The sequence below is a fragment of the Vibrio sp. Isolate34 genome, from assembly GCF_022397915.1.
In the GTDB taxonomy this organism is placed as follows: domain Bacteria; phylum Pseudomonadota; class Gammaproteobacteria; order Enterobacterales; family Vibrionaceae; genus Vibrio.
This window is the reverse complement of sequence record NZ_JAKEUO010000022.1, coordinates 1-57,671: the sequence shown is the minus strand read 5'-3', so window position 1 is coordinate 57,671 and position 57,671 is coordinate 1. Positions and strand designations below refer to the sequence as shown.

49 protein-coding genes and 4 tRNA genes (1 of these 53 running past the window's edge) are annotated in these 57,671 nt (G+C 44.9%); 34 read left to right on the top strand and 19 right to left on the bottom strand.

The window, feature by feature from the left end:
• From L1D22_RS19165 to L1D22_RS19150, 4 genes are all read right to left on the bottom strand, one after another.
• A protein-coding gene (locus L1D22_RS19165; protein WP_239830881.1) for an ATP-binding protein crosses the window boundary here: on the bottom strand, window positions 1-796 show its 5' portion. 554 nt of this gene lie to the left of the window's left edge; the window shows 796 of its 1,350 coding nt (coding positions 1-796); the start codon lies at window positions 794-796; its stop codon lies beyond the left edge, outside the window.
• A gap of 127 nt (window positions 797-923) precedes the next feature.
• Window positions 924-1,583: a response regulator transcription factor gene (locus L1D22_RS19160; RefSeq protein ID WP_239830880.1), complete on the bottom strand. Its 660-nt coding sequence runs from the start codon at window positions 1,581-1,583 to the stop codon at window positions 924-926.
• A 61-nt stretch (window positions 1,584-1,644) separates the two neighbouring features.
• Window positions 1,645-2,043: a PepSY domain-containing protein gene (locus tag L1D22_RS19155; protein ID WP_239830879.1), complete on the bottom strand. Its 399-nt coding sequence runs from the start codon at window positions 2,041-2,043 to the stop codon at window positions 1,645-1,647.
• A 104-nt stretch (window positions 2,044-2,147) separates the two neighbouring features.
• The gene (locus L1D22_RS19150) at window positions 2,148-3,890 is read right to left on the bottom strand and encodes a DEAD/DEAH box helicase (RefSeq protein ID WP_239830878.1); all 1,743 of its coding nucleotides are present in this window, start codon (window positions 3,888-3,890) and stop codon (window positions 2,148-2,150) included.
• Window positions 3,891-3,987: 97 nt separating this feature from the next.
• Between L1D22_RS19150 and rsuA the strand changes: the two genes are divergently transcribed.
• The 3 genes from rsuA (at window position 3,988) to L1D22_RS19135 (ending at window position 6,764) form a co-directional block, all read left to right on the top strand.
• Entirely contained in the window at window positions 3,988-4,683 is a 696-nt protein-coding gene (rsuA, locus tag L1D22_RS19145; RefSeq protein WP_017633289.1) for a 16S rRNA pseudouridine(516) synthase RsuA, read from the top strand.
• A gap of 204 nt (window positions 4,684-4,887) precedes the next feature.
• A complete protein-coding gene (locus tag L1D22_RS19140) occupies window positions 4,888-6,105 on the top strand; it encodes a Bcr/CflA family multidrug efflux MFS transporter (protein ID WP_239830877.1) in 1,218 nt (405 codons plus the stop codon).
• Window positions 6,105-6,764: a DUF2913 family protein gene (locus L1D22_RS19135; RefSeq protein WP_008222810.1), complete on the top strand. Its 660-nt coding sequence runs from the start codon at window positions 6,105-6,107 to the stop codon at window positions 6,762-6,764. Before L1D22_RS19140 ends, L1D22_RS19135 begins: the two co-directional genes overlap by 1 nt.
• Window positions 6,765-6,954: 190 nt before the next feature.
• Here the strand turns inward: L1D22_RS19135 and L1D22_RS19130 are convergent, their stop codons facing one another.
• The 3 genes from L1D22_RS19130 to yeiP all read right to left on the bottom strand — a co-directional run bounded on the left by L1D22_RS19130 (window position 6,955) and on the right by yeiP (window position 8,494).
• Entirely contained in the window at window positions 6,955-7,437 is a 483-nt protein-coding gene (locus L1D22_RS19130; RefSeq protein WP_017629620.1) for an RNA methyltransferase, read from the bottom strand.
• 147 nt (window positions 7,438-7,584) lie between these two features.
• Window positions 7,585-7,914 (bottom strand): HI1450 family dsDNA-mimic protein, encoded by a 330-nt coding sequence (locus L1D22_RS19125; protein WP_017055114.1) that lies wholly within the window; start codon window positions 7,912-7,914, stop codon window positions 7,585-7,587.
• A gap of 10 nt (window positions 7,915-7,924) precedes the next feature.
• The gene (gene yeiP, locus L1D22_RS19120; RefSeq protein ID WP_017055115.1) at window positions 7,925-8,494 is read right to left on the bottom strand and encodes an elongation factor P-like protein YeiP; all 570 of its coding nucleotides are present in this window, start codon (window positions 8,492-8,494) and stop codon (window positions 7,925-7,927) included.
• A 137-nt stretch (window positions 8,495-8,631) separates the two neighbouring features.
• Here yeiP and L1D22_RS19115 point away from each other — a divergent pair, with 137 nt between their 5' ends.
• Window positions 8,632-9,399: a nucleotidyltransferase domain-containing protein gene (locus L1D22_RS19115; protein WP_239830876.1), complete on the top strand. Its 768-nt coding sequence runs from the start codon at window positions 8,632-8,634 to the stop codon at window positions 9,397-9,399.
• 85 nt (window positions 9,400-9,484) lie between these two features.
• Here L1D22_RS19115 and L1D22_RS19110 read toward each other — a convergent pair whose 3' ends face one another.
• The gene (locus tag L1D22_RS19110; protein WP_239830875.1) at window positions 9,485-11,848 is read right to left on the bottom strand and encodes a DNA polymerase II; all 2,364 of its coding nucleotides are present in this window, start codon (window positions 11,846-11,848) and stop codon (window positions 9,485-9,487) included.
• Between the two features lie 426 nt (window positions 11,849-12,274).
• Between L1D22_RS19110 and uvrY the strand changes: the two genes are divergently transcribed.
• The 10 genes from uvrY (at window position 12,275) to nspC (ending at window position 22,616) form a co-directional block, all read left to right on the top strand.
• A complete protein-coding gene (gene uvrY / locus L1D22_RS19105) occupies window positions 12,275-12,919 on the top strand; it encodes a UvrY/SirA/GacA family response regulator transcription factor (RefSeq protein ID WP_026084475.1) in 645 nt (214 codons plus the stop codon).
• A gap of 15 nt (window positions 12,920-12,934) precedes the next feature.
• Window positions 12,935-14,767, top strand: a complete 1,833-nt coding sequence (uvrC, locus tag L1D22_RS19100) for an excinuclease ABC subunit UvrC (protein WP_345772815.1) — start codon at window positions 12,935-12,937, stop codon at window positions 14,765-14,767.
• Between the two features lie 46 nt (window positions 14,768-14,813).
• Window positions 14,814-15,371, top strand: coding sequence for a CDP-diacylglycerol--glycerol-3-phosphate 3-phosphatidyltransferase (gene pgsA / locus L1D22_RS19095; RefSeq protein WP_017061490.1), 558 nt, complete (start codon window positions 14,814-14,816; stop codon window positions 15,369-15,371).
• Window positions 15,372-15,637: 266 nt separating this feature from the next.
• Window positions 15,638-15,711 (top strand) — tRNA-Cys (locus L1D22_RS19090).
• Between the two features lie 37 nt (window positions 15,712-15,748).
• Window positions 15,749-15,824, top strand: a tRNA-Gly gene (locus L1D22_RS19085).
• A gap of 80 nt (window positions 15,825-15,904) precedes the next feature.
• Window positions 15,905-15,991 (top strand) — tRNA-Leu (locus L1D22_RS19080).
• A gap of 32 nt (window positions 15,992-16,023) precedes the next feature.
• Window positions 16,024-16,099 (top strand) — tRNA-Gly (locus tag L1D22_RS19075).
• A gap of 974 nt (window positions 16,100-17,073) precedes the next feature.
• On the top strand, window positions 17,074-20,013 hold the full coding sequence (locus L1D22_RS19070) for a pyridoxal phosphate-dependent class III aminotransferase (RefSeq protein WP_239830874.1): 2,940 nt from the start codon (window positions 17,074-17,076) through the stop codon (window positions 20,011-20,013).
• A gap of 8 nt (window positions 20,014-20,021) precedes the next feature.
• A complete protein-coding gene (locus tag L1D22_RS19065) occupies window positions 20,022-21,272 on the top strand; it encodes a carboxynorspermidine synthase (protein WP_239830873.1) in 1,251 nt (416 codons plus the stop codon).
• 210 nt (window positions 21,273-21,482) lie between these two features.
• On the top strand, window positions 21,483-22,616 hold the full coding sequence (gene nspC / locus L1D22_RS19060) for a carboxynorspermidine decarboxylase (RefSeq protein WP_239830872.1): 1,134 nt from the start codon (window positions 21,483-21,485) through the stop codon (window positions 22,614-22,616).
• A 115-nt stretch (window positions 22,617-22,731) separates the two neighbouring features.
• Here the strand turns inward: nspC and L1D22_RS19055 are convergent, their stop codons facing one another.
• Both L1D22_RS19055 and L1D22_RS19050 read right to left on the bottom strand, forming a co-directional pair.
• Window positions 22,732-23,244 (bottom strand): ACT domain-containing protein, encoded by a 513-nt coding sequence (locus L1D22_RS19055; RefSeq protein WP_239830871.1) that lies wholly within the window; start codon window positions 23,242-23,244, stop codon window positions 22,732-22,734.
• A 233-nt stretch (window positions 23,245-23,477) separates the two neighbouring features.
• Entirely contained in the window at window positions 23,478-24,386 is a 909-nt protein-coding gene (locus tag L1D22_RS19050; protein ID WP_239830870.1) for a DUF3943 domain-containing protein, read from the bottom strand.
• A gap of 209 nt (window positions 24,387-24,595) precedes the next feature.
• On the opposite strand from L1D22_RS19050, the gene L1D22_RS19045 reads away from it, so the two are divergent.
• Window positions 24,596-25,834 carry a CinA family nicotinamide mononucleotide deamidase-related protein gene (locus L1D22_RS19045; protein WP_239830869.1) on the top strand — a complete coding sequence of 413 codons (1,239 nt, stop codon included), beginning with the start codon at window positions 24,596-24,598 and terminating at the stop codon, window positions 25,832-25,834.
• Between the two features lie 180 nt (window positions 25,835-26,014).
• On the opposite strand, the gene L1D22_RS19040 is transcribed toward L1D22_RS19045, so the two are convergent.
• The 3 genes from L1D22_RS19040 to L1D22_RS19030 are packed head-to-tail and all read right to left on the bottom strand — an operon-like array spanning window position 26,015 to window position 29,932.
• Window positions 26,015-26,860: a DmsC/YnfH family molybdoenzyme membrane anchor subunit gene (locus tag L1D22_RS19040; RefSeq protein WP_050648578.1), complete on the bottom strand. Its 846-nt coding sequence runs from the start codon at window positions 26,858-26,860 to the stop codon at window positions 26,015-26,017.
• 1 nt (window position 26,861) lies between these two features.
• Window positions 26,862-27,482, bottom strand: coding sequence for a DMSO/selenate family reductase complex B subunit (locus tag L1D22_RS19035; protein WP_239830868.1), 621 nt, complete (start codon window positions 27,480-27,482; stop codon window positions 26,862-26,864).
• An 11-nt stretch (window positions 27,483-27,493) separates the two neighbouring features.
• Window positions 27,494-29,932: a DmsA/YnfE/YnfF family dimethyl sulfoxide reductase gene (locus L1D22_RS19030; RefSeq protein WP_076654837.1), complete on the bottom strand. Its 2,439-nt coding sequence runs from the start codon at window positions 29,930-29,932 to the stop codon at window positions 27,494-27,496.
• Between the two features lie 198 nt (window positions 29,933-30,130).
• Between L1D22_RS19030 and L1D22_RS19025 the strand changes: the two genes are divergently transcribed.
• Both L1D22_RS19025 and napF read left to right on the top strand, forming a co-directional pair.
• Window positions 30,131-30,697, top strand: a complete 567-nt coding sequence (locus L1D22_RS19025) for a molecular chaperone TorD family protein (protein ID WP_239830867.1) — start codon at window positions 30,131-30,133, stop codon at window positions 30,695-30,697.
• Window positions 30,697-31,212 (top strand): ferredoxin-type protein NapF, encoded by a 516-nt coding sequence (gene napF / locus L1D22_RS19020; protein WP_239830866.1) that lies wholly within the window; start codon window positions 30,697-30,699, stop codon window positions 31,210-31,212. The genes L1D22_RS19025 and napF overlap by 1 nt, the downstream gene beginning before the upstream one ends.
• Before the next feature lie 178 nt (window positions 31,213-31,390).
• Here the strand turns inward: napF and yfaE are convergent, their stop codons facing one another.
• The 4 genes from yfaE to ubiG all read right to left on the bottom strand — a co-directional run bounded on the left by yfaE (window position 31,391) and on the right by ubiG (window position 36,452).
• A complete protein-coding gene (yfaE, locus tag L1D22_RS19015) occupies window positions 31,391-31,669 on the bottom strand; it encodes a class I ribonucleotide reductase maintenance protein YfaE (protein ID WP_017632068.1) in 279 nt (92 codons plus the stop codon).
• Window positions 31,669-32,802 carry a class Ia ribonucleoside-diphosphate reductase subunit beta gene (gene nrdB, locus L1D22_RS19010; protein WP_017632067.1) on the bottom strand — a complete coding sequence of 378 codons (1,134 nt, stop codon included), beginning with the start codon at window positions 32,800-32,802 and terminating at the stop codon, window positions 31,669-31,671. Before nrdB ends, yfaE begins: the two co-directional genes overlap by 1 nt.
• A 103-nt stretch (window positions 32,803-32,905) precedes the next feature.
• Complete coding sequence (nrdA, locus tag L1D22_RS19005) at window positions 32,906-35,188, bottom strand: class 1a ribonucleoside-diphosphate reductase subunit alpha (protein WP_048659581.1); 2,283 nt, start codon at window positions 35,186-35,188, stop codon at window positions 32,906-32,908.
• A 517-nt stretch (window positions 35,189-35,705) separates the two neighbouring features.
• On the bottom strand, window positions 35,706-36,452 hold the full coding sequence (gene ubiG, locus L1D22_RS19000) for a bifunctional 2-polyprenyl-6-hydroxyphenol methylase/3-demethylubiquinol 3-O-methyltransferase UbiG (protein ID WP_176680947.1): 747 nt from the start codon (window positions 36,450-36,452) through the stop codon (window positions 35,706-35,708).
• Between the two features lie 258 nt (window positions 36,453-36,710).
• Here ubiG and gyrA point away from each other — a divergent pair, with 258 nt between their 5' ends.
• Window positions 36,711-39,380, top strand: coding sequence for a DNA topoisomerase (ATP-hydrolyzing) subunit A (gyrA, locus tag L1D22_RS18995; RefSeq protein WP_239830865.1), 2,670 nt, complete (start codon window positions 36,711-36,713; stop codon window positions 39,378-39,380).
• A gap of 173 nt (window positions 39,381-39,553) precedes the next feature.
• A complete protein-coding gene (locus tag L1D22_RS18990; RefSeq protein ID WP_239830864.1) occupies window positions 39,554-40,183 on the top strand; it encodes a tetratricopeptide repeat protein in 630 nt (209 codons plus the stop codon).
• A 39-nt stretch (window positions 40,184-40,222) separates the two neighbouring features.
• On the opposite strand, the gene L1D22_RS18985 is transcribed toward L1D22_RS18990, so the two are convergent.
• Together L1D22_RS18985 and nrfA are read right to left on the bottom strand one after the other, a co-directional pair.
• Window positions 40,223-40,567, bottom strand: a complete 345-nt coding sequence (locus L1D22_RS18985) for a rhodanese-like domain-containing protein (RefSeq protein WP_239830863.1) — start codon at window positions 40,565-40,567, stop codon at window positions 40,223-40,225.
• Between the two features lie 125 nt (window positions 40,568-40,692).
• A complete protein-coding gene (gene nrfA / locus L1D22_RS18980) occupies window positions 40,693-42,123 on the bottom strand; it encodes an ammonia-forming nitrite reductase cytochrome c552 subunit (protein WP_239830862.1) in 1,431 nt (476 codons plus the stop codon).
• A gap of 482 nt (window positions 42,124-42,605) precedes the next feature.
• Here nrfA and nrfB point away from each other — a divergent pair, with 482 nt between their 5' ends.
• The 15 genes from nrfB (at window position 42,606) to L1D22_RS18905 (ending at window position 57,362) form a co-directional block, all read left to right on the top strand.
• Window positions 42,606-43,190 (top strand): cytochrome c nitrite reductase pentaheme subunit, encoded by a 585-nt coding sequence (gene nrfB / locus L1D22_RS18975; RefSeq protein ID WP_123301150.1) that lies wholly within the window; start codon window positions 42,606-42,608, stop codon window positions 43,188-43,190.
• Window positions 43,191-43,193: 3 nt separating this feature from the next.
• Window positions 43,194-43,880: a cytochrome c nitrite reductase Fe-S protein gene (gene nrfC / locus L1D22_RS18970; RefSeq protein WP_017632059.1), complete on the top strand. Its 687-nt coding sequence runs from the start codon at window positions 43,194-43,196 to the stop codon at window positions 43,878-43,880.
• A gap of 2 nt (window positions 43,881-43,882) precedes the next feature.
• Complete coding sequence (gene nrfD, locus L1D22_RS18965) at window positions 43,883-44,857, top strand: cytochrome c nitrite reductase subunit NrfD (RefSeq protein ID WP_239830861.1); 975 nt, start codon at window positions 43,883-43,885, stop codon at window positions 44,855-44,857.
• Window positions 44,858-44,988: 131 nt separating this feature from the next.
• On the top strand, window positions 44,989-46,905 hold the full coding sequence (locus L1D22_RS18960) for a heme lyase CcmF/NrfE family subunit (RefSeq protein WP_239830860.1): 1,917 nt from the start codon (window positions 44,989-44,991) through the stop codon (window positions 46,903-46,905).
• Entirely contained in the window at window positions 46,886-47,440 is a 555-nt protein-coding gene (locus tag L1D22_RS18955) for a DsbE family thiol:disulfide interchange protein (RefSeq protein ID WP_239830859.1), read from the top strand. The genes L1D22_RS18960 and L1D22_RS18955 overlap by 20 nt, the downstream gene beginning before the upstream one ends.
• Window positions 47,437-47,877 carry a heme lyase NrfEFG subunit NrfF gene (gene nrfF / locus L1D22_RS18950; protein ID WP_239830858.1) on the top strand — a complete coding sequence of 147 codons (441 nt, stop codon included), beginning with the start codon at window positions 47,437-47,439 and terminating at the stop codon, window positions 47,875-47,877. Before L1D22_RS18955 ends, nrfF begins: the two co-directional genes overlap by 4 nt.
• 89 nt (window positions 47,878-47,966) lie before the next feature.
• Window positions 47,967-48,143, top strand: a complete 177-nt coding sequence (locus L1D22_RS18945; protein WP_176680958.1) for a hypothetical protein — start codon at window positions 47,967-47,969, stop codon at window positions 48,141-48,143.
• Window positions 48,144-48,391: 248 nt separating this feature from the next.
• Entirely contained in the window at window positions 48,392-48,988 is a 597-nt protein-coding gene (ribA, locus tag L1D22_RS18940; protein WP_032500341.1) for a GTP cyclohydrolase II, read from the top strand.
• 177 nt (window positions 48,989-49,165) lie between these two features.
• On the top strand, window positions 49,166-50,425 hold the full coding sequence (locus L1D22_RS18935; protein ID WP_176680959.1) for an imelysin family protein: 1,260 nt from the start codon (window positions 49,166-49,168) through the stop codon (window positions 50,423-50,425).
• Between the two features lie 112 nt (window positions 50,426-50,537).
• Window positions 50,538-51,926: a di-heme oxidoredictase family protein gene (locus L1D22_RS18930; protein WP_239830857.1), complete on the top strand. Its 1,389-nt coding sequence runs from the start codon at window positions 50,538-50,540 to the stop codon at window positions 51,924-51,926.
• Between the two features lie 175 nt (window positions 51,927-52,101).
• Complete coding sequence (locus tag L1D22_RS18925) at window positions 52,102-53,163, top strand: imelysin family protein (protein ID WP_239830856.1); 1,062 nt, start codon at window positions 52,102-52,104, stop codon at window positions 53,161-53,163.
• Window positions 53,153-54,241: a DUF1513 domain-containing protein gene (locus L1D22_RS18920; protein ID WP_239830855.1), complete on the top strand. Its 1,089-nt coding sequence runs from the start codon at window positions 53,153-53,155 to the stop codon at window positions 54,239-54,241. The genes L1D22_RS18925 and L1D22_RS18920 overlap by 11 nt, the downstream gene beginning before the upstream one ends.
• 81 nt (window positions 54,242-54,322) lie before the next feature.
• Window positions 54,323-55,861, top strand: a complete 1,539-nt coding sequence (locus tag L1D22_RS18915) for a L,D-transpeptidase family protein (RefSeq protein ID WP_239830854.1) — start codon at window positions 54,323-54,325, stop codon at window positions 55,859-55,861.
• A gap of 198 nt (window positions 55,862-56,059) precedes the next feature.
• Window positions 56,060-56,608 (top strand): YcbK family protein, encoded by a 549-nt coding sequence (locus L1D22_RS18910; RefSeq protein ID WP_239830853.1) that lies wholly within the window; start codon window positions 56,060-56,062, stop codon window positions 56,606-56,608.
• Between the two features lie 100 nt (window positions 56,609-56,708).
• The gene (locus L1D22_RS18905; protein WP_239830852.1) at window positions 56,709-57,362 is read left to right on the top strand and encodes an MBL fold metallo-hydrolase; all 654 of its coding nucleotides are present in this window, start codon (window positions 56,709-56,711) and stop codon (window positions 57,360-57,362) included.
• Window positions 57,363-57,671 lie beyond the last annotated feature (309 nt).

Genomic DNA, 57,671 nt, shown 5'->3' with positions numbered 1-57,671 from the left:
GCAACATCTCTATTTCATTTTTCATCACCGATAATGGCGTTTTCAATGCATGAGAGAGGTTTCCCGCGTGGTTACGTGCGCGTTCTAATAACTCTTGGTAATGAAATAGTAGGGCATTGAGGTCCGAAACTAATGGAGAAACTTCTTTCGGGTAGTTATCACTTAGCCCTTGTTGTTCACCCTTTCTCAGCATCACCAATTCACGCTGCATCTTACTAAGAGGTAATAGAGACCAGCTAACTTGAATACCAATTAACATCAGCACGCCGACAAACAACAACATCAGAATCAACCACACCTGACCGGTCAACTCAGCAAGCGTCGATTCTAATGGATCTTCATCTATACCAATGGTGATGGTAATAGGATCGCTCAGTGACGGTAGGTAGATGTCTTGTTCGATGTAAATCAGCTTCTCTTTTTCAGGCCCTTTGATGGAGGTGTGAATAGGAGAACGCTTGATGGTGAGGTCTTTGTCCCATAGCGAACGAGAACGAATGATTTGAGCTTGGGTTGAGGCGCGCCAATAGATACCACTGTAAGGTTGGTTGAACCTTGGGTCAGACAGGCGCTCCGCCATGATAAGGTTGCCGTTGTCGTTGGTTTCGATATTGGCGGTGAGCTCGTCCATGGTTAGGGAAAGCTGCTGCTTCATATCATCGACTAGATAGTCGTTTACCAGTTTCGGTATGCCCACACCTGCTGCTAATATCATCGCACCAAGCCAAAAAGCCGCAGCGAGGAGCAAGCGGCTTTTTAGACTGATGTTTTTAAGTGTTCGTTTCTTTAGATTCATGCATTTCCAGCCTGCCTTTGCTCATCGTTATTGAGTTATATTTCGATGATCAGAACAGGCTGTCCATTTTATTGGCTATTACACTGAGTCTTGTTGACGATTGCTTCTCGTGTAATTAGATAGGGCGCTACTCAGCATTCAGTTGGTAGCCAAGGCCACGCACGGTTTTGATGATCTTCGGTGCGATTTTTTTACGGATACGACCAATGAACACCTCAACCGTGTTTGAGTCGCGGTCGAAATCTTGTTTGTAGATGTGCTCAACCAACTCTGTGCGCGAGATAACCTTGTTTTGGTTATGCATGAAGTACGCGACAACCTTATATTCCAGTGCCGTTAGGCTTACTGCTTGGCCTTGCCACAACACTTTTGAACTGCGAGTGTCTAAGCTTAAATCACCAATTTGAAGAACTGGCGCTGCGCTGCCTGAAGCTCGGCGCAGTTGAGCGCGAATACGAGCAATCAACTCAACCATTTCGAATGGCTTAGTCAGGTAATCATCTGCGCCTGCGTTTAAGCCTTCAACACGCTGGGTTAGGGTGTCACGCGCACTCAAGATAATCACTGGCGTGTTAATGTTTTCGTCTCGAATACCTTTTAAAACGGTTAGGCCATCAAGTTTAGGTAGACCTAGATCGAGAATAATCGCGTCCCACTCTTCTGAGGTCGCACGGTAGAGTGCGTCAATACCATCTTGAGAAAGTTCTGGAACCCAGTCGGCTCCCTCAAGTGTTTCAATAATTTGTTGGCCCAAACGAGGTTCGTCTTCAACGACTAAAATTTTCATAATTGTTCTTCTTAATTCTTGTAATGACTGTTCGTCGTGCTTAACTATTCGTCGTGATTAATTAGTCGCCGTGTTTAATTGCGTCTTTTAAGTTGCGGCCTTCAATCTTAAGCATTTCCAATGTTTCGGCGTTGTATTCAACTTTGATGATGTTGTTTTTGTTGTTAATTTTTAGCTCATACACCCAAATGTCATCATCTTCTTCTAGCTCGACTTTAATGATTCGGCCATGAAGATCGTTTTCTACCGCTGCATACATCTCAGAGAAAGGGCGAATATAACCTTCTCGAACCGCTTCGTAGACCTCGTCTTGGTCTTCTTCAAATTCAATGCGGGTTCCTGCTTTATGAACGTCCTGAACTAATTCATGACCATTATGATGTGAGTCAGCCCATGCGCCAGCAGAAACAAATAAGCCGAAGCTTATAGAAAACAAAGAAATCATAGCTTTACTAAACATAGCGAATCCTAGAGAGGGTTGATAGCGTTCAGTATAAAAAAGTAATTCTGAACAGAAAGTGAACCTGATTAATTATGAGCTTTAGGTTCTCAAAAAATGAGGTATTAGCGCTGTTGAAGCTCGTCTTCGAATATCTTGTCTCTCATTTTCCAAAAGCGTCCCACTTTACGTGCAATCACAAATTGAGGCGGGCGAAATCTATGTTGGTGAGCAACCACTTTCGATGGTGACGTTTCCTCAAAAGGCCTGTGTCTATCCGCAAGGTGAGGGCGAACAAACTGGTCTTTAAAGTTTTGCTTCTGCTTCTTGGTAGTTAATGACCAAAACTCATGCACTTGCGCTTGATTCTCGCCGCGATAAGTGACTTTAAGCTGCGACTTTCCTTTGTCGTCCTTAAGTACGTTTAGGTCCATCTCTAAACATTCAAACACTAGAGCATCTTTTAGATTGAGTGCCTCTTTGAGCTTTTTGTCTGGGTCAACTAAGGTAGCGTCGCATTCATGACAAATACGAGCTGCAATGTCGTTGTCGGCACCGCACTCTCCACAATATTTGGCACGGAAGCGATAGTTACAATGCTCACGTTCGCCCGTGTCTTCATCTGTGAAGTATCCTTGGCATTTACGGCCAAAGTGTTCAAGCAAGAAGCCGTTGCTGTCTAGCTTGCCCCAGAAGTTGTTATTAAAGCCGCAAGCCGGGCAAGGGATAGTGATGATTTCACTGTCTGAGTCTGGCTTAGGGTCGCCGACTTCTGGTTGGTAAAGATCATAGCTGTTACCCGCGTAATCGAGCACCAAACAATCTTTTTTACCAGGAGATAAACGCAAGCCACGGCCTACGATTTGTTGATATAAGCTGATGGATTCTGTTGGGCGAAGAATCGCAATTAAATCAACATGAGGGGCGTCAAAGCCGGTGGTTAATACCGACACGTTGACCAAGAATTTGATTTTGCGTTCTTTGAAATCGTTGATGATTTGGTCACGCTCTAATGTCGGCGTATCACCAATCACAATCGCAGCTTCGCCTTCGGGTAATAAGCCAAGAATTTCTCGAGCGTGTCGAACGGTGGCTGCAAACACCATGATGCCAAGCTTGTCTTGGGCTAGATGGATGATCTGGTCGACAATCTGTGGTGTAGCGCGTTTCGATTGCTCAATCACCATATCAAGCTCGGCTTCTTTGTATCGACCTGTGCTCGCAGGTTTTAATTGTGAGAAGTCATAACTCAATACCGGCGCATCTATCATGCGAGCTGGTGTTAAGAAGCCTTCATCGAGCAGATAACGAATCGGTAACTCAAAGATGCAGTCGCGGAAGAAGCGTGGTTCGTCCGAACGTACTTGGCCGCGAGTGTGATATTGATAAATCCAACCCATACCAAGGCGATATGGTGTTGCCGTTAAGCCAAGCACTTTGATACCGGAATTATTCTCGCGTAAGTGAGTGATCACTTTCTGATAGCTACTGGTCTTTTCGTCAGGCACGCGGTGGCATTCGTCGATAACCAACAGCGAAAATTGGTTAGAGAATGAATCGAGGTTGCGAACCACAGATTGAACCGACGCGAATACCACTTGTTGGTCGGTCTCTTTACGGCCTAAACCCGCCGAGAAAATAGATCCTTTTAACCCATAACCTTCATACTTTTCATGGTTTTGCTCAACCAACTCTTTCACGTGAGCCAGTACCAATACACGCCCTTTGGCAAGCCTCGCCAGCTCTGCAATCACAAGGCTTTTTCCTGCCCCTGTCGGTAGCACGAGAACAGCCGGAGTTTGGTGTTTTCTGAAGTAATGAATCACTGATTTTACGGAATCAGCTTGGTACGGGCGGAGTGTATACATATCGCGTCTTGTAAAAGGGAAAACAAATAGTGTGAAATAGCTCAACTAATTGAGCAAAGGTGACTATAATACCCGACTTAGATTAGTTGAGGTATTCATGCGTTTAGATAAATTTCTGTGCGATGCGTTAGGCGTCACTCGAAGAGAAGCAACACACTTATTAAAATCAAAAGCAGTGACAGTCAATGACGTCATTCAAAAAAGCGGTTCACTTAAGGTAACTGAAGAGTGTGTTGTTGAATGGCAGGGCAATGAACTGAATGTTCATGGTCCACGTTACATCATGCTTTATAAGCCAGAAGGCTTTGTTTGTTCGCATGAAGATGGCTCAAATCGCACTGCGTTTGAATTACTTGATGAAATCAAAATGGACAAGCTGCACTTTGCAGGTCGTCTAGATGTTGATACAACAGGTCTTGTTCTGATTACGGATGACGGTAAATGGTCTCACCGTATTACGGCACCAAAACACAAGTGCGAAAAAATGTACCGTGTGTGGTTGGTTGATCCTGTAGAACCAGACTACGTTGAAAAATTCAAAGAGGGCATCCAGCTTAAGAGCGAAGATGGCCTAACACTTCCTGCACATCTTGAAGTACGTGCAGAACGCGAAGTGCTACTGACGATTCATGAAGGCAAATACCACCAAGTAAAACGCATGTTTGCTGCACTTGGTAACAAGGTAGAAGCACTGCACCGTGAACGTATTGGCGAAATCGAGATGGACGAATCTTTAGAATTAGGTGAATACCGTTACCTAACTCAAGAAGAAGTCGACTCTATCTGGAAGTAACCCTTAGCTAGAAGCTGTTTAAAAGCAGCAAAACTGTTGATGACAGGACATCGCTTTTAGCAGGAAATAGCCCTTTCGTTGTAAAGCCGACCATGGATAGCGTCGGCTGATGATGTTGACTGGTACTAGGAAAGTCTCAGCCAATCTTTTGACTTGCGTGCTCACGTAGGTCCCTAGCTCTATCAGTTGAACATTCGGAGAACCATGCAGACATCTACCACACAGAGCCCAAGCTCCCAACCTGAAACTCCTCAATTAGGCTTAATGCTGTTTTTGATTCTCGGTGCAATTGGCGCACTGACGCCGCTCGCGATCGATATGTATTTGCCGGCAATGCCGACCATTGCTAAAGATCTTGGTGTAACGGCGGGTGAAGTACAAATCACGCTAACAGCTTATACCGCAGGTTTCGCGTTGGGGCAGTTACTGCACGGTCCATTAGCCGACAGTTATGGTCGCAAGCCCGTTCTACTGATTGGTGTATTCTTCTTTGCGATCGCGTCTGTCGTGAGTGCAACCACACATGGCATTGAAGCGCTGACTTACATTCGCACTGCACAAGGTTTTGCTGGCGCTGCAGCAGCTGTAATCATCCAAGCGGTTGTACGTGACATGTTTGATCGTGAAGATTTTGCGAGAACCATGTCTTTCGTTACCTTGGTGATGACAGTCGCACCATTAGTTGCTCCAATGATTGGCGGTTACTTGGCATTGTGGTTCGGCTGGCGTTCAATTTTCTGGGTATTGGCTATTTTTGCGGTGATCGTAATTCTAGCGGTATCGATGAAGATTCCAGAAACGCTGCCGGTAGAAAACCGACAGCCACTGCGTTTCAAAACGACGATTCGTAACTACGCTCGTTTATGTAAAAACCCGACGGCTATGGGCCTGATTTTCTCGGGTGCATTCTCTTTCTCGGGAATGTTCGCATTCTTAACGGCAGGTTCTTTCGTTTACATCGACATCTATGGTGTTCGACCTGATTTGTTTGGTTACTTGTTTGGCTTGAACATTGTCGCGATGATTTTGATGACGAGCATTAATGGCCGAATCGTGAAGAAAGTAGGCTCTCACGCGATGCTAAAATTGGGCTTATCCATTCAATTGTTAGCGGGTTTAGGTTTGTTGGTCGGTTGGTCATTAGATATCGGCCTGTGGGGTATTGTGCCATTTGTGATGCTGTTTATCGGCACACTGTCTACCATTGGTAGTAACTCAATGGCGCTGCTTTTAAGCGGATACCCGAATATGGCCGGCACAGCTTCTTCGCTGGCGGGCACATTAAGATTTGGTACTGGTTCTGTGGTTGGAGCAATTGTCGCAATGCTACCAAGTGATACTGCAGGGCCAATGGCTATGGTGATGGCAGCATGTGCAATACTGTCAGCATTACTATATTGGACATTAGGAAAGAAGGCATAATGTCAAAATACTATATTGAAATTCAGAAGCTTGTGAACACCGCACTTGGTGAGCTTTACGCACTACACAAGTCAGGCAAAGCGATTGACGCACCTATCGCAAACAACCTATACCTTGTTCGCTGGGTAACTAAAGCAATTAAAGCACAAGCGTATGATCGTGTTGTTGTGCCTGATTTGGTTCGCTGGCAAAAGCAGGGGCGTTCAAAGGGTAACAACTCTGATTTAACTTTTACGTTTAAGCGAATCTCAGCGTTTTACGCTCAGTTCTTCCCAGAAGGTGAAGAGCCTAAAGCACTGAAAGACAGTGACGTTGAAGCCTTTATGGACAAGATGTACGAGATGGGTTGGAGTGTATCGAGCGAAGATGAGCTAACCACGGGTGGCAAAATTCAGTTCTTTACCGATGGTGAGCACTCATTCGCGCTATGTGGTAAGCAGTGTGATGACTCTTTCGACGGTGAGTTGATGGTTAAGCCGATGAACTGGTTTGTTCGTGGTAACCACGCTGAGTTTATCCAAGCGGCGATGGAAGCAGGCTTCATGCTTCACAAAGTGACGGACTACAAGTCTGCCGTGAAGTACCACGGTGAATACATCGTGTACCCAGCGAACCAAGGCAACCAATTGGCTGAGATCCCAATTAGCTTTGTTGGTTAATGGATAGATACGAGATGCGAGATTAGAGATACGAAGAGCGGAATTATCCGCTCTTTTTGTTTGCTTCTTATAGCGCCAGTCGCCACTCGAATCCCGCATCTGCTTTTAGTCTTTCGCATCCCGTTACCCGAATCTCGCATCTGCTTTTAGTCTTTTGCATCTCGCCACTCGAATCCCGTATCCGTTTCTTCTACTTATGATTCGAAAAGTTATCGCCTTTCGCTAATCGATCGTAAAGCACAACGTTCACTGATGCGGCTAAGTTCATACAGCCATTCGTTGGGACGTAAATCGTCTCACGACAGAAGTCGGTGATCTCTTTCTTTAGCGTGCCGTCTTCAGGGCCAAAGATGTAAAACGCGCGTGGTGGGTGCTTGTAATCCGGTAGAGGCTTTGCGCCTTCAATCAGATCGACAGCAACAGGTACGCAGCCTACTGGAATAATGTCTTTCAGATCTTCAACACCAATCAGAGGCAGCGCTAGGTGCTTCTCTTTGGTATCGGTATGGAATTTTCGCGCGTGGTCGTAGCGTGTGCCCGTGTAAAATACAGAGTTGGCGCCGTAGCAGCCAGCCGCTCGCATTACTGAGCCTACGTTTTCAGGCGTCTTTGGGTTAACTAGGCCAATGCAGGCATAGCCTTTCGATTGTGTGTCTGTTTTTGCTTTGGTCATAATCAGTGAATCTAACGTTGATGATGAAAGTGGGTATTCACGATGAGAAATAGCGTAATAAAAATAGCCGAGCAATGGGCTCGGCTAACTTTTAACTCGCGTACATGAATACTTGTTTACTCATGCAGATGAGCGTCAACAGCGGTATTAGTCGCGTTTCCACAGCATGTGACAGAACTTATGGTCTGGATCACGGCTGATTAGCATGCGAGCAAATACGTCGTCTAGAACGTCATCAGCTTCATTCACAAGACCAATGCGCACTTCAGCGTAGATTTCTTTGTCGACTTCAAAGCCAACATGTTCAACCCAATCATCGCCAGTTTCAACAAGCTCTGCTGCGCCACGATCTTCAAACTGAGCCGTGAAAAGAATCACGTCTGCAGGTTCTAGGTTGTCAGGTGCCATCTCTAGGAAGATGTCGTATGCAGTGTCAATTGCGTCGTCATAAGACATTAGGTCGTTAGCTTCGGTCATAATAAGTATCTTAGCTTGCGCGGTTCATGTATTTACGTTCAGCAGTGTTTACTACTACTTTGTCGCCAGTCGCGATGTACTCAGGTACTTGGATTGTAAGACCTGTAGAAAGACGAGCAGGCTTAGTACGAGCAGACGCTGATGCACCTTTGATTGAAGGGTCAGTCTCTTCGATAACTAGCTCAACAGAGGTTGGTAGCTCAAGCGTTGCAGCGTTGCCATCGATAAGGATCGCGTACATGCCTTGAGTTTCCTCGTTGATGAACAGTAGTTCGTCTTCGATTGTTTCACCGTTGAAGATGAATTGTGTGTAATCTTCGTTGTCCATGAAGATGTACTCGTTGCCATCAACGTAAGAGAACATTACTGCACGCTTAGTTACGTCGATAGTTTCAACGATTTCGTCAGCCTTGTGGCGAACTTCAGTTTTAACGCCAGTTGCTACATCGTTACCACGGAAGCGGTAAATTTTTTGGCCACCACGGCCGCCTGGTGTTGTTACTTCGATATCTTTAACGATCACTGTTTTGCTTTCTACTGTGATAGCAAAACCTTTTTTAATTTCACTTGCTCTAGGCATTTTGTGTTTGTCCTTATTGGGTCTATCCGCTGATTATATCTCGGAGATGCTATAAATAGGAATAGCTTGAATCATAAAGTCACCTAAGCGATCATAGAGCCACAGTTAAATCATGATTTTATTTGCCGAAACGACCTATGCAGCTACCTGTTATTGACCCAACACAGCCATTTCAACCTGAATTCCAACCTGTGGTTAACGATCTGATTACCTTCTTAAAAGGTGGGTTAGGTTCTAATCTACACAGTGTCTATATTTATGGCAGTGTTGCTCGCAAGCAAGCCGTCGTCGGTCGCTCAAATCTTGATGTGGTAGTAGTGACACACCGCCCGTTTCCTGATCAGCGAACCACGCTGTTGAATACCATTAAATGGCGCTTCCAAAATAGCTTTCCGCAGGTCACTCAAGTGGCGATTAAAACCACCTTAGTGAGCGAGATAGTCGATTTCGACAACATCTTCACATGGGGCTTTATGCTCAAGCATTTGGCTGTCTGTGTGCATGGTGAAGATTTATCGGATTGCTATGGTGATTTTGAAACGAGTTGGGAAATTGCCAAGCATTGGAATATGGATGCAGAAAACTGGTTAGCGGTGTATCGCAACAAGATTGCCCGAGCAACAACGCCAGAACAACAAGTGGCCGCGCAAGTGATCATTGCCAAGAAGCTGCTAAGAGCGAGCTACTCTTTGGTGATGTACCGCGATAAGTCTTGGTTTGATGATCCTGTGGAATGTGGCCAACAGTTCTTGAAATATCACCCGGATAGAGAAGTTGAAATCCAACGATTGGGCATCTTACTTTCTGGAAGAGCGATTCCGAAGCGTTCGGTTATCGGCATTCTGGATGGTTTTGGAGAGTGGCTGGTTAAGCAGTACCAGAAAACAGAGTTTCGAATCGGATAGAGCTTCGTAACTTATAGATATAAAAAAGCAGAGCGAATTGAACATTCCTCTGCTTTTTTGTTTTAATGAAACCTAGACAAAAATCTTAGAATAGACCTAACTGCTGCCCGCTGACTCTCTCAAAATCTAAACCGATGAAGGGTAAAATAGCCTCTGCGACCGGTTTAATTTGTTTGTCGATGTAATGCTGATAATCGATACCGCTCTTTAAATACTCTTTCGGCTCAGGGCCACTCAGAGTAATCAGATATTCAATACGCCCTTTGTTCTGGTATTGAAGCGGACGACCGAGCTGAGCGTTGATCTCATCGGCCAATCTTGCCGCGCGAACTTGTGGTGGAATGTTCTTCTGGTATTCATGTAGCTTACGACGCAGACGTTTTTGATACACCAGTAAATCATCGTGCTTACCTGCTGAAGTCTCATCAACAAACTGTCTCACGTAGTCGGTTGGATCTTGGTCATGAAACACCATCTCATACAGCGTTTGTTGGAACTGTTGTGCTAACGGTGTCCAGTCTGTTCGTGCGCTCTCAAGCCCTTTGAAAATGATCTTCTCTTGATCGCCTTGATTGATTAAACCGGCATAGCGCTTCTTCGAGCCTGTTTCTGAACCTCGAATGGTTGGCATCAGGAATTTGCGATAGTGAGTCTCATATTCCAATTCAAGTATAGAGGTTAGGTTGTAGGTCTCTTTGAGGTGATTCGTCCACCAATCGTTGATGTAAGCGACAAGTTCATTCCCGATCTCGTCGGCTTGTTGTTGTTCATAACTGTCATTCAGAGACACGAAGGTTGAATCGGTGTCGCCGTAGATCACTTGATAGCCTTTATCTTCGATAAGCACTTTGGTCTGCTTCATGATTTCATGGCCACGCATGGTGATCGATGAGGCTAGGCGAGTATCAAAGAAGCGGCAACCAGACGAACCCAACACACCATAAAACGAGTTCATGATGATCTTAATGGCTTGAGAGAAGGCTTTTTCGTTGTTCTTCTTTGCTACATCACGAGCAGCCCATAAGTTCTCGATCATCTCAGGCAGAAAGTGCTTAGAGCGATGGAATTGACCGCCTCGAAAACCATCAACGGCTTGGTCTTCAGCTGGGCCAAGTTCTAACTTTAAACCCTCGATTAGCCCCATAGGGTCAATCAAAAACGAGCGAATGATTGAAGGGTATAGGCTCTTAAAATCGAGAACCAAAACCGAGTCGTAAAGGTTAGGAATTGAATCCATCACGTAGCCACCGGGGCTGGCGATCCAATTCTCAGGCTCTAAGTTCGGCGCGACATAACCGGCTCTGTGTATCTGTGGTAGGTATAAATTAGTAAAAGCAGCAACAGAACCGCCAACACGATCAAGCTCTACACCAGTCAGTCGTGAACGCTCAATAGCGAAGTCGAGTAGGTGAGTATGTTCGAAGATTCGGTTTACTAACACACAGTCTTGAAGGTTGTACTTAGCGAGTGAAGGCTTATCGAACTTAAACATCCGGTTGATCTCATCCATGCGGTCATGAACGTTGTGGATGTCTTTGCCTTCGCCGAGTAGCTCTTGCGATACCGACTCCAGTGACCAAGACCGGAAGTGGTAGGTCGCTGTTTTAAGCATGTCGATACCATCCAAGACAACACGGCCTGGAATCGTTATAAAGCCTTGCTGGTTTTGTGCAGAGCTGCGAAAGAAGCTGGGTTGATTGTCTCGACCAATGCCGAGCTTAACTTCATTCCATTCTGAACGTTTGTGCAGCAGCCTAAAGTCGAAATCGATGACGTTCCAACCAATGATGATGTCAGGGTCAAACTCAGAGAACCAAGCAATCATGGCCTCTAGAAGAGCTTTTTCGTTGGCAACCCATTGGATGTTGGTGTTTGCTTGTTGCGGTTCGCCGATCATGATCACTCGGCTATCCATTGGACTATCTAAGCCGATGGAGTAGAGCACACCTTTCTCGGAACACTCGATGTCCAGTGAGACCACTGACAAGCTAGGTAAGTAGTTTCCTGATCGGCATTTTGCGTTTGATACTCTGCGATGCTGGTTCTTTTGTACAGCCGTGCCCGTGTATTCGATGCTTCCTTTGATAAAGCGTTCCATCAAGAATCGGTCAGCGAGTCGAATGTCGCTTTCAAAGGTTTGGATCTCTTCGTTATGGAAGGCTTGCGCTAGGCCAAAGCTGCTTCTTGAAAGCGAGGTGTAACAAGCCGCGAGAGGCGTTTGTTCGAAGGTCGCGAGTTCTAAGGGCTTAAACTGGCAGTCTATCGATTCTTTTGCCGCAATAGCCTGACACGCAGGTACATCAGATTGAGCGACAAAAAATACAGGCTTTTCATTTTGAATGGTCAGCAGAGTCGGGCCTTGAGGGGTACTTAGCCACAAATCGATTTGTGTGCGCCCTGAAAAATCTCTTGCTTGCCTAGTGAGTACAAAGCCTTGCTGAATATCCAATGTAGTAACCTATTGAAACTGGGAATCGAATACTACCATCTAGCGCTGGATTCCGCACAATAGGCTAGACAAATAGTCATTAATTTATCGTTAATAGCATTGAATAACGGGACGATATAAGCAAAAAAGTGAAATTGTCACGAATGGTTATTCAATGGTATTGAAAATATCTTTATCTTGTGTAATTTTATTGGGCGTTGTTTTAACTAGTTGATTTTTACCAAAAGCTTGTTGTTTTAGCTGGCTTATTTATAAATAAGTACTTGCTAAAGTTCGTGTTTCAGCACATATTCAACAGAGCTTTTTTTTACTAATTAAGTTAAGATGTACTCAATGCTGCGATCCACTGTTCCTTTGTTCAATTGTTTCAAACAGATGAAACGACACAGTGGTTGCAGAGCCAATTAATAGTGTGGAGATACAAGTTTGATAAATGTTTTCCTTGTAGATGATCACGAGCTGGTTCGCACAGGGATACGACGTATTATTGAAGACGTCCGTGGAATGAACGTAGCAGGGGAAGCTGAAAGCGGTGAAGATGCTGCAAAATGGTGTCGTACTAACAATACAGACGTTATTTTGATGGATATGAATATGCCTGGTATTGGTGGCTTAGAAGCAACCAAGAAAATCTTGCGTTTCAACCCTGATATTAAAATCATCGTTTTAACTGTTCATACGGAAAATCCGTTTCCAACTAAAGTGATGCAAGCTGGAGCTGCAGGTTACCTTACTAAAGGTGCAGGTCCGGATGAAATGGTAAATGCAATTCGAGTGGTTAACAGTGGCCAACGATACATTTCACCAGAAATTGCGCAGCAGATGGCATTGAGCCAATTCTCGCCTGCGTCTGAAAATCCATTCGCAGACTTATCTGAACGTGAACTTCAAATCATGATGATGATTACCAAAGGTCAGAAAGTGACGGATATTTCAGAACAACTCAATCTAAGTCCTAAGACAGTCAACAGTTACCGCTACCGTTTGTTCAGCAAGCTGGATATCAGTGGCGATGTAGAGCTGACGCACTTAGCGATTAGACATGGAATGTTAGACACTGAGACCCTTTAACACTGAGATCGTATAGTGACCAACTTGTTTGACTCAGTCTCATTCCTCAAGACAGTAACAGAACAGCCCGGCGTTTATCGAATGTATAACGCCGAGGCTGTCGTTATTTACGTCGGTAAAGCTAAGAACCTCAAAAAACGCCTTTCCAGTTATTTCCGTAAAAAAGTCGACAGTGAAAAAACACGCGCTCTGGTCAGCAATATTGACAAGATCGATGTCACTGTAACGCACACGGAAACCGAAGCTCTTATTCTTGAGCACAACTACATCAAGCAGTATCTACCGAAATACAACGTACTTCTGCGTGATGATAAGTCGTACCCTTATATTTTCATTAGCGGTCACAAGCATCCTCGTTTGTCGATGCACCGTGGTGCTAAAAAGAAAAAGGGTGAATATTTTGGTCCTTATCCTGACTCCGGCGCTGTGCGTGAGACACTACACCTAATCCAAAAAATCTTTCCTGCTCGTCAGTGTGAAGACACGGTTTATGCTAACAGAACGCGCCCATGCTTGATGTATCAAATTGGTCGTTGTGCTGCGCCATGTGTTAGCTCAATTATCTCTGATGAAGAGTACAGCGAGCTTATCGACTATGTTCGTCTATTCCTGCAAGGGAAAGATAAGCTGGTGCTAGAAACGCTCATCGAAAAGATGGACACGGCCAGCCGAGAGCTTCGCTTTGAACAAGCCGCCGCTTTCCGCGATCAAATCCAAGCGATTCGACGTGTGCAAGAACAACAGTATGTATCTGACGACTCTATGGAAGATATGGATGTGTTGGGGTTTGCTCAAGAGAATGGCGTGGCGTGTATTCATATCTTGATGATTCGCCAAGGCAAAGTCTTAGGTAGCCGCAGCCACTTCCCTAAGATTCCAAACAATACGGTGCGAGAAGAGGTCTTTTCGAGCTTTTTAAGTCAGTATTACTTAGCGCATAATGAAGCTAGAACCATCCCAACCCGTTTGATTCTGAACGCAGACCTAATGGAAGACGTCACACCGATTCAAGAAGCTTTGTGTGAGGTTGCGGGTCGTGAGATCCATTTCAACACTAACCCTTCTGGTACTCGCGGTCGCTACCTTAAATTGTCGAACACTAACGCGTTAACGGCGATTACGACCAAGATTAATCACAAGATGACGATTAATCAGCGCTTCAAAGAGCTGCAAGAAGTGCTGTCGATGGATGCGATTAAGCGCATGGAATGTTTCGATATCAGTCATACCATGGGTGAAAGCACGATCGCCTCTTGTGTGGTGTTTAATCAAGAAGGTCCTGTTAAGCCGGAATACCGCCGTTACAACATCACTGGCATTACCGGTGGTGATGACTACGCGGCAATGGCTCAGGCGCTTGAGAGACGTTATTCGAAGCAGCTTGATGTAGACAAGATCCCTGACATCATCTTTATCGATGGTGGTAAAGGACAGCTTAACCGTGCTCACGAGATTATTTCTCAATATTGGGGGGACTGGCCGTTTAGACCGAGAATGATGGGTATCGCGAAAGGGGTAACCCGTAAACCTGGTTTAGAGACTCTAGTGACCCTTGAAGGTGAAGAGTTTAATTTGCCAAGTGATGCACCAGCGCTGCACCTTATTCAACACATTCGAGATGAAAGCCATAATCATGCGATTGCAGGGCACCGAGCGAAACGCGGTAAAACGCGCAGAACCAGTGCTTTGGAAGGAATTGAAGGGGTAGGGCCTAAGCGTCGTCAAGCTTTGCTGAAATATATGGGTGGCTTACAAGAACTTAAGCGTGCAACTGTCGAAGAAATAGCCAAAGTGCCGGGCATTAGTCATTCTTTGGCAGAAAACATTTATCAAGCATTGAAACAATAGTAAAAATCCCGCACCATTAAAGCGCAATTAATAAGAGCCCAATAATATGCGTTTGAATATACCTAACATTTTGTCCTTACTGAGACTATTTTTGATCCCAGTATTCGTTGTTGTTTTTTACCTACCTTATCAATGGGCTCCTTTTGCTGCTGCGATGGTGTTTTGGGTAGCAGGTTTTACTGACTGGCTAGATGGTATGCTTGCTCGTAAGTTAGGGCAAACATCTCGCTTCGGCGCATTTATTGACCCAGTGGCCGATAAAGTGCTGGTGGCTACGGCTCTTATTCTGATTACTGAACACTATCATTCGATTTGGATAACTATTCCAGCGGTGACCATGATTGCTCGTGAGATCATCATCTCAGCGCTTCGTGAATGGATGGCCGAAATCGGTAAACGCGCAAGTGTTGCGGTATCTTGGGTTGGTAAAGTCAAAACGGTTTCTCAGATGTTCGCTCTTTGGGTACTTATCTGGAGATACGACGACTGGATGGTGTGGGTAGGTTACATTGCACTGTATGTTGCAACTGTTCTGACTTATTGGTCAATGGCGCAATACTTGATGGCCGCCAAAGATGATTTGTTAGACGAAAAACACCATTGATGAAGAAGCGAGCTGAGGCTCGCTTTTTTGATCTTTAACCTAAGGCTAAGTTATCAATACTGGATATCTAATGTGATATAGATCTCCTTTGAATAACCTGCTCACAGTGTCTTTTGCACATAAAGTCAGCTATTTGGCCTGTTTCGTATGAAATCTATTCAAACGAATTAAAAATACAAAAATAATATTGACTCAATCGTCTGAATCCGTAGAATGCATCCCGTACCCAAGAGGATGGCAATGAGCGATTCGATTGGAGTTATTAAGGCGCCTTGGCAGAGTGGCTATGCAGCGGATTGCAAATCCGTGGACCTCGGTTCGACTCCGGGAGGCGCCTCCATTCTCTCTTTCATTTTAGAAAGCTGATGAATGAAAATGCGATACTAGCTCAGTTGGTAGAGCGCAACCTTGCCAAGGTTGAGGTCATCGGTTCGAACCCGATGTATCGCTCCAAATTTTGTAATGTTGATTGGCGTCAGCATTAAGATGGTGTTTTACTTTTCAGTAATCGGCATCGCAATAAAAAATTGCGTGCCCTGGTGGTGGAATTGGTAGACACAAGGGATTTAAAATCCCTCGACGTTCGCGTTGTGCCGGTTCAAGTCCGGCCCGGGGCACCATCTATTAAAGTCTTTATCTCGATAAAGCAAATGCGATACTAGCTCAGTTGGTAGAGCGCAACCTTGCCAAGGTTGAGGTCATCGGTTCGAACCCGATGTATCGCTCCAAATTAAAAAGCCCGAACAGAAATGTTCGGGCTTTTTGGTTTCTGTCGTTTAGTGTTTTTATATCTGTATTCATTTTTTCGAACCCGCGCCCAAGCTTCATTTCTATAACAAAACCTTCGTTATCAAATTCGTTTATATCACTCAGCTTTTAAAAGCGAGATTCCCTATGAACTCGTTCCTCGTACTAGGGAATGACGTAAACGCGAGCAGGTGATTAACTTTTCACTCCCTTGTCGTGTAGTGAACTTCGATGGTTTCAGTGCAAGATTCGCTATGAGGTCGTTTCCGATTCTAAGGAGTAACGCAAGCATCCAGCTTAAAAGCTTCTCTAGCAACGTTTCTAACCCCACGTCGTCATCCTCGGGCGCGAGGGACGAGCGAACCGGGGATCTCTGTCATGAAAGGACGTGTTGATGATATTTTCAACGATCTTTCCGTCACTTCCGTTATTTATTAAGCCATCATTAAAAACTATTGATAGTTCGTTTCACTTTATGTTACTTTCCCGCGCAATCTCGGAATGACCGATGCTCAAAAAGAGCCGTGATTGCTTCTGGGGGATACGCGTGATGACCATTCTTGCTGATTGGGACATTACGTAGGGTAGGTATTGGCTAGTCCTTTAGCTGATAGACGGGATACTTATGGCGCAGTTCGCCATGTTAATGGGAAACCCAACATTGAACACATTAACTACAACATTGCTAATCAGCTCTGCATTTCCAAAGGGACCAGCTCCTCATAGCTGCCCGATCCTGCAAAAATGTCCAATTCTTCAAAACAGTAGCATTACTGAACCTTGAGCTTTCGCTAACAATTTTTCGCTGTCTTAAGACGGCCTAATTTCGTATTCGTCATTTGACTTATGCGAGCGTACAGCTATATCTCATTTCTAGACAATACGTGTGCTTCACCATGAACTCTCTCTAAATCAACAGAGGGTCGGTGTGTCATTGCGTCTGATGGAGGTGAGTATGAACACATTCACGGGGACTTTTATGACTACCGCCTTTGAAGTCGATATCAATACTATCGCAAATTCATTTTCAACTATGGTTCCTATCGTAGAGGGAACTTACGACCTAACACCTGACGCTATTTTGCTTGAGCAAGAACAGCATGAGTCGGATGTTCGTTCTTACCCAAGACGCCTTCCTATCGCTATTAAGCGAGCATGTGGTGCCTTAGTTGAAGATACACGTGGCCAACTCTTTCTCGATTGCTTAGCCGGTGCAGGTACACTTTCTTTGGGTTATAACCACCCAGAGATTAACCAAGCACTCAAAGACCAACTTGATTCAGGTCTGCCATACCAAACTTTGGATATTACGACTCAAGCAAAAGAGACGTTTATCAAGCGAGTTAAAGCTTTTCTTCCTCAAGACTTTTCAGATAACTCGGTTCTTCAATTCTGTGGCCCGTCAGGCGCTGATGCCGTTGAAGCGGCAATCAAGCTAGCGAAGCAAACCACAGGTCGTAACACCATGTTTGCTTTCCGTGGTGCTTACCACGGCATGACCAACGGAACTATGGGCATGATGGGCAACTTAGGCACAAAAGAACGTCGTAGCGGCTTGATGTCTGACGTGCACTTTATGCCTTTCCCATACAATCTTCGCTGCCCGTTTGGCATTGGTGGTGAGGCGGGTGCTAACGCAAGCATTCGTTACATCGAACGTATGTTGAATGACGACGAGTCAGGCATCATGAAACCGGCTGCGATGATCGTTGAGCCTGTGCAAGGTGAGGGCGGTGTGATTCCAGCTCCGGCGTCTTGGTTACAAGGTTTACGTCGCATCTGTGATGAACATGGCATCCTACTTATTTTTGATGAAATCCAATGTGGTGTAGGCAAAACAGGTCATCGATTCGCATTTGAAGAGTCAGGCGTTAACCCTGATATCCTGTGTTTGTCTAAAGCAATTGGTGGCGGACTACCAATGTCGCTGCTTGTATTCGATAAGAGCATCGATACATGGAAAGCGGGTGAGCACACGGGTACTTTCCGTGGTAATCAACTGGCAATGGTGTCTGGCGCTAAAGCGTTAGAAATCATCGAGCGAGACGGTTTAGTTGAACATGCGAACATTGCAGGCCAATACTTACGTCACGGGTTAGAGAAGATTCAATCTCGCGTTAACTGTATTGCCGAAGTTCGTGGTAAAGGCTTAATGCTTGGCGCTGAGATCAAGCAACCAAACGGCGAACTTAACAAATTTGGTGAGCCGAAATCAGACGGCGAACTGACTCTAGCGATTCAACGCGCAGCATTAGAGCGTGGTTTGATGGTCGAGAAGGGCGGTCGTGATGGCTCTGTGATTCGCTTCCTACCACCGATGATTATCTCTTTCGAACAGATTGATTTTGCACTGCGCGTGATGGAAGAAGCCATTATTGCTGCTGGCGGAGGCGTTCAAGAAGATCAAGCTTCAAGTGAGCAAGCAAACCAAGAGTGGAACAAGCACTTCATTCACACAGGCTTAGGCGGTAGCGACGAATTCGCTAACGTGATGAACCAAACCACTCAAGCGATGAAAGCGGTTTTTGAGCAGGTTGAAACGCCATACTCAGGTCTAGAACCAAAAGTGCTAGAGGCTGCTATCAAGGCTGTCGATCTAGACAACAACCAACACGCTTTGGTTGACGTTGTAGATAGCACTGCAGACCTTGTCGCTGCAAACTCCATCTTCGTGCAACACCCTGACTGTATTGCACATCTTCATACTCCTCCTCTCATGGCGTCGGTCGCTGCGGAATCGATTATCGCGGCACTGAATCAATCAATGGATTCATGGGACCAAGCATCGGCTGCAACGTATGTTGAACAGCGCGTAGTTGATTGGATGTGTGACAAGTATCAACTTGGCGAGCAAGCGGATGGTGTTTTCACCAGCGGCGGCACGCAAAGTAACCTAATGGGCTTATTGCTAGCGAGAGACTGGGTTGCCGATAAGCACGATGGTCACTCAATCCAAAAGTTAGGTTTGCCAGAGTATGCAAGCAAGCTTCGTATCTTGTGTTCAAACAAATCTCACTTCACGGTTCAAAAGTCCGCTTCATTACTTGGTTTAGGCGAGAGCGCGGTGTGCTGTGTTGAAACAAACGCTAATGGCACCATCAAGCCTGATTTGTTGGACGCAGAAGTCAAAGCACTTAAAGCTCAAGGTCTGATTCCTTTTGCTGTCGTTGGTACTGCGGGCACAACCGATCACGGTGCTATCGACGACCTTGATGCGATTGCAGACATCGCAAACCAACAAGGCCTTTGGTTCCATGTCGACAGTGCTTACGGTGGCGCGCTTATCTTAAGTAGCCACAAAGCGCGCTTACAAGGCATCGAAAAAGCGGACTCTGTGAGTGTCGATTTCCACAAACTTTTCTACCAAACAATCAGCTGCGGCGCGGTGTTGTTGAAAGACAAAGCGAACTTTAAGTACCTTTTGCATCACGCAGATTACCTAAACCGTGAACACGATGAGCTGCCGAACTTAGTCGACAAGTCTATCGCGACGACCAAGCGTTTTGATGCTCTGAAAGTCTTCATGACGATGCAAAGCGTCGGTCCAAAGCAGTTGGGTGATATGTACGACCATCTTCTTGAGCAAACGCTAGAAGTGGCTGACCTGATTCAACAGCAAGCGGACTTAGAGCTACTCGCGGAGCCTTCACTATCAACAGTGCTGTTCCGATCTAAGCCGTCAGCGAACGGCGAGCTAGATTTAGACAAATTGAATCAAACGCTAAGACTGGAAGCGCTGACTCGTGGTGTTGCAGTACTCGGTGAAACGGTCGTGGATGGTAAGAGTGCGCTTAAATTCACTATCTTGAATCCGTGCCTAAAGACATCAGATTTCAAATCTCTAATTAACAAAATTCAAACTCTAGCTACTGAGCTAGCAGAACAACAAGGGTAATTAATACTATGGCTATTCTACAAATTGGTGCAGGCGGCGTTGGTTGGGTTGTTGCACACAAAGCAGCACAAAATAACGAAGTACTGGGTGATATCACGATCGCTTCTCGCACAATCGCGAAGTGTGAAAAAATCATCGAATCGATTAAAGGTAAAAACAACCTTAAAGATTCAACTAAAAAACTAGAAGCTCGCGCAGTAAACGCTGACGATGTTGATGCACTTGTTGCTTTGATTAACGAAGTGAAACCAGATCTAGTCATCAACGCTGGTCCTCCTTGGGTAAACATGGCGATCATGGAAGCATGTTACCAAGCAAAAGTGTCTTACCTAGATACATCGGTAGCGGTTGACCTATGTTCTGAAGGCCAACAAGTACCACAAGCTTACGATTGGCAGTGGGGTTACCGTGAGAAGTTCGCTGAGGCAGGCATCACAGGTATTCTTGGTGCGGGTTTCGATCCAGGTGTGGTTTCAGTATTTGCAGCGCACGCGGTTAAGCACCTATTCGATGAGATCGACACGATCGACGTAATGGATGTAAACGCAGGTGACCACGGTAAGAAGTTTGCGACTAACTTTGACCCAGAAACCAACATGCTTGAGATCCAAGGTGACTCTTTCTACTGGGAAAATGAAGAGTGGAAGCAAGTACCTTGTCACTCTCGTATGCTTGAATTTGATTTCCCTAACTGTGGCACTCACAAAGTGTACTCAATGGCGCACGATGAAGTTCGTTCAATGAAGGAATTCATCCCAGCTAAGCGCATCGAGTTCTGGATGGGCTTTGGTGACAAGTACCTAAACTACTTCAACTGCATGCGTGATATCGGCCTTCTGAGCCCAGATCCGCTAACACTGCATGACGGCACTGTGGTTCAGCCTCTACACGTTCTTAAAGCACTACTGCCAGATCCAACATCTTTGGCTCCGGGTTACACAGGTTTAACGTGTATCGGTACTTGGGTTCAAGGTAAGAAAGATGGTAAAGAGCGCAGCGTCTTCATCTACAATAACGCAGACCACGAAGTGGCATACGAAGATGTAGAGCACCAAGCAATTTCTTACACAACGGGTGTTCCAGCTATTACGGCTGCACTTCAGTTCTTCCGTGGCGAATGGGCTGATAAAGGCGTGTTCAACATGGAACAGCTAAACCCAGACCCGTTCCTAGCAACCATGCCTGAAATCGGTCTAGATTGGCATGTTCAAGAGCTAGAGCCTGGGCAAGGTCTACCTCTAATCCATACTTTGAAGTAATTCTGGCTCTTTGCCCTCGTTGCGTTGTTCATCGTGCTCATTTACATTCGTAAACTCCGCGCGATGTCCTAGCTACAAGGAAAAAGTTCTGCGAATTCAATCCAAAGTCGTCGGAATGACGAGAACATATAATTACAAGCCGATGCTGTTGCGTCGGCTTTGTTCGATTATCATGTGCCTTCGTGAACTCGAGGGCCGCAAGGTATTAACATGCAAAACAACGAACTAAAAACGCCGTATTTCATGATCAACGAAGACAAGTTGATTGCGAACTTAGAGAAAGCCAAGCAACTGAAAGAGATTTCAGGTGTGAAGCTGGTATTGGCACTGAAGTGTTTCTCTACATGGGGTGTATTTGACATCATCAAGCCTTACCTCGATGGCACGACAAGCTCAGGTCCATACGAAGTAAAACTTGGTCACGAAACTTTTGGCGGTGAAACGCACGCTTATAGTGTGGGTTACAGCGAAGATGACGTGAGAGAAGTTGCGGATATTTGTGACAAGATGATCTTCAACTCACAAAGCCAATTCGAAGCGTACCGTCATATTGTTGAAGGCAAAGCGTCGCTGGGTTTACGTCTAAATCCGGGCGTAAGCTACGCGGGACAAGACTTAGCAAACCCTGCGCGTCAATTCTCTCGTTTAGGTGTTCAGGCTGACCACATTAAGCCTGAGATCTTCGACGAGATTAATGGCGTGATGTTCCACATGAACTGCGAGAACAAAGACGTCGATGCCTTTATCGGTTTGCTTGATTCAATCTCAGAACAGTTTGGCGAACACCTAGATAAGTTAGACTGGGTTAGCATGGGCGGTGGTGTGTTCTTCACATGGCCGGGCTATGACATCGAGAAACTTGGCCTTGCGCTAAAAGCCTTCTCTGAAAAGCACGGCGTGCAGATGTACCTTGAGCCGGGTGAAGCCATCATCACTAAAACAACAGACTTGGTTGTGACAGTAGTGGATATTGTTGAGAACGTGAAGAAAACGGCAATTGTGGATTCAGCAACTGAAGCACACCGTCTTGATACGCTTATCTACAATGAACCAGCATCGGTATTAGAAGCATCTGAAAACGGCAGTCATGACTACGTGATTGGTTCGTGTTCATGCCTGGCGGGCGATCAGTTCTGTGAAACAAGCTTTGATGAGCCGTTGAAGATTGGTCAAAAGCTTCACCTGTTGGATAGTGCAGGTTACACCATGGTGAAACTGAACTGGTTCAATGGTTTGAAGATGCCATCAATTTACTGCGAGCGCAGCAATGGTGATGTTCAAAAACTGAATGAATTTGGCTATGAAGACTTTAAACGTTCATTGTCACAATGGTCAGTTAAGTAACTGCATATTTGCACTAGAACAATAAAAGAGCAGCCGATGAGCTGCTCTTTTTGTTTTTATATAACGGTTAGTTTGTGTCGTTATGCACTAACCACTAACCACTAACCACTAACCACTAGCCCTCAATCATCACTCGAGTATCTTCACTGAGAGTTTCTAGCTCGTTAACCACGTCATTAATTTGAACTTCGATTGGTAGCTTAACCGCTATTTTAGAAGTGAATAGGCTTGAGCTTACACCGCCACCACCCGCGATAAATACTCGGTGACAGTCCATATCGAGAATACTGATACCTTGTCTATCCAGTACATGCGTCACTTCATTAACGATACCTGCTCGGTCGTTTGAGTCGAGTCTTAGGTGATGGATTGTGTCTTGCACATTGTGCGAATGGTCTGAATCAACAAACTGCACGATGAGATCAGGATTAGCGCTGAAGGCCTCTTTAACAATCGATTCGTTGATGGCTGGAAGTTGAACCTTGAGTACGCCTGCGACTTGGTCTTCAATAAAATTCACTTTACTGATGAGCCATTTTCCGCCGTTTTCGTGAGTAACCGCAGCAAGTTGCTTGATTGTTGCTGGTGATGCTTTTCCGATAAAGTTTACGATAAATGTACTGTTCATATCAGCCCCCAAAGTTTCAATTATTCTTTGCTAATTAAATGTTTGATATCACGCGATAAAGTTCTTTAACTTCAGTGTAGAAGGTTACATCGAACAATGTTTGACCTAGGTCAATTTTTGAAACTAAGCTTCGAGGCAAAAAAAGAGAATGAAGAGTAGGACACAAAAAAGCGGCTAGAGAGCCGCTTTTTAGAAGAGTTTTGGTTATTACCGAAAGTAATCAGGTCTCTGTATTAGAAGGTTACTTTAAAGTTCATACCAACAAACTGAGAATCATATGGTGCGCCAGCATCGTACGCGAATCGAGCGGCGTCTTGGTTATCCCACCAAGGGTTAGTATTCAGATTCACTTCTGCGTCACCGCCCCAAGCATCACTTACCCAGTAGTGGATGTGTCCAACAGGATTTAAGAAAAATAGAGAAACATCACCCATGGTTTGAGAGCCCATCACTTCGCCGCCTGAAGCAATGATGTCTTGCTCTGCTTCTAGCATCATTTCACCAACAACCGCACCGAAGAAAGGAGTGATGAACAGATCTTGCCATGATGGTACTTCAGCAAACGCTTCTACGCCGTATTCCCAGAAGAACGTCGACATCGTCCAAGAGTATAAGAAAGACTCAAACTCATCGTAACCTGCGTGTCGAGCTGCGGTGTAGTAAACACCGCCAAAGTATGGGTGCATAACGTAGTTTAGGAAGTGTTCATCACGGTCCCATACTGGGCCATCAGACACGTTATCTTTCCATTTTTTACCTAACGAGCTGATGTCACGTTGGTCATCATCCCACTTGGTGATACTTTCAGGGAGTAGAGTCATCAAACCTACTGTAGCGACACTTAAGCCCAAAATTGTGTAGGTTTGGCCCATTAGGTAGTCCCAATCCTTCTCTTGGCTCACCAACATGTGTTTTGGTTGTTGGATTGAGAAGTCGTACTCGTCACTTGATTCTCTCAGTGCGTAATTGGTATTAGGCTTGTAGGTGTACAAGCTATCATTAACACAGTAATCTTGAGCACATTCATCCGAATAAGAAAGGTTGATTGGCTGGTCGAAGTCGTATTGGCTTGCAACCGAGTTAACTGACATTAGCATTGAAAATGCAGCAGTAACCTTTGCTAGTAACGGTGATTTTGCCACAAGGGTCTCCATGAGAAGTTAAAAATTGATCAGAGTCACAATTATCTATTAAATGCCTGATTTAGGGAACTAATAATTTATAGCTTTTCCTAAGAAAACCTTAGGTTTAACATTATTAATATTAGTGAAAAGGCGAATTGCTCTAAATTCAACCATAGACCAGTTTGTAAATAATGCAGTGTCTTTTTATGACAACAAGGGATAGAAATATGACGAAAATCGCAATGTTAAGTACAGGTGAAGAAGTTCTTCATGGAGACATTGTAGATACGAACGCAGCTTGGATGTCTGCTGAGTTTTATCAGCATGGTTTTGCTCTTGCTAAGCGCTCAACTGTGGGTGATCAAATGAATGCTCTTGTTGAAGAACTGCTGATGCTGAGCTTTAACTATGATGTGGTTATCGTTAATGGTGGTTTAGGCCCGACAACCGATGATATGAGTGCAGCTGCTGCGGCTGCTGCCTCAGAGCAAAAGTTAGTCATGTTCCCTGAATGGCTCGCTCGTATGGAAGAGATGTTTTCAAGACGCGGCATGCCGATGCCTGACAGCAACCTTAAGCAAGCCTTGTTGCCAGCAAGCTCTGAGATTGTCGATAACCCTGTCGGCACTGCCTGTGGCTTCAAGCTGAAGATCAACGATGCGACTTTCTATTTTACGCCGGGTGTGCCGAGTGAATTCAAACGCATGGTGACCTTTGAAATCTTACCTGATTTGTCGCGCACATATCCTCAAGTGGTTGCATCGGAATGCAGTCGTTTGTTTACGTTTGGCTTATCTGAGTCAGGTATTTCGGATGTGTTAGACCAATTAAAGCTGCCTGAAGGTTATGAGTTAGGCTATCGCTCTTATCTGCCGTTCATTGAGGTGAAACTGTTTGGGCCTAAGTCTGGCTTAGAAACGCGCGTTAAACTGCTACAAATGGTCTACAAGCTGTTAGAGAGCAATGTAGTCAGCGTTGATGAGCCAATGATTGATCATATTGGCCACATCATGGCAGAGAGAAAGAAAACTTTGTCTGTATCTGAAGTGTCGACCAAAGGTGCGCTTTCGGCTTGGTTACAATCGAATGAACAGGTTGAAGATTGCTTTGGTCACTCATGGGTAATGGCTGAGCCAAAAGAGAGTGAACTCGAGAAGAGCGACCCATTGGCGGCGACTTTTGCCTTAGCGGGCGCAACCAGAGAAAAGTGCGGCACGGAATTGGCCTTGGTGACGGGCAAATTAGAAGGTAATACATTCAGCATTGCGCTATCGAGCGAAGCGGGTGAGTGGGGACAAGTGCTGGAATTTTATCGCCAATACAATCGTGAAGATGCACGTACCATTATCAAAACCGTTGCCGCTGATATGTTGAGAAGACATTTAGATAGCAAACCTATGTTTGGTGACTATTCTTCACTTAAACGCGTGAAGGATATGTTTATCCCTTCGGCTATCATCAAGTAAGCAGCTCTTGTCGCTAACCAAGTTCTCGCGAGCTAAGACCTCTTGAACTAAGGTTAAAACAGAATAAATAAAAAGGCCCCACATCCAGTATGGTTGCGGGGCCTTTTGTTTATCTAGCCTTCTAGATAAGCCAACAAGTGGCGAATAGCTTTGTAGCTAGCACTTAAACTGAGTAAGTGATTACAAACCGCTTGTCATGTGTAGGCTGTAGAACAAGCCACGGCCAATGAGTTCTGAAGCTAAGAACAGTACCAATGCTAGGCCTAGGTTTACTGGGTTCACTTTTGCTTTGTTTAGCATAGGTAGAATCCAAATCAGTAAGCTTGCCATCAGTAATGCAACTTGAAGAATCACATAGCTGCCTAAACCGTCAACCAACTCAGAGGCTTTTGCTGCTGAAGTTTGGATGTCGCCGATTAGGTTCAGTTTGCCTACTGTTACAAGCAAGCTGATCGCAACCGCAATCACAGCCAGCATGGTGATGTTACGGTCAACTGTAAAGCGGCTGTCGTTTGCGAACACAATCACGAACTGAGACAGCAGCAAGCCACCCACAACCATAGTCATGATGAAGCTCAGTGGTGTGTAGATGTTGTCCCATGTTGGTACGGTGTTGATCATGTATACGTTGATCATCGCGTACATGAAGATAACACCCAGCACCATAGCACCTACCATCAGTGCTTTCTGGATAGCCACGCCACCTTTCTTAACCACAGACAGTAGCCACTGTAGGCCGCCTACTGCGAAAAATGCCGCGCCGAAGAACACTTCGTTAGACAACCAAGCCGAACCTAGTTGGTTAAAAGCATTGAACGCGCGCAGTGGAGAACCTAGGTGCGTTGTCGAGAACATAAAACCAAGACCCATTAATGCCCACAGAATGAACATTGGAACCTTGTAGCTGTTTAGTTTCTCTTCGTCATGACCCAGTACCAGTGCACGAGCACCAATAAGTAAGTAACCACCCACGGCTGTTTGAGCCAGTACCGTAAAGAAGATCAAAGACCACTCATGAAAAATCATCTTACACCTCCTTCGGGTTTGCTAGGTGACCACTGGTATCGCCAGTCGGCTTCGCGTTTTTGTTCAGCTTAATCACGATGTTTGGCAAGGTTTCGGTAGAAGATGGCAGTGGCGCAACGTCTGCACCAGACCCGTACTTCTCGCGAAGCGTGTTGATTTCACCAAACTCCAATGCGCGAAGTGGGCAAGACTCAACACAGATAGGCTGTTTGCCGTCAGAAACACGTTGGTAGCAACCATCGCATTTTGTCATGTGACCTTTCTTCGCATTGTATTGTGGTGCGCCGTAAGGGCACGCATTGCTACAGTGCTGACAACCAATACATACACTTTCGTCAACCACAACCAAGCCGTCTTCATCACGTTTGCGCATTGCGCCCGAAGGACACACTTTCACACACGCTGGGTTCGTACAGTGGTTACAAGCGATAGACAGGTAGTAAGAAAAGACATCTTTCTGAACCCAGGTGTCGCCATCTTGAGTGAAGCCACCACCTGCGTATTCGTATACGCGACGGTAGTTCGTTTTGATGTCTAGATCGTTATAATCTTTACAAGCAAGCTGACAGGTTTTACAACCCGTGCATTTACTTGAATCAATGTAAAAGCCGTATTGTTTCATTCCAACCTACCTTATGCTTTCTTTAGCGCTTTGATTTGAACTAGGTTTGTATGCTGAGGATTACCCTTAGCAAGTGGGCTCGGGCGCTGAGTAGTCAGCACGTTGATAGAGCCTGCATGGTCGATCTTCTGACCATCGGGTGCGTACCATGCACCTTCACCTAGTGCGACAACTCGAGGAAGAATCCTTGGTGTCACTTTCGCTGGAATATGTACTTCGCCACGGTCGTTGAAAATACTCACCATGTCGCCACTTTCAATACCACGTTCTTTCGCATCGATTGGGTTGATCCACAACTCTTGCGGTGCCGCAGCTTTGATCTCTGCAACGTTACCGTAAGTTGAGTGCGTACGAGCCTTGTAGTGGAAACCCGTTAGCTGAAGTGGGTACTTCTCTGCTAGTGGATCGTTATGACCTTCAAAAGAATCCGCGTAAATCGGAAGTGGGTGAATCACTTCGTCTTCTTTCAGCTTCCACGTTTTCGCGATATCAGCCAGTTGCTCTGAGTAAATCTCGATCTTGCCACTTGGTGTAGTCAGTGGATTCGCTTCAGGGTCTTTACGGAAATCTTCGTAAGCGATGTAGTGGTGGTCGTAGCTACGCTTGTAGATGCCTAACTCTTTCATCTCTTCGAAGGTTGGCAGTGTTGGATCGTTCTTACGAGTTTCCGCGTAAAGATGCTCAATCCATTGCTCTTGAGTACGACCTTCTGTGAACTCTTTTTCTACGCCCATGCGCTTAGCAAGCTGAGTACACATCTCGTAGATAGATTTCGCTTCGAACTGAGGCTCAATCGCTTTTTGTGCGTAGATGAAGTAAGGCATGTTCGATGCTTTACCATCCATACACCAGTCGTCTTGCTCTGATGTGGTTAAATCAGGCAGGATGATGTCGGCGTATTTCGCAGAAGAAGTCATATGGTTATCAACTACGACAATCATTTCACACGCACTCTCATCTTGAAGAATCGCGTGCGTCTTGTTGATGTCTGAGTGTTGGTTGATGATGCAGTTACCTGCGTAGTTCCAGATCATCTTGATTGGATTCTTAAGGCGCTCAGCACCACGAACACCGTCAGTGATATCTGTCATCTCATGGTGACGGTAAATCGCGTCTGTCCACATGAACATTGAAATGGAGGTTTCAACTGGGTTTGGCACAGTCGGGAAGCGAACAAACGGAATGTTGATGTCACTTTCACGAGCACCTGTCGAACCGCCAGATACACCCACAGAACCAGTGAGTAGCGACAGCATTGCGATTGCACGACAAGCTAGCTCACCGTTCGCAGTACGTTGTAGACCCCAACCTTGGTGGATAGCACACGGTTTCGCTGTGCCCATCTCGCGACCCAGTTTAACGATAGTATCAACTGGAATGCCTGTGATCTTAGAAGCCCACTCTGGTGTCTTCTCTACGCCATCTTCACCTAAACCTAGGATGTAAGATTTGTAGTCACTGTTTTTAGGCGCTGATGCAGGAAGGGTCTTCTCATCGTAACCGACACAGTATTTGTCTAGGAACGGTTGGTCGACTAGGTCTTCAGTGATCATCACGTGCGCAAGACCCGCTACCAATGCAGCATCCGTAGAAGGACGAATTGGGATCCATTGGTCTTCACGGCCACCGGCAGTATCGGTGTAGCGTGGATCGATGATGATCGTTCTTGCGTTTGATTTGTTTTTGCTTTCTACGTAGTGGTGGATCAGGCCGCCGCCAGACATACGAGTCTCGGCAGGGTTGTTACCAAATTGGATGTTAAGCTTAGTGTTCTCTAAGTCAGAGAAAGAGTTGTTGTTTGCCCAACCACCGTAGGTGTAGCTCAAGCCTTTCGCGATTTGCGCTGTTGAGTAGTCACCGTAATGGTTTAGGTAACCACCACTTAGGTTCATTAGACGCGCAATCAGCGTTTGTGCTGGTGGCCAAGACTTAGTTACCGTACCACCAAGCGTACCTGTGCCGTAGTTTAGGTAGATAGTGTCGTTACCGTAGTCTTTGATAAGGCGTTGCATAGTGCCAGCGACTTCATCATAAGCCTCTTCCCAGCTAATACGCTTAAACTTACCTTCACCACGTTTGCCCACACGTTTCATTGGGTATTTCAGGCGATCTGGGTTGTAAACACGGCGACGCATAGAGCGACCACGTAGACATGCACGAACTTGGTGATGACCGTATTCGTCAGTACCCGTGTTGTCTGTTTCTACGTATTTGATTTCACCGTTTTGCACATGCATACGCAGTGGGCAGCGAGAGCCACAGTTTACGGTACATGCACTCCATACGATTTTCTCATCCACATTCTCAGCAACCGCAGCCGCGACTGGTTTGGATTTGAAAGGTAAAGCGATACCGCCCGCAAGTGCGGCTGCACTACCTACTGCAGAAGAAGCTTTCATGAAGCCTCTTCGAGTAAGGTTCATTACCCCAGATTCTTTCTTATTCGTCATTCTAAGATGCCTATTGTTATTGATAGCTAGCACTTTATAGGTAGTTTGGCTTCTATGTTTTTATTTCTAAATATTGATTGATTGGCATCAAATAAGAGCAAAATTTAAATGTTATGAATCGAATGTATAAAATAGATCAAAGAATCTAGTCGTCTTATTTATACAATTGTCGTTAAACCAATTACGGTATAAATAAGAATGATTATTGATACGCATAAATTGCTCGGTTCATTATTTTATCAAGCAACAAATAAAGAACAGTTATTAGATATTGTTCAGGCACTAGTAGAGAGCCAAGTCTTATCAGAAGACTGTTTACTGGCACTTCAAAACGAACAAGAAGACGCTCTAGCTGCAGAGTTTAGCCGCTTGTTTGAAGGCGTTGGAGACATGCCAGCTCCGCCTTGGGGCTCTGTGTACTTAGATAAAGACCGTGTGGTGTTTGGTGCATCGACTGTGGAATATCGACAGTTTTTAGAATTAAACCAAATTGAATTACATACAGGTTTAAGAGAGCCAGAAGATCAATTTGGTTTAATGTTATTCGCTCATGCGTATTTGTTAGAAAACAATAATATTAATTCAGCTAGTGAATTGCTTGAGTGCCACTTATTACCCTGGTCTTCTATTTATTTAGATAAATTAAATACAGCATCAGATTTATCATTTTATAAGAAGCTATCAAGTGATGTAATAAATTGGCTTAATCAATTAACATCTGAATATAATTTAAACGTTGCTACCAAAAAGTTATATATCGACTAATGTCTGAGCAAATAAATTCAAATAGGCGTGGTTTCTTAACTCGACTCTCTAAGCCAGTTAAAGCGGCGACAAGTTATGAAGAGAAATCACAGCGATTACATGCTAGGCCACCTAGGGCTGTCGATGAGGTGCTGTTTGAGCGTCTTTGCGACGGTTGTGGGCTGTGTGAGCAAGCGTGTCCGAATAGCGTTATTGAGATGCTAGAAGGCAGTGCGCTGCTGAATTTGGATTACAACAGTTGTTCGATGTGTAATAAGTGCAGTGAAGTGTGTCCGACTGGCGCGCTGCATCAAACAGTGACGTCTTATATCGACTTGAAGCCCAGCTTTGCTGATAGCTGCAATAACTACATGCAAATGGACTGTAATGCGTGCCAAACCGCGTGTTCTGCCGGTGCGATATACATTGAAGCCGGGGAGTTGCCTACGGTCGTTCAAGATAAGTGCAATGGCTGTGGAGAGTGCCGAAGCGCTTGTTACATTGGCTCTGTGACTCTGAACCTGACTCAACAGTAGCCATCTAGTTTGGCTCGGTGGTTGAGAGCTAAAAACACGAATAGAAAAAGGGTCCGCATTCCAAGAGGAGGCGGACCCTTTTTAATACTTATCATCTCTGATGAAGCGTTTGAACTTACGTGATTCTTCTAAAGCGAAAGCAAATGAAACTAAGCAGGCGAACTTAAACCGAATAGACTTAGGCGCGCTTCTGTTTGCTTCTGTGAATCACGTTACTCAGCGATAAATCGGTTTTTGCTTTGCAGATGCATGGCAAAATCTCATCGCCTTGTGTGTAAGCCATAGCAAAACCAACGTACTCAACTTCACCAGAATCCAACGTACAGCGGCATGCGCCACAGTGGCCATCTCGGCAGTTGTATTCAGGTTCTAACCCAGCTTGTTCCATTGTTTCCAACAGAGTGTTTGAAGGGTTAGATTCAATCGAAGTCAGCTTGTTGATTTTGATTGTTGGCATTACAGCTCAAATCCTTCAAAGTCGTCAGCTTTTACTTCGTTGTCGATTTGACCAACTAGGTAAGAACTAATTTCAGCTTCTTGTGGAGCAACTTGTACGTTATCTGAAGATAACCAAGCGTTGATCCATGGGATTGGGTTTGATGTCGCTGCTGGGTAAGCAGTACCTAGACCAACCGCTTGCATACGGATGTTGGTAATGTACTCAACGTATTGGCAAAGAATGTCTTTGTTCAAACCGATCATAGAGCCGTCTTTGAATAGGTATTCTGCCCACTCTTTCTCTTGCTCTGCGGCTTCTTTAAACAGATCGAAACACTCTTGCTTGCACTCTTCAGCAATTTGCATGAATGCGAAGTCGTCTTGACCGTTACGTAGCAAGTTGATCATGTGCTGAGTACCAGTCAGGTGAAGCGCTTCATCACGAGCGATTAGCTTGATGATTTTAGCGTTACCTTCCATTAGCTCACGCTCAGCGAATGCAAATGAACATGCGAAACTTACGTAGAAACGAATTGCTTCTAGTGCGTTTACCGACATTAGACATAGGTAAAGTTTCTTCTTCAGGTCGTGAAGTGAAATCTTAACGTCTTCGCCATTGATGCTGTGGTTGCCTTCACCGTAGCGGTGGTAGTCAGCCGTTAGCTTGATTAGGTCGTCGTAGTAGAAAGCGATGTCTTTAGCACGCTTAAGGATCTCTTCGTTTTCAACGATGTCGTCGAATACTACGCCTGGATCATTCACGATGTTACGGATGATGTGCGTGTAAGAACGAGAGTGAATTGTTTCAGAGAAAGACCAAGTCTCAATCCAAGTTTCTACTTCTGGTAGTGATACCAATGGAAGTAGGGCAACGTTCGGGCTACGGCCTTGGATAGAATCTAGAAGTGTTTGGTACTTCAAGTTAGAGATGAAGATGTGCTTTTCATGCTCAGGAAGCTTGTTGTAATCGATACGGTCGCTAGACACGTCAACTTCTTCTGGACGCCAGAAGAAAGAAAGCTGCTTCTCGATAAGCTTTTCGAAAATTTCGAATTTCTGTTGGTCGTAACGTGCCACGTTGACCGACTGACCCAAGAACATTGGTTCTTTTAGTTGGTCATTTTTTTGCTGAGAAAAAGTACTGTAAGCCATAAATGCCTCAAATCCTTTAAAGACCCGTAATAAAACGGACCCTGTTAATGCTTTAAACCCAGAGAAGATAACTCTTCTCTGGGGTCTTAATGTTTATTGCGGTTTAGATCTTACAACCGCCGCCTTCACAATCTTCTTCCGGCACTTGAACTGCATCGCCTTGGTCGTCTTTAGCACCATCACGAGTGTTATGGTAGTAAAGCGTCTTAACACCGTACTTGTACGCTGTTAGTAGGTCTTGAAGCAGCTTCTTCATTGGTACTTTACCGCTGTCGTAAACACTTGGATCATAGTTAGTGTTTGCAGAGATAGCTTGGTCAACGAATTTCTGCATGATACCCACTAGGTGTAGGTAACCGTCGTTAGAACCAATGTTCCAAAGCAGCTCGTAGTTCTCTTTTAGATTTAGGAAATCTGGAACAACTTGCTTCAGGATGCCGTCTTTCGATGCTTTCACTGATACGTAACCACGTGGTGGCTCGATACCGTTCGTCGCGTTCGAGATTTGAGACGATGTCTCAGAAGGCATAAGCGCTGTTAGCGTAGAGTTACGCAGACCGTGCTCCATGATCTCTTCACGTAGAGAATCCCAATCGTAGTGCAATGGCTCTTCACATACTAAGTCGATATCTTTCTTGTAAGTATCGATTGGCAGTAGGCCTTTCGCGTAGTTGGTCTCGTGGAAAGATGGGCAACGACCTTGCTCTTTCGCTAGTTCAACAGATGCTTTTAGCAAGTGGTACTGAATCGCTTCAAAAGTACGGTGAGTCAGGCCATTTGCACTGCCATCAGAGTACTTAACACCATTCTTCGCTAGGTAGTATGCGTAGTTGATAACACCTACACCTAGAGTACGACGGTTCATTGTCGATTTGTATGCAGCTGGAAGCGGGTAGTCTTGGTAATCAAGAAGTGCATCTAGAGCACGAACAACCAGCTCAGAAAGCTCTGCTAGGTCGTCAAGTTCATTGATTGCGCCAAGGTTGAACGCTGAAAGCGTACAAAGTGCAATTTCGCCTTCGTCATCTTCTACGTTAGAAAGCGGCTTAGTAGGAAGCGCGATTTCTAGACATAGGTTCGATTGACGAACAGGGGCAACTTCAGAATCAAACGGGCTGTGTGTATTACAGTGGTCAACGTTCTGAATGTAGATACGACCAGTAGAAGCACGCTCTTGCATTAGCAGAGAGAATAGCTCAACCGCTTTTACTGTTTCACGCTTCACTGATGGATCGTTTTCGTACTTAACGTATAGCTCTTCGAAACGGTCTTGGTTTTCGAAGAACGCATCGTAAAGGCCAGGTACGTCTGAAGGTGAGAACAGGCTGATGTTGCCACCTTGAACAAGACGAGAGTACATAAGCTTGTTCAGCTGTACGCCGTAGTCCATGTGACGAACACGGTTCTCTTCAACACCGCGGTTGTTTTTCAGTACTAATAGAGACTGAACTTCACCGTGCCATAGTGGGTAGAACACTGTTGCTGCGCCGCCACGAACACCACCTTGAGAACAACATTTTACTGCTGTTTGGAAGTATTTGTAGAAAGGAATACAGCCAGTGTGGAACGCTTCACCATTACGGATCTCAGAACCAAGTGCACGGATACGACCTGCGTTGATACCAATACCAGCACGTTGAGATACATAACGAACAATTGAGCTTGCTGTTGCGTTGATAGAATCAAGGCTGTCACCACACTCGATCAGTACACAAGAACTGAATTGACGAGTAGGCGTACGTACACCTGACATGATCGGTGTAGGTAGAGAAATCTTAAACGTAGACGATGCGTCGTAAAAACGTTTGATGTAGTCAAGACGAGTCGATTTCGGGTACTTAGCGAATAGACACGCAGCAACTAAAATGTAAAGGAACTGAGCACTCTCGTAGATTTCTTTCGTTACACGGTTTTGCACGAAGTATTTACCTTCAAGCTGCTTAACCGCTGCGTAAGAGAAGTCTAAGTCACGTTTGTGGTCGATGTACTCGTCAAGCTCGTCGAACTCAGCTTTCGTGTAGTCTTCCATTAGGTGGCTATCGTATTTACCCATATCAACCAGTTTTGCAACGTGGTCGTATAATGCAGGCGGCTCGTATTCGCCGTACGCTTTTTTACGTAGGTGGAATACAGACAGACGTGCTGCTAGATATTGGTAATCAGGAGTCTCTTCAGAGATTAAATCCGCTGCCGACTTGATGATAGTCTCATGAATGTCAGTAGTGGTGATGCCATCGTAAAACTGAATGTGAGCTTTCAATTCTACTTGTGATACAGAAACATTGTGCAAGCCTTCAGCTGCCCATGTAATCACGCGATGGATCTTCTCTAGATCGATCGTTTCTTTGCGCCCGTTACGCTTGGTAACAGTAAGTTGTTGGTTCATTCTGCTTAATTTCCCTAACAAAACTGAACAAGGCCGTGTTTTTGTGTATTTCTGTGTAATTTTTGTAAATTACGTTTCGGCTTTGTGATCTTGGTCTACCCATACATTGTAGTTCAAACACAACATATAGGGGTCATTTGTTTGTTGGGTTACAAGATAGTGCTACAACTGATATTTTTCAAGGTAAAGAAATTGGGTTGCTTGTGGATAAGTGGTGGATTGAAAAAAAACTGTAAGTGACCACTAACTGATGAGGTTAGATGTGACTTGATTGTATAAAAGTCGGCTTTTAAGGATGCTTTATTTTTGCACTCCCATAAAAAAAAATCCCTTGATCTTTGGACAAAATGAGCGATGGATTTTGGGTGATTAAAATTAAATCTAGGTGGTCAAAATGGAAGCTAGCGCACGAAATTTAGACTGAAAAAAGTCGCAAACTTATGTTAATTGCAACTCTTTTCATTAGTCTTTTTTACAAAAGGTTTTACGGTAGGGATACTGGTAATTATACGAGCAGTTATTGGGCGAAATTTTGAGTGTGAACGATGTAGTTTACATCGACATTGTGGCCCAAACGGTAGCTGTCAGTCAGTGGGTTATAGTGTAGGCCAGTGATGCCTAGCTCTTGCAGTGGTGTGTTATCAATCATCTTGATAAGTTCTGCAGGGCGAATGAACTTCTCGTGCTCGTGAGTGCCCTCAGGAACAATCTTAAGCAGCTTCTCTGCGCCAACAATAGCGAACAGATAAGATTTGAAGTTACGGTTCAAGGTAGAGAAGAACACATGACCACCCGGTTTCACTAGTTTTGAACATGCGCTAATCACAGATTGTGGATCAGGAACGTGCTCTAGCATTTCCATACACGTCACCACATCGTAAGTTTGCGGGTTCTGTTCTGCATGGTCTTCGATGGTGCTCTGGATGTAATCTAGCTTGGTGCCTGTTTCTAATGCGTGAAGACGCGCCACTTCTAGTGGTTCCTTACCCATATCTAGGCCAGTGACTACTGCGCCCTCAACAGCCATGCTTTCAGCCAAAATGCCGCCACCGCAGCCAACGTCGAGTACTTTCTTACCAAATAAACCTTCGGTTTTTTCTAGCACGTAATTTAGGCGTAGTGGGTTGATTTGATGTAGAGGCTTAAACTCGCCTTCCAGATCCCACCAGCGCGACGCCATGTCTTCGAATTTTTTGATTTCTGCTGGGTCTACGTTCTGTGATTTAGTCATAATCGGCATTTCCAAGTTAAATAATGCATCCATGAAATTGCAGGCATTATAACTTGCCTTTTCGCCCTGACCAGAAGATCTACAATTTTGCTAGTTTATTGGATGTAAAGTGACCATGTTTCAGCAAGATATGATGCGGAGGTGCAATTTCTCATCAATTGATTGGCTACAAGGGTCACAAGATGGTAAAAGGAGAGGGAAAGTGATGCCTCCGTAGGTAAATTTGTGTTATATTTTTCGGTCTTATACGTATTCAAAAATACGATCTGACTATAGAGGGAAAATGGCTCTATGAGCGATCTAGCGAAAGAGATCACGCCCGTAAATATTGAAGATGAGCTTAGAGGTTCATACCTAGACTACGCGATGTCCGTCATCGTTGGTCGTGCCCTTCCAGATGTGCGTGATGGCCTAAAACCTGTACACCGCCGCGTTTTGTTCGCGATGAATGTACTAGGTAATGATTGGAACAAACCATATAAAAAGTCTGCTCGTGTAGTAGGTGATGTAATCGGTAAATACCACCCACATGGTGATAGTGCTGTATACGATACTATTGTTCGTATGGCGCAACCGTTCTCACTGCGTTACATGCTAGTTGATGGCCAAGGTAACTTTGGTTCTATCGATGGCGACTCCGCGGCTGCAATGCGTTATACCGAAGTTCGTATGGCGAAAATTGCTCACGAGCTCCTGGCTGACCTTGATAAGGAAACTGTGGATTACGTACCGAACTACGATGGTACAGAACAAATTCCAGCAGTACTTCCTACAAAAATTCCTAACCTATTGGTAAACGGTGCTTCTGGTATCGCAGTAGGTATGGCTACCAACATCCCACCACATAACCTTGGTGAAGTTGTTGATGGCTGTTTAGCATTTATCAATAATGAAGATATCACTATTGATGAGCTAATGGACTATATCCCTGGTCCTGACTTCCCAACAGCAGCACTTATCAGTGGTCGTAAAGGCATCGTAGATGCATACAAGACTGGCCGCGGTAAGGTTTACATGCGTTCAAAAGCGGATATCGAAGTAGAGAAGAATGGTAAAGAAACCATTATCGTTACTGAGATCCCTTACCAAGTAAACAAAGCTCGTTTGATCGAGAAGATTGCTGAACTGGTTAAAGATAAGAAAGTAGAAGGCATCAGTGCACTACGTGACGAGTCTGATAAAGACGGTATGCGTATTGTTATTGAATGTAAGCGTGATGCAGTAGGCGAAGTGGTTCTTAATAACCTATACGCTCAAACTCAACTGCAAACGACTTTCGGTATCAACATGGTTGCGTTGAACAACGGTCAACCACAGTTGTTCAACATCAAAGACATGCTTAAGTGCTTCGTAGACCACCGTCGCGAAGTTGTGACTCGTCGTACTATCTTCGAACTGAAGAAAGCGCGCGACCGTGCACACATCCTTGAAGCATTGTCTCTAGCACTTGCTAACATTGATGAAATCATTGAACTGATCAAGAGCGCTCCAACACCAGCAGAAGCTAAAGTTGGTTTAGTGTCTCGTGGTTGGGATCTTGGTAACGTAGCTTCAATGCTTGAGCGTGCAGGTACTGATGCGGCTCGCCCTGATTGGTTGGAAGACCAATACGGTATCCGCGATGGCCAATACTTCCTAACGGAAACACAAGCACAAGCTATTCTAGAACTTCGTCTTCACCGCCTAACTGGCCTAGAGCACGAGAAGATTCTAGACGAGTACAAAGCACTTCTAGAAGAAATCGCTGAGCTAATGCACATTCTTGCAAGCACTGAGCGTTTGATGGAAGTTATCCGTGAAGAACTTGAAGCGGTACGTGAAATCTATGGCGACGAGCGTCGTACAGAAATCACAGCTGCAGTTCATGACATCGACATGGAAGAGCTGATTGCTCAAGAAGACGTTGTAGTAACGCTTTCTAACGCAGGTTACGTTAAGTACCAAATCCTAAGCGACTACGAAGCTCAGCGTCGTGGTGGTAAAGGTAAGAGTGCAACTAAGATGAAAGATGAGGATTACATTGAGCGTCTGCTTGTTGCTAATACTCACGATAACATCCTATGTTTCTCTACTCGTGGTAAGACATACCGTCTGAAAGTTTACCAACTGCCATTAGCAAGTCGTACTGCTCGTGGTAAGCCTATTGTGAACATTCTTCCTCTAGAAGAAGGTGAGCGTATTACGGCTATCCTGCCTGTTTCTGAGTTCTCTAACGAGAAATTCATCTTCATGGCAACAGGCGACGGTACTGTTAAGAAGACATCTCTGGATCAATTCGCAAACGTACGTGCTAACGGCCTAATCGCTGTTAACCTACGTGACGACGATTCACTGATCGGCGTTGACATCACTAACGGTGATAGCGACATCATGCTGTTCTCTAAATCGGGCAAAGTTGTTCGCTTTAACGAGGACAAAGTACGTGCAATGGGCCGTACTGCCTCTGGTGTTCGTGGTATGAAGCTTCCAGAAGACGATCAAGTGGTTTCACTGATTGTTCCTTCTAACGAAGGCGATATCCTAACTGTGACTCAAAACGGTTACGGTAAGCGTACTGAGCTAGCTGAATACCCAACGAAAGGCCGTGCAACGCAAGGTGTAGTATCTATCAAAGTCTCTGAACGTAATGGCCCAGTAGTTGGCGCTGTTCAAGTTGAAGAAGGCGATGAAATGATGATGATCACCGACGCAGGTACACTAGTACGTACTCGCGTAGCGGAAGTAAGCCAAGTTGGTCGTAACACTCAAGGTGTAACACTGATTCGTACTGCTGAAGACGAGAACGTTGTAGCTCTACAACGTATCGACGAAGTAGAAGAAGCTGAGATTGTAGAAGGCGAAGCTGAAGAAGCAAATGCTGAAGCAGTTAATGCAGAAGGAACAGTGGCTTCTGAATCAAGTGAAGAGCAAGCATCAGATGCTTCTGACTCTGAAAGTGATAGCGAGCAAGACACTGAGTAATCTCAATTACGCTAAGTAATTAAGCTTACTATTGAAAAACCGGGCCTAAGTGCTCGGTTTTTTATTGTCTGTAGTTTGTGGAGAATCGTTAAATACCAATAGCTATACCTTGATCAAGTTTGCTTCGTGGCGAAAGAGGTAGAGTGAATGGGCGGATAAAAAGGGAGAGTAAAATGGATATCTGGTTACTGGTTGCTTTGTTATTGATGAGCCTATTTTTGGTGGTGATTGTCGTTGCATCAAACAAAAACAGTAGTAGCCTTAAGGGGAACCTTCTTATATCACTCACCGCAGTGCTACTCAGTGGCATTATCTGGTTTCAAATGAAGCAAGAGCTGCCTCAGCCTCCTTCCAGTGACAACGCAAGTTACACCACAACAGATTTCCAAGATGAGTTGCAACAAAGCCTTAAGCAAGACCCGAATCAATCTGATTTATGGTTTAAGCTTGGTGGTGTTTATATGCAGAAAGGGGAGTTTGATGCGGCGTTTACCTGCTACGATTACGCGATTCGTTTAGATCCTCAAGCACCTTCAGGCTTGTATTCCGCTAAAGCCACCGCACTTTATTACCTCGGTTCACAAGCGATGAGTGATGAAGTAAACAGACTGCTAGAACAATCTATGGATCTTGATCCGAACGATCGAACAGCCTTGATGTTAATCGCGACCGATCACTTCATCAGTATGCGCTATCAACAAGCGATCGATGCTTGGACTCAAATTCTCGACTCTAATCAGAAGGGAATTGATCGTGTCTCAATTATTCATTCGATCAACCAAGCCAAACAGATGATCCGTTAAGCTTGGCATAATCGCTAGTCGTTAATCGTTTGTTTTTAGCTATTTGCTTTCCTGCATCTCAATCAAGCCACCTGCGTTGTGGATTTGAGTAAACCCTTGAGCTCGCAAGAATTGATAAGCTTGCCCTGAGCGGTTACCACTACGGCAATACAAGACAATCGGTTGGTCTTTATCTATGCTTGCGAAATGAGTTGCGACCTCGGATAGTGGGTAGTTAATGGCGTTGTCGAGATGCCCTTGTTTGAACTCCTCAGGTGTTCTGACATCAACTACCATTGCACCTTTCTCAATTAAATCCCAACCTATGTCTGCGCGCTCAGACGCATGAACGCCAGAACTTAACAGTGCAACGCACAATGCTGAAAGTGAAAATAAGGTTTTCATTGTTTATTCCTTGAATTGGCGAGTAGATCGGAGGTAGGTATTGATGTGTATTCCTCCAAAACCTAAAAAACCAGCCACACAATAATAGTGTGACTGGTTTTGTTGTTATGGTCTATTTGAAGAAACTAGTATTCGTAGTTCGCTTCACGTTTTTCAGCTTGCTCTTCCCACTTAGGAACAACCGTGTCTAAGAAGTGTTGTTTCTCAGCGTTCATCTTATCCATGTCCATTCCCAGCGCTTTTTGAGCCGCTTCTTTGGTCGAGATATCAGGAATTTCGATAGGGTCGGTGATACCTTTCTTCGCGAGTAGACGAATGATCTTAGTACGAGCATCGGCTGCACGGTCAACGGCAGTACCTAGAACCTCAAGCGCAACTTCTGGTGCATGCATGTGAACACCATGAGACGCGATTGCGTAGTCCCAACGCCATTGAGCGTGACGAATATCCAGTAGGATTGGCTCCATCTCTTGCTCTGTTGCACCCGCTTCCCATGCCGCGCCAGCTTCAAAGTGAGCGGCAACGATTTGTTTCTCAGCTGTCAGCTTCATGTTTAGCACTTGAGCTTTACGGCTTGAAACGATGTTACGCATGGTCTCTTTCGATTGAGTATGACAGTTAGCACACGTATCTTCGAAGCGGTCAAACGGGTTACCCACTTTATGGTCGGTGTAAACTGTGCCGTCTTCTTTGGTGACTTTAGGCATATGACAGTCAGCACAAACGACTTTGTTCTTACCGTGAATACCTTCACGCCATGTTTCATAGCCAGGGTGCTGCGCTTTTAGCATTGGCGCTTTAGAGACCTTGTGCGTCCAATCCTTAAAGTTGATGTCATCGTAGTACTCTTCCATTTGCTCAACACGTGTCCCTTTGTCCCAAGGGAATTTCACGCCTTTGGTTGGGCCGGTGAAGTAGTATTCCACGTGGCATTGTGCACAAACTGAAGCTTGTTGGTCTAAACGGCTCTGTTCATCAAACTTTTTACCAATCGCTTCGAAAGCGCGTTCAACATAAGGGCGCGTCACTTTCAATGCTGGCTCGCCGTTTTTGAACTCATCGCTTTGGGTGTCATGACAGTCAGCACAACCAATAGGGTTGACGATCTCGTTACCAAGACGTGCCCACTTACCTTCGAAGTAGCCGTCTTCACCGCGTTCTTCAATAACACGAGCAACGTCTGGGCTCTTACAGCTCCAACACGCCATTGGCATTGGACCTGAGCTTTCGTCAGTCGGACCGCCAGTACGCAAGGTCTGTCTTACATCGTCAATCGCATAAAAGTGGCCGCGCGCTTTGTTGTAGTCTTTTGCGAACCCATAGCCAGCCCACATGATCACCATGTTTGGATCTTCTTTTAGCGCATCTTCAATAGTTTCACTTTCTGACGTTTGTCTCCATGAGTGATATTGATCAGGATGGTTTTGCTCGAACTGGTCGTTACGAGGATCACCAATTTCTTTTTGTTCAGACGCAGCAAAACTGGTCGCGCTTGCTAGTGATGCGCTAACCATTAATAGTGCTGTGACGGAATTACGTATCCAGTGCTTTTTCACAGTGATATCTCCAATATACTGATTTTTATACCAAGCGTTGTGAGTTTGCTATTCAAATTAAGAACTGGAGAATTCCTGTTTATATTAATTCATAAATAAACACATTTTGTTACGTGTCGGAAGTTTGCTTGTTTTAGATCAATTAATGGCAGTGACTTTAATCACGTTGAAGTTTATATAACCCTAAAGGGGTATATGCTAGCTAGTGGAGGGAAGTTTAAGTGATAATTATTATCAAATATAACAAGCAATTACATGCTATGCCCTTGTGATAAATAGGGTGATTATGTTCACATATTAACCTTTGTAAATTTCGCATTACCCAATTAGAGGTATATTCTAAATATAGAAAGCGTTGTGGCTTATCCAAAATAAGAATTGATATCATTTAAACGTTAATAATATCGTTTAAGGGTACTTTTGTTTAACCGGAATATTATTTAGTTGAGAGTTAAATAATGCCGGTATAAGGAAAGGATAAAATGGGCAATATTAAATTGGCCATAGTCATAATGCTTAAATCCCTTCTAGCATTCTGCCTCTATGGTTATTCCATTCATGCTGTTGCTGAGCCTGCTGTTACGCCAGTAGGAGAATCAACAAGACATGAAGTCGAATTAATCCGCGACAAAGACTACAAGTGTGTTCAATGCCACAAAGATTCCAAAGAAACGATATTGGGTTCACATGGTAAGAGCGCACACGCTTTACTTGGTCGTGAAGTGAATTGTACCGATTGTCATACCTCTATCGGCCCCGATCACCGTGAAGGTGCACCTGAAGTGGTGAAGTATCGCGCGGCCCAATCACAGCAAGGAACTGAAAAGGTCTTCCTCGATCCTAGCTTAATTTTAGACGCCAATAGCCAATGTATAGATTGTCATAAACCGGATGATCTGCGTGAAGCGAGCTGGACTCACGATGTTCACGCACAGAACTTAACGTGTTCAAACTGCCATGATGTTCATGCGACCGAAGCTAAGGTGCTGAGCTTAGATAAAAAGCAAACCATTAAGCTGTGCGTGGATTGCCATTCAGACTTCAACCAGAAGAAAGAAGGGGAGTAATCTATGAGCTGCTCAAGAAGAAACTTTTTAGCTGGCGCAGGCGCTGTGATCTTTACGACTGGTGTTGCAGGAACGGCGGCGGTAACAAGCCGTAAAACGTTGGCTAATGTTCAGGAAGATGGCACGAAGCGCTACGGAATGGTTCATGATGAGACCGCATGTATCGGTTGCACTGCCTGTACTGAAGCGTGTCGTGAAGTAAATAAAGTGCCAGAGGGTGTATCACGCTTAGAGATCATTAAGAGTGAACCTCAAGGCGAATATCCAAATGTTGATTACCGTTTTACCCGTAACTCTTGCCAACATTGTGATAATGCTCCGTGTGTGATGGTTTGCCCAACGGGTGCAGCCTACAAAGACGAGAAAACCGGCATTGTTGATGTGCACAAAGAGAAGTGTGTGGGTTGTGGTTACTGCTTATTAGCTTGTCCATATCAAGTGCGCTTTTTCCACCCAGAGAATAAATCCGCTGATAAATGTAACTTCTGCCGTGATACTAACTTGGCTCAAGGGAAGTTACCTGCTTGTGTTGAATCTTGCCCAACCAATGCGCTGATATTTGGCGACCTGAACGACCCTAAGAGTGAGATAAACCAAGTGCTTCAATCGGAAGTGGTTTACAGAGATAAAGCCTACCTAGGGACTCAGCCAAAACTCTATAAAGTGCCACACCAAAAAGGGGAGATTTGATTATGAGTGCATGGGACACAGCTTTTCAGTCTGGTACCGTGGTATGGGACTGGATTATAGCTATTTATCTATTTCTGGCGGGGATGTCGGCGGGTGCCGTCATGATTTCCATTTACCTTAAACGAAAGGTCATTGAAGGCGATCCTGCTCATAATGGTGTGTTAAAGGCGACCGCTTTTCTTGCGCCATTTGGGATCATTTCAGGTCTGTTGATCTTGGTCTTCCACCTAACAAAGCCGTTATCCTTTTGGAAGATCATGATCTTCTATAACCCAACGTCTGTGATGTCGATGGGTGTGATCTTATTCCAAGTATATATGGTGATCTTATTCCTTTGGATCGGCATTATATTCCGAGATCAAATCGTTGTGTTCTTGAGTGACCAAGCTTGGTTAAAAGGACGACTCGATTTTGTCGGAAATTGGATTGGCAAAATAGAGGTGTTTGAAAATGCTTTGGAAATATTCTTAGCTATTCTTGCTCTGATGCTTGCCGCTTACACTGGCTTCCTGCTTTCGGCGTTAAATACCTTCCCAATGCTGAATAACCCAGTGCTGCCGATTCTATTCTTATTCTCGAGTTTATCTTCGGGGGCTGCTGCGTGTATTTTGTTTGGCGTTTTGGTCTTCAAAGAATCGCCACACAGCATCAGTGTTTCTTGGATTCATGGATTTGAGCGTCCGGTTGTCATGTTCGAGTTGTTTGTTCTGGTGACTTTCTTTACTGGGCTGGTATTTGCTGGTGGACAAAGCGAACAAGCAGTGTGGAATGCAATTGGCAGCGGCTTCTGGGCAAGTTGGTTCTGGTACGGCGTTATTGGAGTGGGCATGGTTTTACCCTTGTTACTCAATGCCGTCACGCCAGACTCTATTCGTCATAGTTCGGTGTATATCTTTTCCGTGACGTCTTTGAGCTTAATGGGCGTGTTAATGCTACGAACCTTTGTCCTTTATGCTGGGCAATTAACACTCGCTTAATTCTGCTCAAGTTTGTTAGTAAGCAGGTGCTGGATACTGAGCATCTGCTTACTCATTCTCTGTTTCTTTGCGTAAAGAAGCTAACAACGGTTTTACTTGGCTCTGCTTAAGTGGAGCCTTATTGAGGTGATATGATCGGTTCTTTGGGGCTGTTTAGTTTAGTTTTGGTCGCTGTTCTTAGCAGCATTATCGCTGTGCATTCGATTTACCCAATGCTCGCCAAGCAATCACCGAATCTAGGTTTAATCCGTAGTTTCTCTCTCTCAAGCGCACTATTTTCAATTGGCGCTATTATTCTGCTTGGCTATGCCTTTATCAGTGATGACTTCTCTATTCTGTATGTCGCGGAACATTCTAATACACAGTTACCTCCCTTTTTTAAAATGGCCGCCGTGTGGGCAGGGCATGAAGGCTCATTGTTATTTTGGGTACTGACCATCAGCTGTTGGTCCGGTGTTATCGCTCTGCAAAAACGCTACTCAAGAGAATATCAAAGCCGCGTGCTGTGGGTGATGAATGTATTACTCGCGATATTCGCTTGGTTTACGTTATTTGCATCCAACCCATTTGAACTGAATTCAACCTTGCCGCTTGAAGGGCGAGACCTTAATCCAATGCTGCAAGATGTCGGTTTGATATTCCATCCGCCATTACTTTATCTAGGTTACGTAGGGTTTTCGGTTGTACTGGCCTTTGCAGTCGCAGCGCTATTGGTGGATCCGATCGAGTTTGATTGGGTCGCTCATTGTCGAAGCTGGTGTTTAGTTGCTTGGATCTTCTTAACTGCGGGGATCATTCTTGGTTCTTGGTGGGCATATTACGAATTAGGTTGGGGCGGCTGGTGGTTCTGGGATCCTGTTGAGAACGCGAGCTTGTTACCTTGGCTCACTTCTACCGCTTTGTTACATACCTTAGGTGTTGCCAAGGGCAAGCAACAACTGTTGAAGTGGTCTCTGAGCCTTGCCTTCATTACGTTTTGTTTAAGTATTCTCGGCACCTTTATTGTTCGCTCTGGCGTGCTCACTTCAGTACACGCCTTTGCGGTTGACCCAAGTAAAGGTATCGCACTTTTGCTGATCTTAGTCGTGGTATTGGTGAGTTCGTTTTCTCTGCTTATTGTGCGTGGTGAATCTTTCGAATCGAGCCCAATCACACGCTTTGCCAGTAAAAGCTTTTTGAGTTTAGTTGCCGTACTCATCTTCGTTTTGGCAACGGCGGTTGTGGTGTTCGGTACCTTCTATCCAATGGTGTTTGAGCTGTTAGGTCTTGGAAATATATCGGTAGGCGCACCTTACTTTAACCTGCTAATCTCACCGTTAGCTTTGCTTGCAATGGGCGTTGTTGGCCTTGCTCCATTGCTCAGCATCAAACCCCAAGCGTCGAAAGGCGTTATGGCGTCAATCGCTCTGCTATCTATTGGTCTCGGGTTTACCTGCTATGTTGTGCAAGTAGAGAAGATTCAAGTCATGGCACTGGTGACGTGGGCTCTCGCGTTTTGGGTTGTACTGACTCATGTTTATGGTCTAGCGGTCACGCACAGTTCCAAATTCCAACGCAAAGTATGGGTAATGACATTCGCACATGTGGGTGTCGCAGTATTAGCCGTAGGTGCCGCGATGAATAGCTACCATTCGTTTGAACGCAGCTATAAATTGAGCCCCGGAGAACAGGTTGAGTTTATGGACTGGACGCTTTCTCATCGTGATACTGAGCTTTATGTTGCATCGAACTTTACTGCTGAAAGGGCAGTGCTTGACCTAGAGGCTAATGAACGGAGCTTTTACATCACACCAGAAAGAAGACATTACCAAGTTCGAGTCATGAACATGAGTGAGCCGGCAATGAAGTGGTTCTGGCATGGCGACGTGTATATCACCATGGGTGAAAAAGTGGACTCAACCGCTTACGCATTTCGCGTTCAATATAAGGCTTATGCTCGTTGGATTTGGTTCGGTGGATTGATCTCTGCTTTAGGTGCGTTGCTCTCATTGATTTATCGTAAAAAGAAAACCGTTAAGGCGTCACAGTATGAATACCAGCGTTCGTAACAAACTCATCACGCTTATTGTATTGGCACTGATCGTGGTGTTGGCGTTTTTGTTCGCGCTTGATAGCAAGCAACAAACCACCACAGTATCGACGCAACAAAGATCGTTTCCTGAATTTACATCGGCAGCGTTAGCCAATAGCGAAGGCATCAGAGGGCAACAAGAGCTAACGCGAACGGATATTACTGAGCACCCTTACCAGTTGGTTAATGTATGGGCGTCATGGTGTGGTATCTGCAAAACCGAACACGCCTTTTTGCTCAAACTCCACGATAAAGGCATTCCTATTGTTGGTCTTAATTACCGAGATAACTCAGCTGCCGCTATTAATGTGTTGTCGAGTGATGGAAACCCATATTCAAAAGTCATTAGCGATCCTCAGGGGAAGTTGGCCTTGGAGTTAGGGGTCATCGGTACGCCGGAGACATACTTGGTTGACGCTGACGGCCAAATCATTAAGAAGCTACTGGGTGTGATTAATGAATCCGTATGGCAAAATGAACTTGCCATGTATTTTGATGGTGAGATTGGATGATGAAGTCTTTAATACAGCTCGTCGTAATCTTGTCTGCAGTTATTGCTATTAGCTTTCCAACCATGGCAGAAGAGTTGTTTACAGCCAGTAATAAAGAGACAAGCATTCAGGTTGAGCTGTTTGAGTTTGAAAGCCCGGATCAACAGCAGCGTGCTATTAGCTTGGCAAAAACGCTGCGTTGCCCTCAATGTCAGAATCAAAACCTGATTGAATCGAACTCGCCGATAGCAAAAGATTTACGTCTTGTTGTGTTTAATATGGTGAAAGATGGGAAGAGTAATAATGAAATCACTCAATATATGACAGAGCGATTTGGCGAGTTTGTGCTTTATAAGCCAGCAATGAGCGCCTCAAACCTATTACTTTGGCTTCTACCAAGCCTATTATTTCTCTTATTTATATATTTATCAGTAAAAAGTGTTAGAAAGGGCTCATAAAAAATGTGTATTACTGTTTACCAATTGACCTGTATTTTGTAACATTAAAGGATTATAAAGGCTAAGCACTGTTATATAAGGATGTATCTGTGGATAACGTAATCTCAAATTTAAAGAAAGAGTTCCATACTCATGTCCAGTCAGACAAGTGGGCAGAAAAATACAGTGCGAAGTCGAGCATTTCTACACTTACGCAAGAAGAGCTCACTGAATTAGAAAATGCTTGGGTTCAGCTTGTCATTTGGAAGCAAACTCAAGTAAGTTGAGCGTTCTGTAAAAACACAGTCTTAGTCGCAAGTGATTAATTTATAACCCCACATTGACCACCTCAATGTGGGGTTTTTTCTTATCTGAAAAATAAATTGTTATATTATAACAATTTGTTCGTGGTCGACCTTGAAAAAAATTGTTAACAGCCTCATAGTGTCTATCATTAGATAGTCCACTACAAAATATTGCCTAGACATATCCTGTAGTGTCGTTAAATACATTGAATTTTCAAGTGAGTATAGCTATGGCGGAAGTGCGTGCCAGAATAGATTTCAAAGTAGGGGTAACAAGCAGTATCGATGCTGAACTTCTGTCTTTTCATGGGTTGAAAACAGATAAAGAGCATGTGGCTGTAATATTTAAATCAGCAGACAAGACACAAGACATACCTCTTGTTCGTATGCACTCTGAGTGTCTTACTGGTGATGTTTTCCATTCTTCTCGTTGTGATTGCGGTGAGCAACTGGACGAAACCATTAGAATCATGGGTGAAACGGGCGGTGTGATTCTTTATCTACGCCAAGAAGGTCGTGGTATTGGTCTATATAACAAGATTGATGCGTACCGTCTCCAAAGCGAAGGGATGAACACTTACGAAGCGAATAACCACTTAGGTTTTGGCGACGATTTACGTGATTTCACTGAAGCGGCAGAAATGCTACGTGCTTTGGGTACCACAAAAATTCGCTTAGTGACCAATAATCCTAAGAAAATCAATGAACTTAAAGAGTTTGGTATTGAGATTGCAGAAGTGGTGAACACCTCAGCTCACATTAAGTCGGGTAACGAAAGTTACTTGAAGGCCAAAGTCTCACACGGTAAGCATAATCTGGATATCTGATTAGCCGACTTTGTTGCGTATAACACAAAAATGTTCAAAGACCTCACTAATGTGAGGTTTTTTTGTATTTATCTTGCAATAAAATTGTAAGTTTGTATTATTCAAATCCGTAGTGTAAATGATAATGGTTTGCACTATTACTACGAATAATAATTTAAAGCTCAACAAGGATGCTTCATGACCATTAAATCTTTAGTGACAAAAGCCGTAACTTCGTCACTCATTTTTGCCTCTGCTTCTTCTTTCGCAGCAGTAACTCAAGATCAAGTTGTAGAACATTATGCAGATATTGCTCATGCAGTGTTTGCCGATTCAGTAATCACAGCAAAAGCGTTGAACTCTTCTATTGATACCTTCTTAGCTTCTCCTTCTGCTGGCAACTTCGAACAAGTAAAACAAGCTTGGCTTGAGTCTCGTGTTCCTTACCAACAATCTGAAGTGTTCCGCTTTGGTAACGTTGTTGTTGATGATTGGGAAGGCCAATTAAACGCATGGCCACTAGATGAAGGCCTTATCGACTACGTTTCTTCTGATTACCAATATGAGCTTGGTAACGAAGGCGCTAGCGCAAACATCGTTGCGAACAAGACTTTCCAAATTGGTCAGACAACTGTTGACGCAACAAACATCACCCCTGAGCTAATCGCAGACCTTAATGAGATCGGTGGTTCTGAAGCGAACGTAGCCTCTGGCTACCACGCGATTGAATTCCTACTTTGGGGCCAAGATTTAAACGGCACTAACAGCGGCGCAGGTGAGCGTGCTTACACTGACTTCGTTGTTGGCGCTGAGTGTACTAATGGTAACTGTGACCGTCGTGGCGCATACCTAAAAGCATCAGCTGAGCTACTTATCCAAGACCTAGAGTGGATGGAAAAGCAGTGGGCTGAAGGCGAGAAAGGCAACTACCGTCAAGAGCTTCTTTCTGAATCTAGCGAGAATGGCCTACGTAAAATGCTATTCGGCATGGGTTCACTGTCTCTAGGTGAGCTAGCGGGCGAGCGTATGAAGGTAGCACTAGAAGCGAACTCAACGGAAGATGAGCACGATTGTTTCTCTGATAACACGCACAACTCTCACTACTACAACGAGCAAGGCATCTACAACGTTTACACGGGTCTATACAAGCGTGAAGACGGCACTCTACTTTCAGGTCCAAGCCTATTTGACCTAGTAGAGCAAAAAGATGAGCAAGCTGCGAAAGAGATCCAAAAGCAGTTTGACCTAGCACGTGCACAAGTAGGCGAGCTAGTAACGTCTGCAGAGAAAAACAACCAGCACTTCGATCAGCTAATCGCTGCTGACAACGCTGCAGGTAACGCGCTAGTAAACAAAACAATTGTTGCGCTAGTGTCTCAAACTGCTGCAATTGAGCGTGCTGCGGGTGTGATTGGTATTGATAGCCTAAACCCAGACACGGCTGATCACGAGTTCTAAGAACCCGAAGCCAAAACTAATGTAAGGGCTCTCATTGAGCCCTTAATTGTTTGCTACTCAAGAAAGTCACTCCCAAAAAAAAACTAAAATCAAAAACACAGCAAGGCAATGTATGAAGTCGTATCTCTCAGCCTCACTATTAACCGCACTGTTTTTCGTATCTCCATTACACGCTCATGAAACCTACTCTGGTGGCAAAACGACCGTGAAGAAAGAGGGAGCGAACGCTTTTTCTCTTCCCGCAGCCAACCTACCTATGAGCAAACGCTTGGATTTCAGCGTAGGTAACAGCTTCTTTAGAAACCCTTGGGTTCCCGCACCGTCATCAACTGATGCTCGTGATGGATTAGGACCACTATTTAATACCAACGGATGCCAAAACTGCCACATCAAAGATGGTCGTGGTCACGCGCCAGAAAAAGGCGATGACAACGCAGTATCCATGTTGGTTCGTTTAAGTATTCCGACTGAAACGCCAGAGCAGAGACAAGCCTTTATTCGTGATGGTGGTATTCCAGAACCGACCTACGGCGGTCAGCTACAAGATTTCGCTCTTCAAGGTGTCAAACCAGAGGGTAAAGTGAACATCAGTTACACCGATGTTCCTGTTGAATTCAAAGACGGCACAGTCGTTACTCTGCGTAAACCCACTTTAAAAATTACTGAGCTTGCGTTCGGTGAGATGCACCCTAAAACTGAATTCTCAGCTCGTGTTGCTCCGCCAATGATCGGCCTTGGCTTGCTTGAAAGCATTCCAAAAGAAACGATTCTAGGATTTGCTGAGCAACAATTGGCGGACAAACAGGGCGTGTCGGGTAAAGCCAACTATGTTCTTGATGTTCAAACCAACGAGATGGCGCTCGGTCGCTTCGGTTGGAAAGCCGGACAGCCAAATCTAATGCAGCAAAACGCGGCGGCATTTAACGGTGACTTAGGCCTAACAAGCAGCTTGTTCCCGAACGAAAACTGCACATCTGCGCAATCGACTTGTAATGATTTCCCAAATGGTGGTGAGCCAGAAGTCAGCGACAACATTCTAGATTTTGTGGAGTTCTATTCGCAGCACTTAGCAGTACCTATTCGTCGTAACGTAGATAACCCAGCTGTCGTGCAAGGTAAAAAACTGTTTAAAGACGTTGGCTGTCAAAGTTGTCACCAAGCGGAGTTCCGCACGGCTGAGCGAGAAGGTCTGCCTGCATTATCTAATCAGTTAATTAGCCCATATACAGATATGTTGTTGCACGATATGGGTGAAGGTTTAGCGGATAATCGACCTGAGTATCTTGCCAATGGCCAAGAGTGGCGCACAACACCTTTATGGGGATTAGGCTATACCAAAGAAGTGAATGGTCATACGTTCCTGCTTCATGACGGTCGTGCAAGAAACGTTATGGAAGCGGTACTTTGGCATGGTGGCGAAGCAGAAATGGCGAAACAAAACGTTCTGTCTTTGAATGCCACTGAGCGTGAAGCACTACTGGCGTTTTTGAATTCGCTATAGTCGGTCTGAGATTCAGTCGTTTAACGGTCGAGTTAACCCACAGAACAAGTTAACCCGAAGAATAAGTTAACTTAAGCACATAACCGCTGAACTTGTAGGAATACGAGCTCAGCGGTCGTTTCATATTTATTGAACTCATATAATTAAAAGAAAAATTAGGAAGTAAGGTAACAGCATGACACATAAATTTTTGTTAATGCCTTTGTCGGTATTAATCATGGCAGGCTGCCAATCATCGGGTGAGCAAACGGCTTCATCTGAGGTTAATGGTGTTTCTTATCAAGCCGACACGACTGCTCATATCAGTCGCAGCGTGTATCAACAAGAGTTTGATTCAGCCGTACTGTTCGCTAAACATTCCAGTGAGCTGGAAGTCTTGATGCAGAGGTACTGTGAAACCAACAATATTGAGCTGGATGCTTTGAAAAATCAGTGGCAGCTCACGATGAACAGCTGGATGGCACTGCAAGGTCAAGAAAGAGGCCCAACAGCGGCACTGGAAGAGAGCTGGAATGTTCAGTTTTGGCCAGACAAAAAGAACACCACAGGCCTAAAAATGCGCCAACTGACTCAGCAAGATAAAGTTTGGTCGCAAGACGAAATCGCACAGCAGAGTGTGACAGTGCAAGGGCTAGGCGCATTGGAGTGGTCTCTGTACGACGAGCAATCTCCACTGCTTCAAGACAAAGCTTCAGGTTGTCTATCTTCACAAGCTATCGCACAAAACTTGGCGGTGAAATCAGCCTCTATTGCGCAAGCTTGGCAGATAAACCCGTGGTTAGCTCTGGACGAGATGCGTTGGGAATCTGAATACATTGCTTTGTTGACCAACCAACTTGATTACAGCATGAAAAAGCTGAGTCGTCCGATGGCAAAAATTGGTCATCCGCGCCCTTACTTCTCAGAATCATGGCGTGCACAAACCTCGATGATTCAACTAAAAGCAAACGTAGCGGCACTTCAGAATTTGTACCTTGCTGATGGCAATGGCCTAGACGGGTTATTGAGAGAGAAGGGCTTAAACGACCTTGCTGATCGTGTTGCTGACCAGTTCACATTGACGTTAGAGACTTGGCCGACTGATTCGAGCTTGTTCGAGTTACTGCAGAGTAAAGAGGGCTACCGAGATGTGTTGACTCAATACAACAAACTAGAACGTTTGAAGTACCTGATTCATGAAGAAGTGGCGATAGAGCTTGGCGTGGTAATAGGATTTAATGCTACCGATGGTGACTGATACTACGCGAAGAACGCTACTCAAGGCTGCACTGGGTTGTGCAGCTGTTCCTGTGCTTCCATTTGGCTGTGCGACTCGAAAGGATGGGGCGAGTGCGTCGAACTATCCCCAGCTGATTGGTTGTGCGCTGAATGGTCGTGGCCAATATTCAGCAGTGGTTGCTGATGAATATGGCATGCCATTGAGCCAGTTGCCGATCCCTGACCGTGGTCATGGCGTCGCTATTTGTCCAACCTCATCGCATGCCGTGGTGTTTGCTCGTCGTCCTGGTGACTATTTTATGGTGTTCGACTATAAAAAGGGCGAGCAGATTAAAATGGTGGTGAAAGGGAACAACCGCCACTTCTATGGTCATGGCGTTTACTCGTTAGATGGCAAGTTACTGTATGCCACTGAAGGTAAAACGGACAGCAGCCAAGGTGTGATTGGTGTTTACGATGTCGCTCAAGGCTATCGTAAGGTTGAAGAGTTCATCGGTTTTGGTATTGGTCCTCATGAAGTGATCATCATGCCTGATGGTAATCTCGCGATCGGCGTTGGTGGCGTTCATACTGACGGAAGAACACCGAAAAACTTGGATTCAATGCAACCGAGCCTGAGTTATGTATCTCCTGAAGGTGTGTTACTTGATCAGGTTGAGTTGTTGGACAAGAAGCTAAGCATTCGACATTTAGCCCACGATGGCGCTGAAACCGTGCTTTGTGGTCAGCAATATCGCGGTGAGCCGGACGAGTATCCTTCGCTGTTGGCGATGCACACTAAAGGTGGGCAGTTTGAATCACTGAACGCGGAGCCTGAACAATGGGCAAGGTTTAATCACTATATCGCAAGTATTGCGGCGTCAGATGATTGGATCATTGCTACCTCACCACGAGGCAATTGCTACGGTATCTGGTCTAAAGAGACGAAAGAGTTAGTGGAACTGTCAGCGCTATCCGATGCTTCTGGCGCTGTGCTGCTTGATGGTGAGTTTAGACTCAGTTCTGGAGCGGGCAGTGTGGTGAGCCAACGCAAGCCATATGAGAAATCAAGCCAGCAATCATCCGTCCAGTGGGATAATCACTGGAGTGCAATTTAATTCATAAAATCCCTTAAAAAATAACATGCTTACTCCCATTTCTTTGCCATACTTATAGGATTACTGGTGACGGAGTTAAGCATGTTAGCGAAATACTTCTGTGGATTATTGGTGTTAGTTTCTGTGCATGCATGGAGCTATACGAGTTCTGACGAGGGCCGTTTCATTCCGGCTGATTCAGAGCTCTCTTTTATGCTGATTTATCCAGAGCTCACCCAGAGTATTTATCAAGACTCTTCTCTTCCTATCCTTTGGGATTCACCGGAGCTTGTTAAAGCGTTTGAATTCCAACTGTCGCTGTTAGAACAAGCGCAAATGGCGCCGCTGTTTGATCGACAATTAAAGCAAATCCGTCAGTACCAATCTCGTGGTCAATGGCAAGAGCTAGACATCTTACTCACCGACACCTTTATTTATTACTTAAGCTACGTTGAAAATGCGCCACTTGCCGGTAAGGAGTGGTACTTCTCGGGTAAGCTGCATTCCAAACTGCCTGCGCCTTCGCCCCATATCCTGATGAGACTGAAAAGCAGTGTCACCAATGATTACTTATTGGAGATGGTGCTGTCTTACGCGCCACCTGTAGGGGACTTTGACCAATTCAAAGCAACCTATTCCGTGTTAGAAACGGCGTCTGAACTCAAGATTGAGCGATACAGACAGAAAGGCTTGAAACGCTTGGGTGACCAGCTTTCAGACAAAGCGATTCTTGTTGAGCGTATTGCCTTGGTTGGCGTTGATACCTCGATGATCGCGGTCGATTTTCCTGAGTTCGATCGAGATCTGCAAACGGCGATTAAGTCCTTCCAGCGTATGCACGGTCTTACAGGCGATGGGATCATCGGCCCTGATACGATCAAGTGGATCAACATGGGCTTTGATGATCGATTAACCTCATTAGCTCTGAATGCTGAACGTGTTCGTTTGTGGCCAAGAGACAGAGATTCTCTCATTGTTGTTAACGTGCCGAGTTTTGACATGAAGTATTGGGAAGGTGGCGAAGAGGTTTTTGAGTCCAAAGTTGTGGTCGGTAGAAAATCGAGAAAAACGCCGCTTCTAGAGATAAACCTAGATTCAGTCATCTTAAACCCGACTTGGAACGTGCCGTGGAAAATCATGGTGAAAGACATCTTGCCTAAGGTCAAAGCCGACGAAAGCTACCTTGAAACGAACAACTTCCAAGTGATTGACGGTTGGCGCTCAATGGAAACGGTCGACACCACAGAGATCGATTGGCAGACCATCAACTTCAATTCGTTCCCATATCGAATGCGTCAACAGGCGGGCTCGCGCAACGCATTAGGTTTGTACAAGTTCAACACACCCAATAAGCGAGCGATCTATTTGCACGATACACCCAGTAAAGGCCTGTTTAATGACGACTTCCGTGCCTATAGCTCAGGTTGTATACGTGTTGAACACGCAGAAGAACTGGCTGAGCTGTTGTTTGCGACCAAGGTAAGGAAGGCCCCAAATCAGAATGACGACCTTGCTCCTAATACTAAGGTTCGCCTCAAGAAGCGCATTCCTGTGCATATCATCTATCAAACCGTGCTGTTTGAAGAGGGCGGCATACAGTACCGCGGCGACATCTACCAATATGACAAAGAGGGTGGCTGATTAAAATACGACCAATAAAGGTGATCTTGACCAAAAAATGACAACGAAGCTTCTATTGATAAAATTATAATGAGTATCAATAACTAACCACGCAAAGGTTACAAATACTAACGTTTTGCGTGGTTTTTGTACGTTGACGCAGCAAATACCATTATGTATCGTGCATTTTTCGTTCGATCTAATTGGTTTTTTTGCTGTATGTCTCAAAGTTTATTTTCACGCCGTCAGTTTCTGACTTACGCTGGTGGTACTGCTGTTGTCGCCTCTCTTACTCCTTCTGTCGCTTTTGCTTCATACCCTGATCAACCAAGAACGATTAGCATGAACAATCTTCACACTGGTGAACGATTAGAGACTTGTTATTTCGATGGCACTAACTATGTTGGTGACGAGATGGCACGCCTTAGTAAGTTATGTCGAGACTTCCGCCGCAATGAAATCCACCCAATGGATAAGAACCTCTTTGATCAGATCACTCAGATCCAAAATATCTTGGGTATTCAAAAAGAAGTTCAGATCATCTCTGGTTACCGTTCACCGGCGACAAACGAAGCATTACGATCTAAGTCGAGTGGGGTTGCGAAAAAGAGCTACCACATGCTTGGAAAAGCGATCGATTTTCGTATCGATGGTGTTGATTTAAAGGAGCTGAGAGACGTAGCCAAAAGCCTGAACGCGGGTGGTGTTGGTTATTATGCGCGTAGCAACTTTATCCATATTGACACAGGTCCTGTACGCAGTTGGTAAAGCTAAACTGAGTTGAAGGGCAATACGGTAGGCACTTGTCAAAGTAGACATCCAATGTCATAGTTTGCCCAAATTTCAGTTTGCCCTCTAAGGTTTGTATATGTCTCTTAAGTATCAAGTTGTACCTGTTACCTCTTTCGCTCAAAACTGCTCGATTGTGTGGTGTGATGAAACCATGGAAGGCATCGTTGTCGATCCGGGTGGTGACGTTCAACAACTAGCCGCTATCATCGAAGAACTGGGTGTTAAAGTGGTGAACTTGGTATTGACGCACGGTCACTTAGACCATGTAGGTGGCACTGTGCCTCTTGCTGAGATCTTGAAGGTGAATATTGTTGGCCCACATAAGGCTGATAACTTCTGGTTGCAAGGCCTAGAGAATCAAAGCCAGATGTTTGGTTTCCCTTTGTGTAAAGCCTTTGAACCAAACACTTGGTTAGAAGAGGGCGACAAAGTGACTTTTGGTAACCAAGTTATCGATGTGATTCACACGCCGGGCCACACGCCAGGTCACGTTGTACTGTTCAGCGAGCAAGCTCGTTTAGCGTTTGTTGGTGATGTGTTGTTTAACGGTGCAATTGGCCGTACTGATTTCCCACAAGGTGATTTCAATACACTTATCGCTTCAGTCAAGACTAAGCTTTGGCCACTAGGCAGTGACGTAACATTCGTTCCGGGTCATGGCCCTGAATCGACATTCGGCCGTGAGCGCGCATCAAACCCGTTCGTAGCAGATGAAATGCCACTCTACTAAGCCTCTGACTTAGTAAAAGAACGATTGAAAATGAAGCTTAGCTTTTCTTATGAAAGCTAAGCTTTTTTATGGTTCATCGCGGATTAGCGGGAACTAAAAACAAAAACGGTAGTAAGTGATATGGTTTAGTCGCCAAACAAAAATCATACACAAACTACCGTTTTCATGCCGAATCATACTTTCCTATCGTCATTCTGGGAAGGCTTTAAAATAGTAAAGTCTCACCAGACAGCATCACTTATTACACTAACTCTTAAACCGAACTCTGAGGCTAAATGCTTTTGCGGTCTTGAAGCCGAGGCTATCCAT

Excerpts from the sequence above, each read along its gene's own strand:
- L1D22_RS19065 (WP_239830873.1), top strand. The coding sequence starts at position 20,022 with ATGGCTATTCTACAAATTGGTGCAGGCGGCGTTGGTTGGGTTGTTGCA.
- gyrA (WP_239830865.1), top strand. The coding sequence starts at position 36,711 with ATGAGCGATCTAGCGAAAGAGATCACGCCCGTAAATATTGAAGATGAG.
- L1D22_RS18925 (WP_239830856.1), top strand. The coding sequence starts at position 52,102 with ATGACACATAAATTTTTGTTAATGCCTTTGTCGGTATTAATCATGGCA.
- pgsA (WP_017061490.1), top strand. The coding sequence starts at position 14,814 with ATGCGTTTGAATATACCTAACATTTTGTCCTTACTGAGACTATTTTTG.
- yfaE (WP_017632068.1), bottom strand. The coding sequence starts at position 31,669 with ATGCCAACAATCAAAATCAACAAGCTGACTTCGATTGAATCTAACCCT.
- L1D22_RS18985 (WP_239830863.1), bottom strand. The coding sequence starts at position 40,567 with ATGAAAACCTTATTTTCACTTTCAGCATTGTGCGTTGCACTGTTAAGT.
- L1D22_RS19030 (WP_076654837.1), bottom strand. The coding sequence starts at position 29,932 with ATGACGAATAAGAAAGAATCTGGGGTAATGAACCTTACTCGAAGAGGC.
- L1D22_RS19055 (WP_239830871.1), bottom strand. The coding sequence starts at position 23,244 with ATGAACAGTACATTTATCGTAAACTTTATCGGAAAAGCATCACCAGCA.
- L1D22_RS19135 (WP_008222810.1), top strand. The coding sequence starts at position 6,105 with ATGTCAAAATACTATATTGAAATTCAGAAGCTTGTGAACACCGCACTT.
- nrfB (WP_123301150.1), top strand. The coding sequence starts at position 42,606 with ATGGGCAATATTAAATTGGCCATAGTCATAATGCTTAAATCCCTTCTA.
- nrfF (WP_239830858.1), top strand. The coding sequence starts at position 47,437 with ATGATGAAGTCTTTAATACAGCTCGTCGTAATCTTGTCTGCAGTTATT.
- L1D22_RS19025 (WP_239830867.1), top strand. The coding sequence starts at position 30,131 with ATGATTATTGATACGCATAAATTGCTCGGTTCATTATTTTATCAAGCA.
- nrfD (WP_239830861.1), top strand. The coding sequence starts at position 43,883 with ATGAGTGCATGGGACACAGCTTTTCAGTCTGGTACCGTGGTATGGGAC.
- L1D22_RS19035 (WP_239830868.1), bottom strand. The coding sequence starts at position 27,482 with ATGAAACAATACGGCTTTTACATTGATTCAAGTAAATGCACGGGTTGT.
- L1D22_RS19125 (WP_017055114.1), bottom strand. The coding sequence starts at position 7,914 with ATGACCGAAGCTAACGACCTAATGTCTTATGACGACGCAATTGACACT.
- nrdA (WP_048659581.1), bottom strand. The coding sequence starts at position 35,188 with ATGAACCAACAACTTACTGTTACCAAGCGTAACGGGCGCAAAGAAACG.
- ribA (WP_032500341.1), top strand. The coding sequence starts at position 48,392 with ATGGCGGAAGTGCGTGCCAGAATAGATTTCAAAGTAGGGGTAACAAGC.
- L1D22_RS19130 (WP_017629620.1), bottom strand. The coding sequence starts at position 7,437 with ATGACCAAAGCAAAAACAGACACACAATCGAAAGGCTATGCCTGCATT.
- L1D22_RS18920 (WP_239830855.1), top strand. The coding sequence starts at position 53,153 with ATGGTGACTGATACTACGCGAAGAACGCTACTCAAGGCTGCACTGGGT.
- L1D22_RS18955 (WP_239830859.1), top strand. The coding sequence starts at position 46,886 with ATGAATACCAGCGTTCGTAACAAACTCATCACGCTTATTGTATTGGCA.
- L1D22_RS19040 (WP_050648578.1), bottom strand. The coding sequence starts at position 26,860 with ATGATTTTTCATGAGTGGTCTTTGATCTTCTTTACGGTACTGGCTCAA.
- L1D22_RS19140 (WP_239830877.1), top strand. The coding sequence starts at position 4,888 with ATGCAGACATCTACCACACAGAGCCCAAGCTCCCAACCTGAAACTCCT.
- nrfC (WP_017632059.1), top strand. The coding sequence starts at position 43,194 with ATGAGCTGCTCAAGAAGAAACTTTTTAGCTGGCGCAGGCGCTGTGATC.
- yeiP (WP_017055115.1), bottom strand. The coding sequence starts at position 8,494 with ATGCCTAGAGCAAGTGAAATTAAAAAAGGTTTTGCTATCACAGTAGAA.
- L1D22_RS18935 (WP_176680959.1), top strand. The coding sequence starts at position 49,166 with ATGACCATTAAATCTTTAGTGACAAAAGCCGTAACTTCGTCACTCATT.
- L1D22_RS18910 (WP_239830853.1), top strand. The coding sequence starts at position 56,060 with ATGTCTCAAAGTTTATTTTCACGCCGTCAGTTTCTGACTTACGCTGGT.
- L1D22_RS18930 (WP_239830857.1), top strand. The coding sequence starts at position 50,538 with ATGAAGTCGTATCTCTCAGCCTCACTATTAACCGCACTGTTTTTCGTA.
- nspC (WP_239830872.1), top strand. The coding sequence starts at position 21,483 with ATGCAAAACAACGAACTAAAAACGCCGTATTTCATGATCAACGAAGAC.
- L1D22_RS18905 (WP_239830852.1), top strand. The coding sequence starts at position 56,709 with ATGTCTCTTAAGTATCAAGTTGTACCTGTTACCTCTTTCGCTCAAAAC.
- L1D22_RS18960 (WP_239830860.1), top strand. The coding sequence starts at position 44,989 with ATGATCGGTTCTTTGGGGCTGTTTAGTTTAGTTTTGGTCGCTGTTCTT.
- L1D22_RS18990 (WP_239830864.1), top strand. The coding sequence starts at position 39,554 with ATGGATATCTGGTTACTGGTTGCTTTGTTATTGATGAGCCTATTTTTG.
- L1D22_RS19070 (WP_239830874.1), top strand. The coding sequence starts at position 17,074 with ATGAACACATTCACGGGGACTTTTATGACTACCGCCTTTGAAGTCGAT.
- ubiG (WP_176680947.1), bottom strand. The coding sequence starts at position 36,452 with ATGGATGCATTATTTAACTTGGAAATGCCGATTATGACTAAATCACAG.
- nrdB (WP_017632067.1), bottom strand. The coding sequence starts at position 32,802 with ATGGCTTACAGTACTTTTTCTCAGCAAAAAAATGACCAACTAAAAGAA.
- rsuA (WP_017633289.1), top strand. The coding sequence starts at position 3,988 with ATGCGTTTAGATAAATTTCTGTGCGATGCGTTAGGCGTCACTCGAAGA.
- L1D22_RS19155 (WP_239830879.1), bottom strand. The coding sequence starts at position 2,043 with ATGTTTAGTAAAGCTATGATTTCTTTGTTTTCTATAAGCTTCGGCTTA.
- L1D22_RS19115 (WP_239830876.1), top strand. The coding sequence starts at position 8,632 with ATGCAGCTACCTGTTATTGACCCAACACAGCCATTTCAACCTGAATTC.
- napF (WP_239830866.1), top strand. The coding sequence starts at position 30,697 with ATGTCTGAGCAAATAAATTCAAATAGGCGTGGTTTCTTAACTCGACTC.
- L1D22_RS19045 (WP_239830869.1), top strand. The coding sequence starts at position 24,596 with ATGACGAAAATCGCAATGTTAAGTACAGGTGAAGAAGTTCTTCATGGA.
- L1D22_RS18915 (WP_239830854.1), top strand. The coding sequence starts at position 54,323 with ATGTTAGCGAAATACTTCTGTGGATTATTGGTGTTAGTTTCTGTGCAT.
- L1D22_RS19160 (WP_239830880.1), bottom strand. The coding sequence starts at position 1,583 with ATGAAAATTTTAGTCGTTGAAGACGAACCTCGTTTGGGCCAACAAATT.
- L1D22_RS19150 (WP_239830878.1), bottom strand. The coding sequence starts at position 3,890 with ATGTATACACTCCGCCCGTACCAAGCTGATTCCGTAAAATCAGTGATT.